48 protein-coding genes, 2 tRNA genes, 1 other RNA gene and 1 CRISPR repeat array (1 of these 52 only partly in view) are annotated in these 57,142 nt (G+C 57.8%); of the genes, 31 read left to right on the plus strand and 20 right to left on the minus strand.

Annotation, left to right across the window (positions count from 1 at the left end; genetic code table 11):
* Positions 1-391: 391 nt before the first annotated feature.
* The 5 genes from HMPREF1257_RS01180 to HMPREF1257_RS01200 form a co-directional block, all read right to left on the minus strand.
* Positions 392-1,528, minus strand: a complete 1,137-nt coding sequence (locus HMPREF1257_RS01180; protein WP_232208500.1) for a Wadjet anti-phage system protein JetD domain-containing protein — start codon at positions 1,526-1,528, stop codon at positions 392-394.
* Complete coding sequence (locus HMPREF1257_RS01185) at positions 1,521-4,892, minus strand: ATP-binding protein (RefSeq protein WP_023023289.1); 3,372 nt, start codon at positions 4,890-4,892, stop codon at positions 1,521-1,523. Before HMPREF1257_RS01185 ends, HMPREF1257_RS01180 begins: the two co-directional genes overlap by 8 nt.
* Positions 4,885-5,535: a DUF4194 domain-containing protein gene (locus HMPREF1257_RS01190; RefSeq protein WP_023023287.1), complete on the minus strand. Its 651-nt coding sequence runs from the start codon at positions 5,533-5,535 to the stop codon at positions 4,885-4,887. The genes HMPREF1257_RS01185 and HMPREF1257_RS01190 overlap by 8 nt, the downstream gene beginning before the upstream one ends.
* Positions 5,535-7,004 (minus strand): DUF3375 domain-containing protein, encoded by a 1,470-nt coding sequence (locus tag HMPREF1257_RS01195; RefSeq protein WP_034659078.1) that lies wholly within the window; start codon positions 7,002-7,004, stop codon positions 5,535-5,537. Before HMPREF1257_RS01195 ends, HMPREF1257_RS01190 begins: the two co-directional genes overlap by 1 nt.
* 126 nt (positions 7,005-7,130) lie before the next feature.
* A complete protein-coding gene (locus HMPREF1257_RS01200; RefSeq protein ID WP_023023282.1) occupies positions 7,131-7,550 on the minus strand; it encodes an organic hydroperoxide resistance protein in 420 nt (139 codons plus the stop codon).
* Positions 7,551-8,092: 542 nt separating this feature from the next.
* Here HMPREF1257_RS01200 and HMPREF1257_RS01205 point away from each other — a divergent pair.
* The 9 genes from HMPREF1257_RS01205 to HMPREF1257_RS01240 all read left to right on the plus strand — a co-directional run bounded on the left by HMPREF1257_RS01205 (position 8,093) and on the right by HMPREF1257_RS01240 (position 19,203).
* On the plus strand, positions 8,093-10,873 hold the full coding sequence (locus HMPREF1257_RS01205; protein ID WP_023023280.1) for a CRISPR-associated helicase/endonuclease Cas3: 2,781 nt from the start codon (positions 8,093-8,095) through the stop codon (positions 10,871-10,873).
* Positions 10,874-10,972: 99 nt separating this feature from the next.
* The gene (gene casA / locus HMPREF1257_RS01210; protein WP_023023278.1) at positions 10,973-12,718 is read left to right on the plus strand and encodes a type I-E CRISPR-associated protein Cse1/CasA; all 1,746 of its coding nucleotides are present in this window, start codon (positions 10,973-10,975) and stop codon (positions 12,716-12,718) included.
* Positions 12,711-13,382 (plus strand): type I-E CRISPR-associated protein Cse2/CasB, encoded by a 672-nt coding sequence (casB, locus tag HMPREF1257_RS01215; RefSeq protein ID WP_023023276.1) that lies wholly within the window; start codon positions 12,711-12,713, stop codon positions 13,380-13,382. The genes casA and casB overlap by 8 nt, the downstream gene beginning before the upstream one ends.
* A gap of 35 nt (positions 13,383-13,417) precedes the next feature.
* Positions 13,418-14,560: a type I-E CRISPR-associated protein Cas7/Cse4/CasC gene (cas7e, locus tag HMPREF1257_RS01220; protein WP_023023273.1), complete on the plus strand. Its 1,143-nt coding sequence runs from the start codon at positions 13,418-13,420 to the stop codon at positions 14,558-14,560.
* Positions 14,561-14,573: 13 nt separating this feature from the next.
* Positions 14,574-15,290: a type I-E CRISPR-associated protein Cas5/CasD gene (cas5e, locus tag HMPREF1257_RS01225; RefSeq protein ID WP_034659080.1), complete on the plus strand. Its 717-nt coding sequence runs from the start codon at positions 14,574-14,576 to the stop codon at positions 15,288-15,290.
* Positions 15,287-15,985: a type I-E CRISPR-associated protein Cas6/Cse3/CasE gene (cas6e, locus tag HMPREF1257_RS01230; RefSeq protein WP_023023271.1), complete on the plus strand. Its 699-nt coding sequence runs from the start codon at positions 15,287-15,289 to the stop codon at positions 15,983-15,985. The genes cas5e and cas6e overlap by 4 nt, the downstream gene beginning before the upstream one ends.
* Positions 15,985-16,923 carry a type I-E CRISPR-associated endonuclease Cas1e gene (cas1e, locus tag HMPREF1257_RS01235; RefSeq protein WP_023023269.1) on the plus strand — a complete coding sequence of 313 codons (939 nt, stop codon included), beginning with the start codon at positions 15,985-15,987 and terminating at the stop codon, positions 16,921-16,923. Before cas6e ends, cas1e begins: the two co-directional genes overlap by 1 nt.
* Entirely contained in the window at positions 16,920-17,276 is a 357-nt protein-coding gene (cas2e, locus tag HMPREF1257_RS11750; RefSeq protein WP_084529565.1) for a type I-E CRISPR-associated endoribonuclease Cas2e, read from the plus strand. Before cas1e ends, cas2e begins: the two co-directional genes overlap by 4 nt.
* Positions 17,277-17,365: 89 nt before the next feature.
* Positions 17,366-18,857: direct repeats of the CRISPR family, unit length 28 nt; unit sequence GTGCTCCCCGCGTGAGCGGGGATGAGCC.
* A gap of 272 nt (positions 18,858-19,129) precedes the next feature.
* Positions 19,130-19,203 (plus strand) — tRNA-Ile (locus HMPREF1257_RS01240).
* A 42-nt stretch (positions 19,204-19,245) separates the two neighbouring features.
* On the opposite strand, the gene HMPREF1257_RS01245 is transcribed toward HMPREF1257_RS01240, so the two are convergent.
* Entirely contained in the window at positions 19,246-19,806 is a 561-nt protein-coding gene (locus HMPREF1257_RS01245; RefSeq protein WP_023023242.1) for a hypothetical protein, read from the minus strand.
* A 110-nt stretch (positions 19,807-19,916) separates the two neighbouring features.
* Between HMPREF1257_RS01245 and HMPREF1257_RS01250 the strand changes: the two genes are divergently transcribed.
* Positions 19,917-20,969 carry a trimeric intracellular cation channel family protein gene (locus HMPREF1257_RS01250; protein ID WP_034659083.1) on the plus strand — a complete coding sequence of 351 codons (1,053 nt, stop codon included), beginning with the start codon at positions 19,917-19,919 and terminating at the stop codon, positions 20,967-20,969.
* Positions 20,970-21,076: 107 nt separating this feature from the next.
* On the plus strand, positions 21,077-22,675 hold the full coding sequence (locus tag HMPREF1257_RS01255) for a mechanosensitive ion channel family protein (protein ID WP_023023238.1): 1,599 nt from the start codon (positions 21,077-21,079) through the stop codon (positions 22,673-22,675).
* A 3-nt stretch (positions 22,676-22,678) separates the two neighbouring features.
* Here HMPREF1257_RS01255 and HMPREF1257_RS01260 read toward each other — a convergent pair whose 3' ends face one another.
* Complete coding sequence (locus tag HMPREF1257_RS01260; RefSeq protein ID WP_051138364.1) at positions 22,679-23,266, minus strand: hypothetical protein; 588 nt, start codon at positions 23,264-23,266, stop codon at positions 22,679-22,681.
* 155 nt (positions 23,267-23,421) lie between these two features.
* Between HMPREF1257_RS01260 and HMPREF1257_RS01265 the strand changes: the two genes are divergently transcribed.
* On the plus strand, positions 23,422-24,510 hold the full coding sequence (locus tag HMPREF1257_RS01265; RefSeq protein WP_023023234.1) for an alkene reductase: 1,089 nt from the start codon (positions 23,422-23,424) through the stop codon (positions 24,508-24,510).
* Between the two features lie 125 nt (positions 24,511-24,635).
* Here HMPREF1257_RS01265 and HMPREF1257_RS01270 read toward each other — a convergent pair whose 3' ends face one another.
* Positions 24,636-26,336 carry an alkaline phosphatase gene (locus HMPREF1257_RS01270; protein WP_232208502.1) on the minus strand — a complete coding sequence of 567 codons (1,701 nt, stop codon included), beginning with the start codon at positions 26,334-26,336 and terminating at the stop codon, positions 24,636-24,638.
* Positions 26,337-26,481: 145 nt separating this feature from the next.
* On the opposite strand from HMPREF1257_RS01270, the gene HMPREF1257_RS01275 reads away from it, so the two are divergent.
* Both HMPREF1257_RS01275 and HMPREF1257_RS01280 read left to right on the plus strand, forming a co-directional pair.
* A complete protein-coding gene (locus HMPREF1257_RS01275) occupies positions 26,482-27,276 on the plus strand; it encodes a serine hydrolase (RefSeq protein WP_023023230.1) in 795 nt (264 codons plus the stop codon).
* Positions 27,277-28,109: 833 nt separating this feature from the next.
* The gene (locus HMPREF1257_RS01280) at positions 28,110-28,526 is read left to right on the plus strand and encodes a hypothetical protein (RefSeq protein WP_023023225.1); all 417 of its coding nucleotides are present in this window, start codon (positions 28,110-28,112) and stop codon (positions 28,524-28,526) included.
* Positions 28,527-28,603: 77 nt separating this feature from the next.
* On the opposite strand, the gene HMPREF1257_RS01285 is transcribed toward HMPREF1257_RS01280, so the two are convergent.
* The 3 genes from HMPREF1257_RS01285 to aceE form a co-directional block, all read right to left on the minus strand.
* Positions 28,604-29,392: an HAD-IIA family hydrolase gene (locus HMPREF1257_RS01285; RefSeq protein WP_023023223.1), complete on the minus strand. Its 789-nt coding sequence runs from the start codon at positions 29,390-29,392 to the stop codon at positions 28,604-28,606.
* A complete protein-coding gene (locus tag HMPREF1257_RS01290; protein ID WP_023023221.1) occupies positions 29,389-29,688 on the minus strand; it encodes an acyl carrier protein in 300 nt (99 codons plus the stop codon). The genes HMPREF1257_RS01285 and HMPREF1257_RS01290 overlap by 4 nt, the downstream gene beginning before the upstream one ends.
* Positions 29,689-29,849: 161 nt before the next feature.
* Positions 29,850-32,594, minus strand: coding sequence for a pyruvate dehydrogenase (acetyl-transferring), homodimeric type (gene aceE / locus HMPREF1257_RS01295; RefSeq protein WP_023023219.1), 2,745 nt, complete (start codon positions 32,592-32,594; stop codon positions 29,850-29,852).
* Between the two features lie 358 nt (positions 32,595-32,952).
* Between aceE and HMPREF1257_RS01300 the strand changes: the two genes are divergently transcribed.
* Both HMPREF1257_RS01300 and HMPREF1257_RS01305 read left to right on the plus strand, forming a co-directional pair.
* Complete coding sequence (locus HMPREF1257_RS01300; RefSeq protein WP_023023218.1) at positions 32,953-33,351, plus strand: DUF3052 domain-containing protein; 399 nt, start codon at positions 32,953-32,955, stop codon at positions 33,349-33,351.
* 67 nt (positions 33,352-33,418) lie between these two features.
* Positions 33,419-33,494: transfer RNA gene (locus tag HMPREF1257_RS01305), tRNA-Val, on the plus strand.
* 145 nt (positions 33,495-33,639) lie between these two features.
* Here the strand turns inward: HMPREF1257_RS01305 and HMPREF1257_RS01310 are convergent.
* Positions 33,640-34,236, minus strand: a complete 597-nt coding sequence (locus HMPREF1257_RS01310; protein WP_023023216.1) for a TetR/AcrR family transcriptional regulator — start codon at positions 34,234-34,236, stop codon at positions 33,640-33,642.
* A 77-nt stretch (positions 34,237-34,313) separates the two neighbouring features.
* Between HMPREF1257_RS01310 and HMPREF1257_RS01315 the strand changes: the two genes are divergently transcribed.
* Entirely contained in the window at positions 34,314-35,297 is a 984-nt protein-coding gene (locus HMPREF1257_RS01315) for a hypothetical protein (protein WP_023023214.1), read from the plus strand.
* 5 nt (positions 35,298-35,302) lie between these two features.
* Here HMPREF1257_RS01315 and HMPREF1257_RS01320 read toward each other — a convergent pair whose 3' ends face one another.
* Entirely contained in the window at positions 35,303-36,244 is a 942-nt protein-coding gene (locus HMPREF1257_RS01320; RefSeq protein ID WP_023023212.1) for an SURF1 family protein, read from the minus strand.
* Positions 36,245-36,254: 10 nt separating this feature from the next.
* Positions 36,255-36,746, minus strand: coding sequence for a low molecular weight protein-tyrosine-phosphatase (locus HMPREF1257_RS01325; RefSeq protein ID WP_023023210.1), 492 nt, complete (start codon positions 36,744-36,746; stop codon positions 36,255-36,257).
* A 93-nt stretch (positions 36,747-36,839) separates the two neighbouring features.
* Between HMPREF1257_RS01325 and HMPREF1257_RS01330 the strand changes: the two genes are divergently transcribed.
* The 4 genes from HMPREF1257_RS01330 (at position 36,840) to rnpB (ending at position 40,343) form a co-directional block, all read left to right on the plus strand.
* A complete protein-coding gene (locus tag HMPREF1257_RS01330; RefSeq protein WP_023023208.1) occupies positions 36,840-37,982 on the plus strand; it encodes a Nif3-like dinuclear metal center hexameric protein in 1,143 nt (380 codons plus the stop codon).
* Positions 37,983-38,702 (plus strand): zinc ribbon domain-containing protein, encoded by a 720-nt coding sequence (locus HMPREF1257_RS01335; protein ID WP_023023207.1) that lies wholly within the window; start codon positions 37,983-37,985, stop codon positions 38,700-38,702.
* Complete coding sequence (locus HMPREF1257_RS01340) at positions 38,699-39,874, plus strand: bifunctional RNase H/acid phosphatase (protein WP_023023205.1); 1,176 nt, start codon at positions 38,699-38,701, stop codon at positions 39,872-39,874. Before HMPREF1257_RS01335 ends, HMPREF1257_RS01340 begins: the two co-directional genes overlap by 4 nt.
* 15 nt (positions 39,875-39,889) lie before the next feature.
* An RNA gene (gene rnpB, locus HMPREF1257_RS11605) (RNase P RNA component class A) lies at positions 39,890-40,343 on the plus strand.
* A gap of 3 nt (positions 40,344-40,346) precedes the next feature.
* Here the strand turns inward: rnpB and HMPREF1257_RS01345 are convergent.
* Positions 40,347-41,621, minus strand: coding sequence for a galactokinase family protein (locus tag HMPREF1257_RS01345; protein ID WP_023023204.1), 1,275 nt, complete (start codon positions 41,619-41,621; stop codon positions 40,347-40,349).
* 252 nt (positions 41,622-41,873) lie between these two features.
* On the opposite strand from HMPREF1257_RS01345, the gene HMPREF1257_RS01350 reads away from it, so the two are divergent.
* On the plus strand, positions 41,874-42,068 hold the full coding sequence (locus tag HMPREF1257_RS01350) for a hypothetical protein (protein ID WP_023023202.1): 195 nt from the start codon (positions 41,874-41,876) through the stop codon (positions 42,066-42,068).
* A 70-nt stretch (positions 42,069-42,138) separates the two neighbouring features.
* Here HMPREF1257_RS01350 and HMPREF1257_RS01355 read toward each other — a convergent pair whose 3' ends face one another.
* Entirely contained in the window at positions 42,139-43,896 is a 1,758-nt protein-coding gene (locus tag HMPREF1257_RS01355; protein ID WP_023023200.1) for a CYTH and CHAD domain-containing protein, read from the minus strand.
* 174 nt (positions 43,897-44,070) lie between these two features.
* Positions 44,071-45,111: a DUF2786 domain-containing protein gene (locus HMPREF1257_RS01360; RefSeq protein WP_023023198.1), complete on the minus strand. Its 1,041-nt coding sequence runs from the start codon at positions 45,109-45,111 to the stop codon at positions 44,071-44,073.
* Between the two features lie 195 nt (positions 45,112-45,306).
* On the opposite strand from HMPREF1257_RS01360, the gene HMPREF1257_RS01365 reads away from it, so the two are divergent.
* The 5 genes from HMPREF1257_RS01365 to HMPREF1257_RS01385 all read left to right on the plus strand — a co-directional run bounded on the left by HMPREF1257_RS01365 (position 45,307) and on the right by HMPREF1257_RS01385 (position 51,831).
* Entirely contained in the window at positions 45,307-46,644 is a 1,338-nt protein-coding gene (locus HMPREF1257_RS01365; RefSeq protein WP_023023196.1) for a glutamine synthetase family protein, read from the plus strand.
* Positions 46,645-46,651: 7 nt separating this feature from the next.
* A complete protein-coding gene (locus HMPREF1257_RS01370; protein ID WP_023023194.1) occupies positions 46,652-49,711 on the plus strand; it encodes a bifunctional [glutamine synthetase] adenylyltransferase/[glutamine synthetase]-adenylyl-L-tyrosine phosphorylase in 3,060 nt (1,019 codons plus the stop codon).
* Between the two features lie 97 nt (positions 49,712-49,808).
* Positions 49,809-50,180 (plus strand): hypothetical protein, encoded by a 372-nt coding sequence (locus tag HMPREF1257_RS01375; RefSeq protein WP_023023192.1) that lies wholly within the window; start codon positions 49,809-49,811, stop codon positions 50,178-50,180.
* Positions 50,173-50,640: a hypothetical protein gene (locus tag HMPREF1257_RS01380; protein WP_034659092.1), complete on the plus strand. Its 468-nt coding sequence runs from the start codon at positions 50,173-50,175 to the stop codon at positions 50,638-50,640. The genes HMPREF1257_RS01375 and HMPREF1257_RS01380 overlap by 8 nt, the downstream gene beginning before the upstream one ends.
* A gap of 405 nt (positions 50,641-51,045) precedes the next feature.
* Positions 51,046-51,831 carry an AAA family ATPase gene (locus HMPREF1257_RS01385; RefSeq protein ID WP_023023183.1) on the plus strand — a complete coding sequence of 262 codons (786 nt, stop codon included), beginning with the start codon at positions 51,046-51,048 and terminating at the stop codon, positions 51,829-51,831.
* On the opposite strand, the gene HMPREF1257_RS01390 is transcribed toward HMPREF1257_RS01385, so the two are convergent.
* Positions 51,828-53,135, minus strand: a complete 1,308-nt coding sequence (locus tag HMPREF1257_RS01390) for an MFS transporter (RefSeq protein ID WP_034659094.1) — start codon at positions 53,133-53,135, stop codon at positions 51,828-51,830. The genes HMPREF1257_RS01385 and HMPREF1257_RS01390 overlap by 4 nt on opposite strands.
* A gap of 38 nt (positions 53,136-53,173) precedes the next feature.
* Here HMPREF1257_RS01390 and thrC point away from each other — a divergent pair, with 38 nt between their 5' ends.
* The 4 genes from thrC to HMPREF1257_RS01405 are packed head-to-tail and all read left to right on the plus strand — an operon-like array spanning position 53,174 to position 56,163.
* Positions 53,174-54,616, plus strand: coding sequence for a threonine synthase (gene thrC / locus HMPREF1257_RS01395; RefSeq protein ID WP_023023179.1), 1,443 nt, complete (start codon positions 53,174-53,176; stop codon positions 54,614-54,616).
* Between the two features lie 7 nt (positions 54,617-54,623).
* Positions 54,624-54,770: a hypothetical protein gene (locus HMPREF1257_RS12345; RefSeq protein ID WP_023023177.1), complete on the plus strand. Its 147-nt coding sequence runs from the start codon at positions 54,624-54,626 to the stop codon at positions 54,768-54,770.
* A gap of 28 nt (positions 54,771-54,798) precedes the next feature.
* On the plus strand, positions 54,799-55,587 hold the full coding sequence (locus HMPREF1257_RS01400; protein WP_084529566.1) for a trypsin: 789 nt from the start codon (positions 54,799-54,801) through the stop codon (positions 55,585-55,587).
* A gap of 30 nt (positions 55,588-55,617) precedes the next feature.
* Complete coding sequence (locus HMPREF1257_RS01405) at positions 55,618-56,163, plus strand: NUDIX domain-containing protein (protein ID WP_023023172.1); 546 nt, start codon at positions 55,618-55,620, stop codon at positions 56,161-56,163.
* Here HMPREF1257_RS01405 and HMPREF1257_RS01410 read toward each other — a convergent pair.
* Positions 56,160-56,534 (minus strand): hypothetical protein, encoded by a 375-nt coding sequence (locus tag HMPREF1257_RS01410; RefSeq protein WP_023023170.1) that lies wholly within the window; start codon positions 56,532-56,534, stop codon positions 56,160-56,162. The two genes, HMPREF1257_RS01405 and HMPREF1257_RS01410, sit on opposite strands and share 4 nt — an antisense overlap.
* A gap of 30 nt (positions 56,535-56,564) precedes the next feature.
* Positions 56,565-57,142, minus strand: the 3' portion of a protein-coding gene (locus tag HMPREF1257_RS01415; RefSeq protein ID WP_023023168.1) for a hypothetical protein. Its footprint extends 367 nt past the window's final position; the window shows 578 of its 945 coding nt (coding positions 368-945); its start codon lies off the right edge, out of view — the gene reads right to left on this strand; its stop codon occupies positions 56,565-56,567.

Below are 57,142 nucleotides of genomic sequence, written 5' to 3' on the forward strand. Positions count from 1 at the left end.
GACGTGCCTAGGTCATCAATCAGTTTCGCGATGTCAGGGTTAGCAAGCAGCTTCTTTTCAATCGCATCAATCTTGGCCTTATCAGCTTAGATCTCGTCGTGCCACACTAGTCATTCTGGTCCATCTCCTCATGCAGGCTGGGAACCTACACACAAACCATCAGACACTCTCATGCATTAGGCAACAGCCCTGGAATCTGGTAGTACGTGTTGGCCAGTGCCGTCGGTGTTAGAACTTAACCTAAAATTTTGACTAGAACGAATGCACCGCCGCAGCATCGAGGGCATACCGGTACACCGTAATGATTGGGAAAAGTCAAGTCTCATCTACCTCACCGGTTAAGAGATGGTGGGTCGATCGCATATGGAAATCGCGAAAATAGGCTGCACTACTAAACCTTATGACCTCCGAATATAGATTGAATCTCGTCATCGGCATGCGCGAACGGAATCCGTTCCTGTTCGATGCGTAGCTTGCCTTCGGTGAAAAGGTGGCGATAGGCGCGCTGCTCTTCGGTGGTGAGGTGGCTAAGTGCTGCGGAGCCGTCGCCGGGATCGGGGACCGCGAGGTGGCGGAACGCGGTGACGGTGGCGGTATCCATGAGCAGGGACTCCGTGTGGGGAAAGTGGGCGCGCACGCCGTTGAGGATGCTGAAGCCGGCGGCGTCAAGGTCGCCCCAGTAGGTGATTTCGGCATCGTGGAGCCAGGCAAGGGCGTGAAGTTGGCGGGCGGCATGGCCGGCGCCGAGGATGGCGATGGTGGGTGGGGCGGCATCGGAAAGCAGGGGCAGGGCTAGGAAGGTCTGCTTGTTTTCTACGATGAGAACGCGCGGGGGAGCGGCGGGAAAGAGCTGTGCAGCCTGGGAAAGGGGAACCTCGATATCGGACAGCGCTGGGGCGTGGTTGAGGTAGCGCAGGCGCAGGCGGGCATCGGTGCGGCGCAGCCCCAAATCCGTGATGCCAAAGGGCGAAAGCAGGGCGAGCAGCAGGCGGCGGTGGGTGCCTATCCATTTGCCGTCTACTCCTTCAACTGGGACGGCGCGCTCCCACTCGCCGGAGTCCGGGTGGGCGCGCAGCCAAGTCAAGCATGGTGTCAAGCAGCGCAGATCGTATGCGTTTAGCTCCTTCCACTGGGCATAGGTGCGGTACACGGCGTCGGCGAATGCAGGGGAGTCGGGGAAGATCGCGGCGATGTCGTGTGCGCGCTGTTGCGCACGGGAGTATTCGGCGCTGAGGCCCGCGGCCGCGGCGATACGGGGCGCACCGGTAAGGACCGCGCGGGTGGGAACGGAATTGGTGCCTAGGCCCGTGCGGGACCAATTGCGCGGTTCGTAGTGGATCTCTTCTTGGTGCGGCCAGCGCTGCCAGACGCGGATGAACTCCTGGGTGGCGGGGACATCGCGCGCGGCGTTGGCGGCCGTTGGCGGGTGCAGCGGCCAATCGATACTCAGCGAATCGGGAGTCGACAAAGCCTTCGCAAAGTGGTTGCGCAGGTATTTTGCCGCATGGGTGTGCAGGTCATTAGGCATCCGCATCGGTGGACTCCGGGGATTCCTGGGAGTAGGAGGTGGCATCGATAAGCGAATAGCCCGTACGCGCCTGCGGGCGGCCTTGGATAATGGGCTCGTCGTAATTGACCACGATGGTGCCATCCACGTACGGCGATAGCGTCTGAATGAGTTTGAATGGCGTTGCCAAAATCATGTGGAAGCCAAAGGACGCAAACACGGACATGGCGGTGCGCGTAAAGGCCGGGTCGGCGCGGTCGAAGGCCTCATCCAAAATGATGGAACCGTAGGTAGGAACGTCCTGATCCGGCTCCGCCAGGCGGAAGCGCAGCGCCGCAGCCAAGCAGAAGAACACCAGCTTTTGGGCCTGGCCGCCGGAAAGAGAGGCGGAATCCTGATACGTATTGGCGGTCGTGCCATCGGGATAGCACTCGCGGCCGATGAAGCTGACATGCTTTCGAGTATCGAGAACTAAGTTGCGCCACCGAATATCCTCCGTCTCAGACGAGCCCAAGCGGCTGAGAATCTTATCCAGGGCGTGGTAGCGCGCTACCGCAGCTTCAGGCTCATCGGCACTAATTTCCGCCAGGCTATGGGACGTCGCGGCATCGAGATCGCGCTGGAAGTCCTGCACCACCTGGCCGCGGGCATCCTTCACATCGATCCGCAGTGTGCGATCGCCATTGAAGGGCGTGCGCTCCAGAGACTTATTAATAAACTCCATGCGCTGTTCGATATCGCTACGGGCATGGCGAAGTGAGGAGGCAAGGTGCGATAGGTTTTGCACCGTCGTGCCATTGAGCAGCTCCAAGAACTTCGCGCGAAAATCCGCCAGGCGGTCCGCGCGCAGGAATTTAAGCTTTTCCATACCCTCGCCGGCGAAGCTGGCCTGCGGCTCCAAATCCGCCGCTTCCGCCGGCCACTGCGATAGGTATTTGTGGAGGACGGAGACAATCTTGGTATTCGTCTCCTCGATGCGGCGCGCGGCCGTACGCGCGGTTTCTTGCAGGTTAGCCTGCACCTCATCGCGCCGGGCATCGATGTCATCGATGGTGAGTTTTCTTCTGCCCTTGTGCAGGGCTTCTTCGACCGCCTTGGCGATGCCCTGATCCTCCACCCTGGGCACCGTGCCGATGCTCTGTCGCCGCTGGGTGGAGCGGTTTAGCTCGCCCTCCACGTTGCCGAGGTGTTTTTGGGTTTGATTGAGCTGAGTGCGGGCAGCGGTGAGCTTTTCTTTTGCCTGCTCGTGCGCCGTGGCTAGGGCCTGCGCCTCTGGGGAGGAAGCCAAAGAATCATACTGTTCTTGCAAATCGCGCTTTCGCGCCTCAGCAGAAGCGGTATCAATATCCTGGAACTTAGTCTCCAGTACCCGCTGCGCTTTATCGCGCTGTGTGCGCAAGATATCCATCTTCCGGTTGAGCTCATGGACCTGTTTGGCCATGGCGCGAGCAGTGGCCTTCGCTTCCTCCAATTGGGCACGCAGGAGCTCAATTTTGGCGGTATTGGTAGAACCTACTCGGTACCACCGCGTGCCATTAAAGCGCGTGCGATCATCCTTGATAAAGCGCGTCGAGCCATCCTTATCCTTGGGCCGGCTTTCCAAGCCATCGCGCGTGACGGCCGGGGTCTTGGTTACCTGTTCGAGCGCCGCCACCGAGTTGACGCATTCGTAGTTAAAGCGGCTCGAAATATGGTGGCGCACCCACTGCGCCATGGGGTGATCTTGAAACTCCAATTTGTGGATGAGCTGTTGCGGGCTGCGCGCGGGCGCAGGCGCCGGTGCAAACTCCGGGATAGTGCGGTACTCGAGCCGGGTACCCACATTGCGAGAATTGACCCACTGGTTAATGGCTTCCCGCGCGGTTTCCGGAACGAGCAGGGTGGCGGCGAATCCGTGCAGCAATTTTTGGATCACCGGTTCCCACTCCGCCTGCTGCGGGGCAATATCCAGTAGCTCGCCAGCGAAGGGAAGCTCCGATTCGGCATAGCCAGTATCCCGCGCGAGTTGGGTGCGTAGCTCTACGAGGGCCTTATCGATATTGGTGCGCCGCGAGCTAAATGAGTGCAGCTCACTTTCTAAGGACGCGGATGCTGTCGCTGCATCGCGGGCGGCCACGCCGGCTTCTTGCTGCTGCTCAGTAAGCTGGGCCGAGTCAGCCTCGAAGTCCGCGATGCGCAGGTGGGCATTTGCCTGCAGCTCGGCGAAGCCGTGCGGGTTGAGCTCAAAGTGGTCGGTCCACTGGTCGGCGGCAGCGGCAAGGTGGTGAAACTCCTTGGAGCGGTGCTCAATTTCCTTCTCCGCGGTTTCAATTTTGGCTTCTAGGGCGGCCAGCTCGCCGGCACTGAGTTGGGAGACGGCTACGGCGGCGCGGCGCTCGGCATCGTCAAGGTGCGTGACCTCCGCTTCGAGCGCCTCGGCCGCAGAGTGTGCCTCTGCTTGCTGGGCGGTCAGCGCGCGGATGCGATAATCCAGTTCTTCTGCCACCAAGCGGGCGCGCACCGCCGGCAGCGCCTCATTCATCGCCTCGGCCTTGTGCTTATCCGCCTCCGCGGTGGTGCGCTGGGAGTGCAATTGGGGGAGGGGAGCCAGCGTCTCAATCTGGGCCTTGACGTCCTCTACCCGCAGGTATGCCTGGCGCAGATCTTCAAATTGCTCCACCGACTCCTCCGCCCGCTCAAAAGTAGACGGCGCATCCAGCATATAGTCCCGGAAGAGCTGGTCCAGGCTGGATAGAGATTTGGCAGACTGCGTGCGGTGCAGCAGGACCTGCCCCTGCTCGCTCTTGATGCCCAGGCGTTTGCGGAAGCGATCCGCAAACGTGGTGTACGTCGGCGTAAATGACGCACCAGGCCCCTTGTACATGGCCTTAATCTTGCGGGTATCCAGGCCTCGGGTGAGTAGGGGGCTGAGCTTATCGATGTCCTCATCTCCCTGCACCACCCCATAGAGCCTTTTAATCTGGCTCACCGAATTTTCACCGCCGTTGAGGCGGAAGATGGCGATGAGGGTGTGCTGCGTGCCAGCCCCATTATCGTAGGTCAACGCCACCACCGAGTTTGTTGCACCCTCACGCAAATACTCCGGGGCAATTTCGCCCGTGTGCGCATTTTCTTGCTGCCGCCACGCCCCGCGAATATAGGAAACGAGGGTGCGCCCATTATGGCGCCCGAGGTCCTGCTGCGATGCCGCGTTGAACTTGAGGTCCTTCTGCGGCACCAATACCGCCGACATCGCATCAAGCAGCGTGGACTTACCCGAACCGGATCCGCCGGTGATGAGGAAGCCCTTGCGGGCTACCGGAATGGAAAAGTAGCCGTGAAAAGTACCCCAGTTAATAAGCTGGATACGGCTAATGCGGAATTGGCCTGGATACAGGTTAGTCATCGGAAGCATCCTCTTGGTCGCCCTCGGCTTCTGCGAGGCGGGCGTATTCGTCCCGGATGGCGGTGACCGTGGCGGCATCGAAAAGCTGGCGCAAGACGGGCGATACCTCGTAACGCCCTTCCGTCTCGGTGACGCTCAGCAGCGAATATTCATTGCGGATGCGTTTAATCGCCGCATTGAAGCGGTTATTAAACCCAGCCTCATCGCGGTTATCAACCGCGCGGACGTATCCAATGCCCTCCCGGAGATCTTCTACATCCACAATCACGCGTTCACCGGGCAGCGCCAAACCAAGTTCCTGGCGCAGGTTCAGCAGGATGGCGGTATCGATGTGCTTGAGCTTATCCGTGCGCAGCACCTGCGGAATGGGCAGCGTTTCCTCTTCTACCATCCGGGTAAAGGCAAACCCTTCTCCTTCATCGACCACCAGCTCGAGGAATACCTCATGCAGGCGGGCGCGCAGGTTGTCTTCGTCCGAGATGATGGCGGACCATAAGACAGGTTCCTTGTGCGCACGCACCAGCGGGCCTTTCAAAAGCTGCACCAAGGCGCGGCGCGAATTATAGGTTAGCGATCCTTTATCGTTTTCCCACAGCGGGGGCTCATGCGCGGAATCGACGCGGTGGTTATCAGTAGCGGTCACTACAACTCCTCAACGGTGGTGCTATCGAAATACATAGTAGGGATATACGCCGCGCGAATGGTCCCATCTTCTTCGGTCCAAGTGACCTTTTCATGGGCGTCATGCAAAGCCGGTAGCGGGTGCTGGTCCGCAATGTGTACCAAACCCACGACGCTGGCCAGGCCCTGTGTGGGCGGGTACGCCTGTAATACCTGGCCAATCGTGCATGGACCCGCCTTGCCGACGGCCCCGCGAATCGCCGCATGCAGTTCCTCAAAGTCAATCTCTGACTCGCGCACTAACTCATACAACGCCTTCGCATTCTCTTGGCCTGGCTGGAAGGCCTCCGGTGCTTCCTCCACGACCTCGCGTCCCGGGTTGGCTAGTTGGATGCGCGAGACTGAATGAATGGACATGCCGATGCGCTGCAGGGGCGTTTCCATGCGGTGAAAGGCTTTCAGCTCCGATCCTTGCGCTGCATCAATGGCCATGCCCCGTGCCTCGCGCAGTAGCTCAATCATGCGGCGGTCTTCGGCAAATTGTTCTGAAGAGACATAGTTGCGCAAGCTGCGCGCCAGGCCAGTCATCGTTTGATTGACTTCGAAGCTCGTTTCTTCCATATCGCGGAAGAGGTTCCGCAGCTGCCGCCGGTTTTCTGGCGCTAGCTCTTGGCCAACGTCGCTTTCTAGAACCTGCTTAATCCACTGGTCCAGCCACGCGCTGCGTTCTCTATCCATGAGGTAGGAATAGAATCCGCGAAAGCTACGCCCCGCGTCCGATTCTGCGATGTGGTCTACACCGCTGAAGATTTCCTCGAGCACCTCGCCGCGGTAGCCTTCTGGATCCAACAGCTGCCGACGTAGCCTGTGATTGAGGGCTTCGAGTTCATGGCGCACCCTGGCGAAATCACTTGGTACCGCCATGGCCATGTTCAGCACGTCTTGGACGCGCTCCTGCGTCTCTGCCGCAGTCAGCCTTTCAAACTGCCCCAAATGAGCTTTTTCAATTTCGCGGTCAATGCGGTCTCGCTCCGCCTCTAAGCTGGCGACGCGGCTCGAAATATCCTCATTCGTATCCCGAGCCAAGCGCTGCAGAGCCGAGCCGATAGATTCCACACGCGATGCCGTGACCGTAGTAACCGGAGTTTCCCAACGCTCAACGGCCTCGAGCGCGGACAGCGCTTCCTCGCTTGGCTCCAAGGTTTCCCCGCGCGAGCTCCTGCCAGATTTGCGGACTAGCCAACCAGCTTTTACCCAATCATTGCAATAGCTTTGCGGTGTGCGCGGCATCGGGAACTCACTGGCAAGCACCTCGAAGTCGGTGACCATGAGCTCATATATCTCCGCCGCCGGCCGCGCTCGAGTACCGCGGGGGAAATACTCAGAAATCAGCGCCAAAATCACCGGAGCGTTTTCGGCTGCCAGTAACCGCACGGCAGCGGAATCCTTTAATAACCGCCGCAGTGAAAGGGCGCGAGCTTCAACAGACATGATTCGATTTTGTCAGCTACGCCGGACACTTGCAGCGGAGTTTGATTCACTAATTCGAATCATAGGGTTGGCCCGCGCACGGTGGCGCTGCGCAGGCCAAGAACTGAGAGTCCGTGCTAGTCCTGATTAGTCCTGTGCGACGGTGACGTTGACGTCGATATTGCCGCGGGTGGCGTTGGAGTAGGGGCAGACCTGGTGGGCGGCATCGGCAAGCTCTTGTGCCTTGTCGTGGTCCTGTGCGGGGATGATGACCTCGAGCTCAACGGCGAGCTTGAAGCCTTCGCCTTCCTTGCCAATGGACACGCGGGCGCCCACGGAGGAATCGCCCAACTCAGCCTTCTCGCTGCGGGCTACTGCCTGCAGGGCGGAGTGGAAGCAAGCGGCATAACCAGCAGCGAAGAGCTGCTCCGGGTTGGCTCCATTGCCATCGCCACCCATTTCCTTCGGGGTGGCCATATTGAAATCAAGGTCAGAATTTTGCACTACGGCGCGGCCATCGCGGCCTGCTCCAGTAGCGAGTGCTTCAGTGGTGTAAAGGGCGTCCATGATTACTCCTTTTCTAAAGTCATTTTCGTACTAGTAGTGAGTACAGACGCCGATTGTACTCAGAATTTTTATCCGTGTTTTTCGAGGTCAGCGAAGGAAGCGGCTTTGGGAAGGGTGAGAAAAGGCAATATGCCTAAGCATGCGCCGAAGACCTACTCAACCCGCGCCGGGGGAGTGGGCGCCCCTTCCGGTGGAAGGACCTTGGGGTAGTGCTTTGATTGGCTTGCAAACTTAACCCACCGAAAAGACGGTGAAGACAAAGGGAGCCTTAAATTATGGAGATAGAAAATAATCCCCGCTGACGCGGGGAACTAGTCAATTGACTATTCAAGTGAGCACTGACATGGGCTCATCCCAGCGTTAGCTGGGAGTTTGGCATTGGGCCTTCTGCTATCTTACCGCACAAATTAATGCAGATTTTACACCCATCCTTAAAAATGCAACATGTCAGTGCTAAGCAGGGTATAGTCTTAAATCATTAGTTGATAACTCCAGTTCACCATAAAAAGTGGACTTGGTGAGCCTGTAGCGGAGATAGAACCATGAAATTGCCAGCGAAGACAGTGGATTTTTGTACTCGTGCAGATGGTTGGGCTGGTCAACGCAGCCAGCAGGCGCGGAGCTTGTGGGCGAAATCGGGCGACGGTGTAGACCATCTCAACCTGCCGCAACATATGGTTGATTCCGCATGTGCTGCATCCTTGGTGTACAACTCTTGGCTTTCTCGTTCAGTAAAGGAGTTCCTGAAAGCCGAGTTACGTGTCTCAGAGACGGATATAGAAGTTCTCTACGTCTTTCTTGCTGGGTCCCATGATGTTGGAAAAGGTGTTAAGACTTTCCAGCGGCTTCTTCTTGACCGCAGTGACGTTGCGCATTTGGTCCACGCCGTTAGCGACGCGGGATTGGATATCGAATTGAGCGCCTCAGAGGCGAATATGTCCAAGCTTCCGCATGGTATTGCCTCTGGTGAAATTTTAGCAATCTGGCTTGTAGAACAGGGACTTACTCTGCCAAAAGCTAACTCATTGGCTGCGGTTGTCAATGCACATCATGGTGCCGCAAGCGGGCCGAATAAAGCGGTCCGAGAATTGATTCAAGATTACCCTTCGGCGTGGCGAATTGTTCATGGTGAACTTCTTGATGCCATGGCGCAACTCTGCGGGGGAAATGAGCTTGCGCAGGTGCTTGCCAAGCTGCCGAAAGTCTCACCCGCCGCTGCGCAACTGCTTACCGGTTTAGTGGTTATGGCGGACTGGATTGCTTCCAATGAAAAGGCATTCAGTTTACGCGTGGAGGGAACTCAACTAGACAGAGTGGCACGGGCTGCAGAACTTATTGACCTGACCTCACCCTGGGAACCGGAAACTCGATTGCATCAAGACATCGACGAGCAATTCCGGCAATCGTTTGGGTGGCCGGCCGAGTTTAAGGCGCGACAAGTACAGCAGGAAATGGTGAAGGCTGCCAAAGAGACCGATGAGCCAGTGCTCATAGTCCTAGAGGCTGAAACAGGCGTAGGAAAAACCGAAGCCGCCTTAGCAGCAGCGGAAGTGCTCGCGGCGCGGAGTGGAGCACAAGGAATCTACTTTGCCGCTCCGACCATGGCTACGGCGAATGGCCTACTGCAAAGGACCATCGAATGGAGCCGAAACGTAACGACGGGTTCGGTTCGATCGATGTACCTTGCACATTCCAAAAATGCATTGGCTAAGCCTTATACGGATTTAAAATTTACGGGAATCAACCGTTACGAAGAAGAAGGCGGCAACGTTGTTGCATCGCAGTGGATGTCGGGACGGCGGCTCGGCATTCTTTCCAATTTCGTGGTGGGTACCGTTGACCAAGTGCTCATGATGGCGCTACAGCAGCGGTTTTCCATGCTGAGGCACGTCGGCCTGGCAGGCAAAGTAGTAATTTTTGATGAGGTTCATTCCTTTGATGTGTATTCCTCCGATTACCTCCGCAGTGCCATCGAATGGTTGGGATTTTATGGTGCCAGCATCATCGTCATGTCCGCCACGTTGCCGGCGGACAAGCGACGCGCATTGGTCAGCGCGTACTCCGACGGTCAATGGCCAGAGGAAGAGCCGACTGGCTACCCACTGATCACAGTGGCGACAGAAGACGAAATTCGTTCTCTAGAGGTTCCAGCGTCTCCAACAGATCTTGAAGCCACAATTAGTTTCCTTGCGGAAGGCGAAGATTCACTGCACGAACTTCTCGGGGAATGGCTCGTGGATGGCGGGTGTGTTCTTATTATCTGCAATACTATCGCACGAGCTCAGGCGGCGTATTCGGAACTCGCCGAAAGCTATGGTGATTGCGTGGAGCTTCATCATGCGGGTTTTGTGGCTTGGGAACGCGTAGAAAAAGAAGATTCATTACGGCGACAACTTGGCCCGGATGCCCACAGGGGAGCAGGTCGGCCGAAGCAAAAAATTGTGGTGGCTACTCAGGTGGCGGAACAGAGCTTGGATATTGATGCCGATGCCCTGATTACTGATATCGCACCTATGGATCTGCTCATTCAGCGCATCGGGAGGCTGCACCGCCACGCGCGTCCTTTCAGCGATCGACCCGAAAACCTGCGCGAACCACAGGTTGTTATTCGCGGGCTAGAAACTTCCTCACCAGTCCCGGAATTTGAATCAGGTGCCGAGGCTATTTACGGCCGTGCGATATTGCTATCAACCTATGCAGTCTTGCCAAATAAGATTCGCCGTCCAGATGACATCGCTCCGCTTGTAGCAGCTGCATATGATCGCAACTTTAAGCCGCCAGAGGCGTGGAACGAATCGTGGGAAGAGGCCATTGCGACGCGTGATTTTGAGGAATCGACAGCGCATTCAGCGTCCTCAACGTTCCGATTGCCAGATCCATGGAGTACCAACGGCCTGGACGCTCTATTTGCACGGCTGCAGGATGATTCCGCAGACGATGCCGAGATCAAAGGCGCGGCCCAAGTTCGTGACGCAGAGCCCAGCGTTGAGGTGATCCCCATCATCGAGACTGATTATGGCTATCGCCCGTGGGGCTGGGATGAAGAAGTCATCGAGGCTGCCGATATTCCGTATAAGCTGGCCTTTCATCTTGCGTCTAGTACAGTACGACTGCCTGTGCGAATGACCCGTTATGACTCGGACTTTGATGCAGTGGTCAATGACCTCGAAGGGGCAACCCCGGCCGAGTGGGGTTCACATTATTTACTGCGGGGACAACTGGCTCTGCCGTTAGATGAAGGGGAAGAGACGCAGGTAGGACGCTTTGTTCTGCGGTATACGAGCCAGCTGGGAATCGAAATTATGAGTGATGGGCGTGAGTGATATGTCCGAGGCACTAGTTAGGCTGAGAGCACCTCCTTTTACTAGGGGCAGCCACATCATCCACCAAATCACTTTTTAAAAGAAAGGAGGCGAAAGATAATGACTGATACAGAAACCTTTAACCTGCTCGATGAGCCATGGATTTTGTGCATGGACAGTGCGGATAATCGCAAGGCGTTGAGCATCCGGGACATATTTTCTGGACAGGGCGATGCCCATAAGATTGTGGGCGATTCACCGACCCAGGATTATGTGGTCATAAGGCTGTTATTGGCTATATTTTGGCGTGCTCATGCGCAAGAATTAGCGGAAGCAGCAGGCGGAAGGCGGAAACGCGCCAGCTTTGATTGGGGCGAATGGTTCGCGGAAATGCGTGAAGAATTATGCGAGACGAAGCGGGACCAAGTTGTTTTAGATTATCTTGATGCCTTTAGAGACCGATTCGACTTACTCTCTGACACTGTTCCCTTCATGCAGGTGGCGGATCTTCACTCGCAGAAAAATGAGACTCGACCGATTTCCTATATAGTTCCAGAAGCCGCTGATGATCATTTCACGATGCGTACGGCTGAGGGGCGGCGGGCAATTCCTCTAGATGAGGCCGCCCGTTGGTTGCTTCACCTGCAAGCTTATGATTATTCCGGTATTAAAACCGGCGCAGTAGGAGACCCTCGCGTAAAGGGTGGTAGAGGTTACCCCATCGGCACAGGTTGGACTGGTCGAACGGGCGGAACTTTGGTGCTTGGAACTGAAGGTCTCCTAGAAACACTTTTGCTGAATACTCCTATGGCAGCTGTTATGACGGAGCAGGGAACTAACCCAATTGAGCTGGATGAACCGGTATGGGAAAGAGAACCTGATACCGCTGCGCAGCGCCGTGGATCGGATGACAAGCTTGGTGCTGTGCCCCAAGGAGCGGCTGATTTGGCAACTTGGCAGGCACGACGAGTGCGCCTAGTAGCTGAAGAAGGCCAGATTACTCGCGTCCTCGTATCGAATGGTGATCGCATTCCGGATGCGGGAAAGAATGTCATGGGTGATCCCATGACGCCGTATCGGTATAGCCCTAACCAGTCGAAGGCCGGCCAAGATGCTTACTACGCGCGTCCCTACAATTCCACCCAGACCATGTGGCGCGCACTTGATGCTTTGGTTGCCGTCGAAGACGACCCAGGTTTCGACCAGAAAAAGGCAAAAGCTCACAAGCGACCAGCCAATCTCAGCAATCTCGCTGCGCTTGACGTTGATGGATATCTAAACCAAGGCGCCTTTGATATTGCCTTGGTTTCGATGGAATACGGACCGCAGGAATCTTCAGTAGCCACCACTTTCAGCACCACGATCGGGCTTCCCCTAGTGGTATTGCGCGAAGATGATCTTGGCAGGCAAGCGCGTAACGCTGTCCGCACTGCCGCACAAAAGACCTATGAAACAGCTGTGAGCTTGGGCTGGTTTGAAGGTCAACTGCGGGTAGCCGCGGGCGATGATTATGAATTCGGCGTTAAGTCTAAGGACAGGTTTTACGCCCAGTTAGAGCCGGAGTTTATTGCGTGGATGCAGACCATTTCTGCTGAAAATGCAGACAGCGCTCAAATCAACTGGCAGGAACGAGTTCGAACAGTAGCCGTCTCCCACGCATTGGAACTGCTGCGCGGCGCCGGGATGAAGGCAATTATCGGCAGGGAAGTAGACGCAGGAGAAGACGGAAGGGGCCGAATCGTCTCAGCTGGATCCCTTTTTCAGCAGCTACAGCGGCGTTTTGATAAGAACCTGCCGTTAACAGGCAAGTCCACACGAAATCAGAATCCTAGCTCACCTATGAAGGAAGGTGTTGCTCATGCATGACACCAGTCATCCGCAGGCAGAAACTGCTGCGGAGTACACAGGCCCGCGTTTGCGAACCTCCGTGGCGCGTACCGCAGAGGCGCTGCAGAATGATTATTTGCATTCGCCACAACACAATAAACAAGCGCGAGCACGTGCAGTCCTAGCCCAATTGCGCAAGTATTCTGCGGTACGTCTTGAACAACATCCCGTGGCACTTGAAGAGGTCCTCCTTTTATTGGAGCCCGCATTGAGTGAACAAGAGATGGGAAAGGGCGCCGCACCATCCGCATCAGAGCTCGCGGCCTTTCAAGCCATGACGATGCTAGGTATCCATCTACAAAGCGCTAGCACTGAAGCACATATTAAAGGCCAAAGCTTCGCACGGGCCTGCGGTCGTTTCTATGCGCACAGTCAGTCACAATCCACGAAACCGCGGTTTGATGCGATGCTCGTATCTCCCGATGAGGCTTCCCGCCTCATACATATTCGTTCCTTGGTAACGCTATTGCGCGGGGAAAATTTGGGGTTTGACTACGGTGCATTTGCACAGGACCTGCGGGTTCTAGGCAGCAAAAACGCTACTCAAAAAGCTCATACACAGCGACAAGGCGTGCTATTGAAATGGGCACGTGACTTCGCACTCGGTTCTTATGCGTCTTCCCAGACCGAACCGACTTCTTAAAATCAATTTTCACATTCTAGAAAGGAATTTTCGCAATGACTTTGACCATCGATATCCACGCTCTGCAGACTCTTCCGCCTTCTCTGATCAATCGTGACGACACCGGGGCGCCCAAGTCTGCCGTTTACGGCGGCGTGCCACGTCAGCGAGTCTCTTCGCAGGCATGGAAGCGTGCAATCCGCAAGTACTTTGAATCTGAAATCGATGCTGAATCTGTGGGGGATCGCTCGAAGCGGCTTCCAGAGAAGATCGCACGAAAGGTTCAAGAACACGAAGGCTGGGATGCGGAGCGAGCTCAAAAGGAAGTTGCTGAGCTTTTCAAAGCTGCTGGAATTAAGACGGAAGTGGACGCGAAGCGTATCAAGGCGCTGAAAGATTCCGAGGAAACCACCGAAGAAGAACTAGTAGCAGCGCAGTATCCGCAGACCAAATACTTGTTGTTCTTGAGCCCACACCAGATTGAACGTGCCGCGGAGGCGATTATTGCGGCCGACGGTGAAAAGATTAAGAAGAAGGATGCGCTGGAGATCCTTGATACCCAGCACTCGGTAGATATGGCGTTGTTTGGGCGCATGGTTGCCGATGATGCTGCGTATAACGTCGATGCCGCCGTACAGGTTGCGCATGCACTGGGAATCCATGCCAGCGCTCCTGAATTCGACTATTTCACCGCGGTCGATGACTTGGCCGAGGAAGGCGAAGAAACTGGTGCAGGCATGATTGGCACCGTACAAATGATGTCTTCTACCTTGTACCGCTATGCCACGGTGAATCTAGATGGACTGACGCGAAATCTCGACTCGGCAGAAAACGCAAAGCAAGCCGCAGTGAACTTCGTTGATGCATTCATCAAGTCCATGCCCACGGGCAAAATCAATACCTTTGCCAATCAAACAATGCCTGAGCTCATCTATATTGCGGTTCGCGATACCCGCCCGGTTAGCCTGGTTACTGCCTTCGAAGAACCAGTAGAGCCAACCACCGGGCAGAGCTTGCGCGTCGCCGGTGCCGAAGCATTGGCGAAAGAAGAAGCAGAGTTTGAAGAAAACTATGGGCTGCAGCCTAAGGCAGCCTTTGTGGTTGGGTTGAGCGAGGCCCGTCAGGCTTTCGCACACATCGCTGACGAAGTGACGCTGCCAGAGCTTTCGCAGCGTTTGTCTTCCGCGCTTTCGGAGTAGGAGGCTTAAAACGATGACAGCATCATTGTTGTTGCTGCTTAAAGGGCCGATGCAGTCTTGGGGAACGGAATCTCGCTACGCTACCCGTGCAACTTCGTCCTTGCCCTCAAAGTCAGGAGTTCTTGGCATGCTAGCTGCAGCTGAAGGACGCAGGCGTGATGAAGATATGGCCGATTTGGCGGGCCTCAAGTTCGCGGTGCGTGTTGACCAATCCGGTAGCCTTTTGCGCGATTATCAGACCGCGCAAAACTGGCAAAAGGATCCACAGGCATCCGCAAAGCTCATCACTCGCTATTTCCTATCAGATGCCGCATTCGTTGCGGCAATTGAAAGTGAGGATCGCGAGCAACTCGAGAATTTTGCGGAGAACCTAAACCGACCAGTATTTCCGCTCTATTTGGGCCGACGTTCGTGCCCGGCTCCGCCCAATGTGGTGCTTGGTGTGGTTGAAAAGCCTGCGGTTACGGCATTACAAGAGCACGGCACGTGGCACGCCACCAAGGAGTATATGAAATCAAGTGGTGGGGAAGTATCGCTGCCGATTTACCGGGACTCCCTCCCAGGAGAATCCGGCGTGGCTTGCCAGGATGTACCGAACTCTTTTGATCCGCAGCACCGCAAGTATTCATGGCGCACCGTGGTGCAAAAGGAGTTTGCGAATGTGGACAACCCCTTAGATAGCGCCGAGCGGCGCCCGGATCCCTTTTTGGAGGCGGTGATGAATGTATGAGTACGTTAACCAAAATTCTTATCAATCCTCAGCGGCGTCAAGGGCGAAAGTTGCTTGCTAATCCACAAGCAATGCACGCTGCAGTTGCCGCGTCATTTCCACCAGACATGGATCAAGAATCCGGGCGTATTTTATGGCGCCTTGATGAAGGTGCGCATCACCATTCCCTCTACGTGGTGGGGCCAGAAAAACCGACTGACCATGTGATTGTGGAACAAGCAGGGTGGGATACAAGGCCGGGACAATCGGTTGAGTATGACCGGCTGCTTAATTCACTGACTAAGGGGCAAAGATGGATCTTTGAGCTAGTAGCCAACCCAACGTATTCGCAGGCTAATGAAGGCAAGCGAGGCAAAGTGAAGGCCCATGTGTCCGTGGAACACCAGTTGGAGTGGCTATATCGGCGAGCAGAAAATGCCGGATTCGAACTAGCCCCCCGGGAAAGTGATGACGTCAGCGATGATGAGCGTCCTCGGTGGTCCGCGGAAGAAGAAACCGCGATTATTGAGCGAAAAACGTTGGATTTCCGGAAAGGAAATGGCAACAGGCGTGTGCGTATCGCCACAGCCCGATACCGCGGAACCTTAGAAGTCAAAGACCCTGAGGCTTTTCGGCACACCCTTACTCATGGGATAGGAAGAGCTCGTGGTTATGGTTGCGGCCTGATGACCCTAGCCCGACCGATGGGGTCTTGATGTCCAATCCGAGCGAAGTCCCTGTCACCCGCCAAGCATTGTCCCGGATGGGAGACCGAATCAGTTTCCTGTACGCCGAGCGCTGCGTGATCAATAGGGATGGTAATTCTCTAACGATCACGGACCAGCGCGGCGTCGCACATGTGCCAGCCACACAGCTGGCGGCACTGTTGCTTGGTCCAGGGACGAGGATTACTTACGCGGGCATGGCTTTGCTTGGCGATGCCGGGGTTACCACCCTTTGGGTAGGGGAGCGCGGCGTTCGGTACTATGCGCACGGTCGGCCACCAGCGAAATCGTCCCGTATGGCTGAAATTCATGCGCAGGTAGTTTCTCACCAGCGGAAGCGTTTGGACGTGGCTCGCAGAATGTATGCCATGCGTTTCCCAGGAGAAGACGTTTCTCAGCTGACGATGTCCCAGCTGCGTGGCCGCGAAGGTGCACGCATGAAGCGGATTTATGCTGCTGAAGCCGAGCGTACTGGAGTCTATTGGAATCGAAGGTCTTACGATCCCAATGATTTCGATTCTTCTGACCCAATTAACCAGGCCCTGACTGCAGGCAGCGCCGCGCTATATGGAGTCGCTCACGCTGTCGTTGCAGCGCTTGGCTTCATCCCTGCCTTGGGGATAGTACATACAGGCACCGATAGGTCATTCGTCTACGACATTGCTGACCTCTATAAAGCAGAGATTTCTATCCCAGCGGCATTTGATGCTGTCGCAGCACAACAGGGTAATCCTTCCGTGGAAGTGCGTCGTTTCGTGCGGGATCAAGTTGTCTCACGCCGCCTCATGCCGAGGATGGTTCAAGACCTTAAAGCACTTTTTGATGTACCAGATGACGAGCTTGTCAGTGATGCCGAGTTAATGCTGTGGAGTGAACTTGAAGTCATTGCTTCGGGTCTTAACTGGGCAGAAGAGGAAACGCTGTCATGATGGTGCTGGTTATTACTGCTTGTCCCGCTGGACTACGCGGCGATCTGTCTAAGTGGCTCATCGAGCTGACTCCCGGTGTGTTCGTCGGACGTCCCTCTGCTCGTATACGAGATTTGCTCTGGGATCGTACAACCGAGCTTTGCAAAGATGGCCGCGCACTTTTGGTGTATTCAGCCGCGAATGAGCAGGGAATGGAGTTCAAGACTCACAGACATCATTGGGAACCTACGGATTTCGACGGGATTACCTTGATGACGCGACCGACTAAGTCTAAGCAACCACAGCGAAGGACTGGATGGTCTCAAGCCCGACGCAACCGTATTTCTTATAAGAAACAGAAGGGAGGATATTAGGCCGCGTGGAGCTTCGAGAGTAGCTTTCCCCAAAATACAAGTCGTATGTAAAATACGGTTAAGGCTCGAATTTCTGCTGTTCAGCAAGTGTGCTCCCCGCGTGAGCGGGGATGAGCCTAGACGCTGCGATATGGAAGAAATTATGACGTAGTGCTCCCCGCGTGAGCGGGGATGAGCCCGCCCGCCACCTCATCGAAAACAAGTACTTCACGTGCTCCCCGCGTGAGCGGGGATGAGCCCATTCTTCCCCTCCTCCGTGGTGTACGGGTTCAGTGCTCCCCGCGTGAGCGGGGATGAGCCCGGGTTCGGCCCAGCCCAATCGTCCACATCGTCGTGCTCCCCGCGTGAGCGGGGATGAGCCTTGTCAACATGTTTAGATTTATTTTGATAATTCGTGCTCCCCGCGTGAGCGGGGATGAGCCCTCGTCCAAATTCTGGGGGGCCGATGGGGCGGTGTGCTCCCCGCGTGAGCGGGGATGAGCCGAAGGCGGAGACAAACGAATCTGCTGGTATCCGGTGCTCCCCGCGTGAGCGGGGATGAGCCACCGGCGTGTAGCCGTATCCGAATACAGCGGCGGTGCTCCCCGCGTGAGCGGGGATGAGCCCAGGAATATTACAAGGAAGTGATTACAACCATGGTGCTCCCCGCGTGAGCGGGGATGAGCCCCGCGAGCAGGCAATGTTCGCCATGACCTTATTGTGCTCCCCGCGTGAGCGGGGATGAGCCCTGGGGTTCGGGTTGCCGTTTCCGTCGTGGCCGGTGCTCCCCGCGTGAGCGGGGATGAGCCTATTACCGTCCTGATGCAGGGTTAGCAACTTTGGTGCTCCCCGCGTGAGCGGGGATGAGCCCTATGCGCATCGGTGGCAGATATCGAGGCCCCCGTGCTCCTCGCGTGAGCGGGGATGAGCCGGAATACAAACTCATATCTGCCGTCGTGTATGAGTGCTCCCCGCGTGAGCGGGGATGAGCCGGCAGCAGGGCAGAATTATCTGCCTTATTCACAGTGCTCCCCGCGTGAGCGGGGATGAGCCCCCCAACTGGCGGTTTAGCTCAATATTCTCACTGTGCTCCCCGCGTGAGCGGGGATGAGCCCTACATGGCTCACGAAATCACCCTGCCCGAAGCGTGCTCCCCGCGTGAGCGGGGATGAGCCCACCATAAATGTGGGGGATCCGCACCAGTCAGAGTGCTCCCCGTGTGAGCGGGGATGAGCCCAAACCACCCCAAGAGTTGGGATTCTCTGGTTCGTGCTCCCCGCGTGAGCGGGGATGAGCCCTAATGCGTGAATTTAAGACCCGTAAGCCCTCCGTGCTTCCCGCGTGAGCGGGGATGAGCCGATGCGTGAGGTTCGCTTCCCACGGCCCATACAGTGCTCCCCGCGTGAGCGGGGATGAGCCGAGAGCAACACCAGAAAAGGAAACAACAATGACGTGCTCCCCGCGTGAGCGGGGATGAGCCGTAGCCAGCATGTTGGTTAAGCCACTACAGGCAGTGCTCCCCGCGTGAGCGGGGATGAGCCCGGGCTAGGAATCTCGCTTTTTCTCAATAACACGTGCTCCTCGCGTGAGCGGGGATAAATTTTTTTGATTTAATGCCTAAAATTTCCTGCTAACCCAATAATCAACAAATCGAAAGGAGATCTAGCAACGACGATCAGCACTTCGGTTATGAGGGCAGAATTCAACTTCACTGAGGCTCTAACGTGGGATCCAGTCGCAGCACGGACATCCACGGTTGGGCGTCGCGCACTCAACTGGGGTTATTTTATGAGGGGCCGTGAATTGGTCTTTCGTGAGCTATTGACTAATCTTTTGGGAGCGGAGTGTCGTATTTTGCGACATGACTTCCGTGTGGGGCTATAGCTCAGTCGGTTAGAGCTCCGGACTCATAATCCGTCGGTCCCGGGTTCGAGCCCCGGTGGCCCCACGGTAGAAGGAGGCGTCGGCAAGCAATGCTGGCGCCTCCTTTTTAGTATTCGGTGTGCACGCGCTCGGAGAAAATCGGCCTGGCGGTCAGCTCGATGCGGGTGCCGATATTTGCGTCGTCTGGGTTTCTGCAGTGGACGGATTTTTGATTCGTGGCCATGATGCAGTGGAGATCGTAGCTGTCACCAGAGTTTGGGTTCTTTACAGTAATATCGCTCTGCCAGGCTTCAGTAACCGTCGGATGAGGGGTTTCGAGCCTGTATGTGGCATCCATCGCGTGCTTATAAATGTCCAGGGCAAAGGCGCAGTCGGTGGCGTCGTCGGCGATGATTTGTGCGTAATCGCGGATGCCGCAAATGCCGCCTACCTGCGCAGCGAGCGCGGAATCATCGTCTTTCTCCGCTTTCTGCAGCTTGAAAGGTGCGGCAGGCGCGGAAGAAGCGGAAGCCGTGGAATCAGTATTGGCGTCGGCATCGGCAAGCGTAGTGCTGTCTGAATTGGTGCTGTGCGGGGTGGTATCGGTGAAATTGGGCTCATCGTCTGCGGGGGAGGACGAGCAACCAACCAGCAGGAGCGCCGGCAAGAGCGGGAGAATCTTTTTCATGCGGAATATAGGGAGAGGTAGAAGGGGCATGGGAACAGGAAAGTGCAGCACCGCAGTGCGTGTGGGTAGGCGAATTGCGCGCGGGTAAGCAGTGCAGTCTAATAAACGACATGACAGAAGTAGATCCGCTCATTGAGTCCCTCTATCGCTGGTCCGATGTCAGCGGTGTATTGCTGATGGGAATTATCGGTGGCACCATTGCGCGCAAACGCGGATACGACATCATCGGGTTTTTCTTTATTGCGATGTTTTCTTCCCTGGGCGGGGGAATGGTGCGCGATGTGCTTATCAATCGCGGCACCGTGGCGGCGATGAGCGAGCCGGAGTACCTGTATCTGGCGTTCACGGGTGCGTTGATTGCGCGCTTTGTCTACTTCAAGGGCAAGACCTGGGATTATATCCAGGCGCATGGTGATGCCGTCGTTTCTGGCCTGTGGGCCGGCACCGGCGCTGTGAAGGCCATTACCTATGGGCTGCCGCCGATTCCGTGCATCATGATGGGCGTGTTTACCGCTACCGGCGGTTCCATGATTCGCGATATCGCTATGGGGCGCGAGCCCGCCGTCTTTGGCGATAACCAGCCGACGGTGATTCCGGCCATCGCCTGTGCGGTGATCGTGCTGGTGGGAAACCACTTCGATATGTTGGCCGTCGGCATGATCGTGGGGCCATTGGTTTCCATTTTCTTGGCGCTGCTGGGCATTTGGGCCGGTTGGCGCGTGCCCGCGAACCAGGAGTGGGCGCCGATTAATGATACGGCTGCGCAGGTTAAGGCGCTGGCGAAGAAGGCCGAGAACAAGAGCCGCGCGGTCGGGCGCAAGCTTGAGCCGCACCGCGTGCGCTCTTGGCGCCACCGGCAGATGGAAGAGGCGTTGCAGCGGCGCATCGAAAAGCAAGTGCGCTCCGGCAAGCGCCGCCAGGATGCGGCGGAGGAGGCCAGCGAGTTTTTGCAGTCCTTCGAATCAGATGTCGATCAGTTGAGTAGCGTCTCAGCTGAGTCTGAGGACATGGACTTTGGAGTGGACTTTACCGGCGATTCCTATGAGGAGGAGCAGACCTCCAGCGAGGAATCCCAGCGGCTGCTCGATACGATTCTGGAAGATGACAAGCTTACTGATGAATTGATTGACCGCCTGATGGACCGCTACCAATCGCGCGACTAGGCCCCTAGGCCTCTGCTTGCCGATGCCCCCTAAATTAAGCACCTGAGTCCGGATTCCTGGTAGAAAACTGGCATCAATTTTTCAGCTAGGTGCCATATCCTTGAACCATGAATTTGAGGTATTACTTTTTTGAGCTGTGGGGCCTCATTGTTGACCATGGCTTGCCGCTCATCGCATTTGTGATAATCGGCATTCTTCTGCCCCGCATGGGCCGCCTAGCCATCCGGATCATTGAACATAATTTGGATGAGCAAGAAGAGTCCACGAAGGCACGGCTGGCGCTGACCGGAGCATTGGTCTACATCGTCCAGGCGGTTGCGTACTTCCTATTGGTCGCCGCCGCGCTGACTAACCTCGGCGTTCCGGCGCTGGGTGCTGCGGTGCCTGCGACGATAGTTTCCGCGGCGGTTGGTTTCGGTGCCCAGTCCGTGATTTCGGATTTCCTCTCCGGATTTTTCATCCTCACGGAAAAGCAATTCGGCGTGGGTGACTACGTCTCCTTTGCTGGCATTCCTGGGGTGGAAGGCGATGTGGTGACGCTGACCCTGCGCACCACGAAGGTGCGCACCCCAACTGGTGAGCTGGTGACTATCCCCAATAGTTCTGCCGGTGTGGTGACCAACTATTCCAAGGAATGGTCCCGTGCGGTGGTTAATATCAACGTCCCCGTGCACGAGGGCGAATCCTTGCCGGAGATTACGAGCCGCGTCAAAGAGATTTCGGAGCACGCTATTGAAGCCCCAGATATCTCTGTCGATGTCGCCGGCGAGCTCACGGTTCTTCCCGCTACGCAATTGGTCAGCCCGCAGGTTGCCGGTCAGCCGTGGCAGGTGGGCTACCGCATCATGGTGACTGTGAATCCCGCCCGCCAGTGGTCCGTGGAGCGCGCTATCCGCTCGGCGTTGCTTTCGGAATTCTGGGACCACTACGGTTCCGCCATCGACTTTGATGAGCTGCAGGAACAGAAAAAGAAGCATTCGGCAGAACCAAAGCATGCCGCGGCGCAATCGGCCAAGGACGCCTTGGATGCCGGGGAAGGATCCCGCCCCAATACGCCAGTGGATGACCCCACGGTGGAAGAGGAACTGGCCCCAGAGGAAGTTGAGCTTGCTGAGACCAAGCTCGATGAGCAGGCAGTCACGGATGAAGCGGGCGAAGATGCCGCAGAAGACGAGGCGACATCGCGCCGGAAGATCTGGCGCTCGATTCAGACAAATACGCGATTCCAGAAGATCGCCACCATCGGCGGGCGCGTGCGCGCCTCCACCACAGGCCTTGTGGCGGCCCTTCTCGTCGTTGGGCTGCTCATCCTCGCGGCAAGCAACCCAGAGGACGCGGATGCAGGTTGGCTATCGCCAGAGTATTGGAAGGAAAGGGATACGCAATCTTCTTCCGAGGCGCCGACGGAATCTGAAGAGAATGTGCCCTCGGAAGACCCTCTTACTACCGGCACCCCAACCGAGCCGACGGATGCTGAGTCAACACCGACGACCACCAATACGCCGACCGTTCCTAGTTACCCCAGCCAGGACCCCAATTCCACTCCGAATTCCGGCGACGGGCACGGCAGCAATCAAGACGGGCCCGCTGACTCGAACGGCGATTCTGGCGATGGCCAAGGGAATGGAGATGGAGACTCGGGAGCAGACGGAAATAGCGGGGCGGCAAATAGCCAACAGACCGCGATTCCTTCAGAACCCCACTAGACGCTAGTGCAAACCGCCGTATACCTCGAGGCGGTCGGGCCAACGGCGATCGTTCTTCTCGTCTTGGTAGGTGACTCTTAAGCTATTGTCTCCGTCTTTTCCGCATATGAGTGCGCGACCATCTGATCCAATAAAACAGTGAAGATCATAGGTCTTACCGGTGGTGGGGCTGGCGACGGAAATCTCGGTGCTATACGCGCCGTTGGCCTTCGGATCGGACTGCCGGAATGGATAGGAGTGCTTGATCGCTTCATCGAAAATAGCACCGGTAAATTCGCAGGATGTATGCTCGCCGGCTTCGATGGTGTCTCCCTGGTCGGTATATCCGCAGTCGCCGCCAATTTTCCCAGCGTAAATCGTGTGATTTCCAGCTGGGGGAGCGTCATCATTGGAGGCGGCATCGCCATGCTCGGCGCCTTCTTTATCGCCTTTTTCCTCGGTGGAGTCTTGAGAATTCTCCATGGTTTCCGTCACGGTCGTAGGAGCCGTGGAAGCCTCGCTGGGAACAAAAGCGGGTTCGGGATCGGCAGAATCGGAATCATTGGAGGTACCGCAGGCGCTCAGCACGGTAAGGGACAAGGCGGCAAGCATTAAGGAAGAGTGGCGTTTCATCATCATAAAAACTGGTAGGAATCGACGGTGTGAACGGTGAAAACTTTAGCATTCAAACCAGCATCTAGCTGCGGACTTATAGGAAATGCGGCAAAAGGTGGAACAAATTTAAACCACGGGCTGTTTCAGTAGACATGACATCATTATTTACACCTTTGGAACTTGGCCGTTATACGTTGAACAACCGCGTGACCATGGCGCCGCTGACGCGTCAGCGTGCAGGTCACAGCGGTGTACCCAGCGAGCTACACAAAAAGTATTATTCCCAGCGCGCTAGCGCCGGTCTCGTCGTGACGGAGGGAACCTTCCCCGCATGGACCAACCGCGCGTTCCCTGGTCAGGCGGGCATCGTCGATGACGAGCAAGCCGCTGGTTGGCGCGAGGTAGCTGACGAAGTACATGACAAGGGCGGCGTGCTGTTCATGCAGATCATGCACGGCGGCCGCACCAGCCACCCGGATCTCATTGATGGCGCCCAAGCAGAAGCCCCCAGCGCCTTGGATTGGGACGGCCAGGTTCGAGGCTTCGCCGGCAAGATGGATGCACCGGTGCCGCGCGCACTAGAGGTTGATGAGCTTCCGCGCATCGTTGAGGAATTCCGCGCTGCCGCACGCCGGGCCGTCGACGCGGGCGTTGATGGTGTAGAGATTCACAATGCGAATGGCTACCTGCTGCACGAATTCATGGCTCCGTCTGCCAACCAGCGCGACGATGAATTTGGTGGCAGCCCAGAAAACCGGTGGCGCCTGCCTGAGATGGTCATTCGTGCTGTCGTAGATGAAATTGGTGCTGACCGCGTGGGCGTGCGCTTCTCCCCAGCCCACGTTGTACAAGGCATTGTTGAAGATGACGAGGCGGATATGCTGGCCACCTACGGCGGCCTTTTGGACGCCATTGCCCCGCTGAACCTGGCTTATGTCTCGTTCCTGCACGCCGAGCCTGAAGGCGAGCTCATCACGGCCTTGGCAAAGAAGGCTCGTGCCAATGGCGAAACCAAGGTCTTGATGAATGATGGTTTCGGCACTGTCACCACTAAGGAAGATGCCGAGCGCGAGCTGGATTTGGACCACGTGGATGCCGTTGTCGTGGGTCGTCAGCTCATCGCTAACCCGGATTTGGTACGCCGGTGGGAAGAAGGTCTGGCTCTTAATGAGCCAGATCAGGCTACGTTCTACGTCGGCGGCGAGCGCGGCTACATTGATTATGAAACTGCCGCGGACTAACGCGTAGTCCGCGGCAGGTAGGGGGTGAGAGCGCGAGTGATAGAGAGTGAAATATCCCAGAGAGGATCTTTCACTCTCTATATCGAACGTGCACCCAGCGAGCGTTAACAACTGCCCGCTAAATATTATGAACTAAAGCCCTCATCCGGGCGCCATGTCAGCGTGACGGCTTCGTTTACTGCTGCGGCGGGATTGAGGAGATCCTCAACGCGCAGCCAGTGCATTTCCGCAGAATCAGGGCGGATGGTGACGTAGCTATATCCGTGGTGATCGAGGTTTACGTGGCGTGTATGGGGGTTTGCCTCCAAAAGGAAGCGCTCTGCCAGCTTGGAAAGCTCGTTGTCCTCGGGAAGGTGAAGCTGTTCGTTGACATTGGGCGCGGAGACAGATGAGCACACCAATTCGGCCCCGAAGATGTGCCCGTCCTTGCTGATATTATGCGCCCATTCGGAGTGGATATCGCCGGTAACAAAGAGGGCGTGAGAGTCGTGCTTCGCAAGGGCATCGATAAGCATCCGGCGTTCTGCCGAGTATCCATCCCATTGGTCGCCATTGACAGGAATGCCGGTGATATTGGACGACAGCGAGGACGATACGGGTGCCAGCTTGTCGTCGCGCTGCAGGGTAGCCAGGTTCATGGGGGAGAACATGACGGAGTTGCCCAGCATATTCCACGCGGCGGCGGAGGTATCGATCTTGTTCACCAGCCAGTCGTACTGCTCCGAACCGAGCATGCTTCGCCCCTCTGCGGACATCCTGGCGGGTCCAAAGAGCACCTGTTTATCGCGGTACGTGCGCAGATCCATCATGGTCAGTTCCACGAGATCGCCAAAGGTCAAGCATCGGTAGAGATGTCCATCATTGGAAGGGTTGCTTGCCCGTACCGGCATCCATTCAAAGTAGGCCTGCATCGCGGCGTTGCGACGATCGAGCCAAGCGCCTTCCTTTCCCTCCGTGTGGTTTTTGGCGCCGTCCCTCCAAGAATTATCTGCGGTTTCGTGGTCATCCCAGACCGCGATCCACGGCAGAGCAGCATGTGCCGCTTGGAGATTTTCATCGGTGCGGTAGCGGCCAAGGCGCGTGCGATAATCTTCCAGCGTCGTAATCTCGTGCGCGGGGTGGTGCAGACGCACTGGACCAAAACCGGCGTACTCGCGCTGTGGGTATTCGTAAATATAGTCTCCCAGAAAGACCATATAATCTAGTTGCCCGGCTCGTCCGCGCTGTGCGATATCGCCATAGGCTTGAAAGAAACCGGACTCCCAGTTGGCACAGCTGGCTACACCGAAGGTTAGCTCCCCTGGGGATGCCGTTACCGCCGGCGCGGTTTTGGTGCGACCCACTGGGGAGAACTTATCTTGGGCATGAAAGCGGAAGTAATACACGCTGTCTGGTTCGAGGCCGTGAGGATCCACGTGGACGGTGTGGTCTTGAGCGGGATCGGTGGTGACCTCGCCGCGCTTGACGATGTCCCTAAACTCCTCATCCCGCGCGATCTCCCATTCCACGGTGGTAGGCGCGCCCGCACCGGAGCCAGGCATCGCATCCGCATCTGGTGTCACGCGTGTCCACAAAACAACGGAATCAGGAATGGGATCCCCCGAGGCTACCCCGTGCAGGAAGGGGCGTTCACCGAGCGTGGGCTCTACCATGTGTGGTTCTGGGCGCGAGGAGAGGCTGCTTTGTGCATGAGCAGTGCTGGCGTTGGCCGTGCTGGCAGTAGTGGTCAGCGCGAGGGCGGCGCCGACTGTGCCGCTGGTTTGGAGGAATTTGCGGCGGTTGACATGTGACATCTCTGTTTGCGGGCTGTGGTTTCTGCTAGTCATACTCATAAGTTTTCTTAGATAGAAAGGGCCTGCAACCGCTCAGACCGCATTACACCAGAAATTCCTCTATCAGTAACCACGGGTTTACCTCCGCACCGATCGGCACGCCTTATTCAGAGGTCTAGAGCACAGTAGGCTGGAAGACATGAGCGAGTTGCAGCAGATAAATCAATGGCCCGTAGATACCGTGGCCGGAGCATTGATCCACAGCGGTGAGATGATAGACACGGTAGGAGATACATCGCGCCAATTTCCGGTTGCCTCAGTTACCAAGCTGGTGTCGGCGTACGCGGTGATGATGGCAGTGGAAGAAGGTGCGGTGGATTTGAAGCAGCCCGCCGGTCCGGAAGGTTCTACCCTCGAGCATTTGCTCGCACACGCCTCGGGCGTGAAGTTCGATTCGCGTGAACAACAAAAACCAGTGGGAGAGCGGCGCATCTATTCCTCTGCCGGTTATGAATGGGCCGCAGAGATCGTTGAAGAAGCCACTGGCATCGAGTTTGCGGAGTACCTGCGCGAAGGCGTGTGCGAGCCGCTTGGAATGTCCTCCACCCGCTTGGAGGGCTCGGCTGGACACGGCTTGGTGTCTACTGTGGAGGATCTCGCTGCATTTGCTGCCGAGGTCCAGGACTCGCAGCTCTTGCACCCCAGCACCGTGGCCGATATGCGCCGCGTTCACTTTGCTGGTTTGCGCGGCATCGTGCCCGGTTACGGGAGCTTTAAGGATTGCACCTGGGGGCTTGGATTTGAGATCCGCGGTGAGAAAGACCACTGGATGGGAGCCCTGCCTGCCGATGCCACCGGGCACTTCGGCATGTCCGGAACCTACCTCTGGCTGGCCGACGACTACGCCATGGTGGCATTAACGGACCGAGATTTTGGCGATTGGGCAAAGCCGCTGTGGAATGAAACCAATACGAAGATCTGGCAGGCACTGTAGGAGGCTACTTCGCAGATTTCCCTTAATGGGAAAACGGGAAAAGCTCCCCATTCCAGTGGAGTGGGGGCTTAGGAGTGGGGGGCTTAGGAGTGGGGGGCTTAATGCTGCTCTGTTTAGAACACCTGCAGACCAAGGCCTTCGAGGAACATGGCGAACTGGGTGAAGATGCCGTCAACGAGGGAGAGAATCTGGAATCCGAGAGCAGAAGAAAGATCAAACATAGGGGGTTCCTTTTGGTAGGGAGAATTCAAACCGGATTGTTTGAATTTATCTCAGTATAAGCAGGGTGCGAGTACCGTGTCAAACTGTTTCTTAGCCCAAAATAAAGTTATATCGACCTTCCGCCCGCGGGTCGTCCGTTTATTTCTATAAAGCGGGGTGTGGGAACGGGGTGCGGGGGCTGGCTACCCCCGCTGCGGTTTTACCGCGCGGGACTTTTGGAGAGTTTTGCCCCTAGGGGGATTGGGGTAGTTTCCGGCCGAGGTTTTAGGGGATGAGTGCTAATAGGCGAGTGTTTCTGCTGGTATCTGCCTTGTAGGCGGCTCCTGTCGGAAACCCGCTTCAGACAATCAGTTAAAGGGGGCAAACCTCACAAATTTCACTGTTGTAAATTTAATTTCTTTAGTCACTTTAATCACAGTCTGGACTTTGGGTTGAGGTTTAGAAGTTGGGGGTTGAAGTGAAAGTTGAGGGTTGTAGAGGGCAGTGTGGCGCAGGAAAATTGGGTGCAGACGCAAAAGACAGTTCGTTGGGGAAGACGAAGCTCGTCTTTCACTGCGCCGCACGCCACGCGTGTGGATCGCAGTGGTGATTTGTCGAGGGAGATATCGGCTATGAATATTTGCGTCAATACAGTGCCGGTTGATCAACCGGCCTCTAACTACACGTGGCCCAGCCGCAATGGTGCGGCCGTCGTGGTTACTGGTGTGCTGAAAATTTCTGGGATGCCGCGTGCGCTGCGCCCGGAGGTAGAGCGCGCCATGGATCGGTGCATTCGCACTGAATCGGAGTTCATCGTCCCAGGCGATGACCCGCTGACCGCCCAGTGGTGCACTCGGTGGTATCGCGATGAGATCTTTATGGAGGCACTCGTGCGTGGTGAAGCCACGGGGCCGGGGATTGATTCCGGCATCGGTATTGGCTGCCACCAGGTGCTTACCGGAACCGAGGCGGAGCTTGCCGCGCTCGAGAGCGCGGTGTGCTACCTTGCGCAGCGCTATGGCTTTAGCGCCACCGTGCGTTTTAGCTAAGACGCTCGAGCGACTCGGCTCGAGCGCGGCCAAAATGAGCTAAGCCGCACGAGCTAGGTCGTGCGGCGGGGTGCCGTTTAGGATTCGTCGTCGGCGAAAGGATCCATGATCTTTTCGGGAATCTCCGCAACCGACTTAAACACGGCGGTCGGGCGATACGGGTAGCGGGAGATCTCGCGGTCATCGGAAATGCCGGAGCGTACCAAAATGGAGCGCATACCAGCCTCTAGGCCCGCCTTGACATCGGTATCCATGCGGTCACCAATCATGATGGTGTTTTCAGAGTGCGCGCCGATGTGATTGAGGGCCGAGCGCATCATGACAGGGTTGGGCTTTCCCACGTAATAGGGCTCGCGGTGGGTAGCGGCGGTGATCAATGCTGCTACCGCGCCGGTTGCTGGGAGCACGCCTTCGGGAGCAGGCCCCGTAACGTCCGGGTTGGTGGCAATGAAGCGGGCGCCATTGCGGATGAGGTTGATAGCGGTGGTAATCGCCTCAAAGGAGTAGGTGCGGGTTTCACCAAGGACCACGAAGTCGGCGTCATCGTTGGTAAGAATCCAACCGGCCTCGTGCAGCGCGGTGGTCAGGCCGGACTCTCCCACGACGTAGGCCTTGCTGGAGCTGGCCTGGGTGGCCAAGAAATTTGCCGTCGCCGTGGCGGAGGTCCAGATGCGCTCGGCCGGAATATCCAGTCCGGTATTGCGCAGCCGCGCCGCCAAGTCACGTGGGGTGGACATGGAGTTATTGGTCAGCACCATGTACTCAATATCGTTATCTTTCAGCGTCTGAATGAATTTGTCGGCGCCGGGGATCATTTCCCCTTCCCTGATGAGCACGCCGTCCATATCGGATAGGTAAGAAATCATTGGTGGTCCTCCAAATAGTCAGCGATATCGCCGATGGTCTCGCAGTTAAGCATTGTTTCCTCAGTAAGTCGCACCTTAAAGAGCTCTTCTGCACGCACGGTGAGCTCTATAAGCTCTAGGGATTCAACGCCGACATCGGAAAGCGCGGTGTCTTTGCCAAGTTCAGCCTCGGTACCGGTGACTTTGATGATGAGGGCGATGAGCTCGCCCAGCGTATCCCGATCTGGGTCTTGGTCCTTATCCGGGTCAGAACCCTGAAACTTTGCCTGCAATTGGGCACTGAGGTCATTTGCCATAGTGACTAGTGTAGTAGCGATTGGTGCGTGGCATAGGAGAAATAAGGACAAGCGGAACTGCTAACAACGTAATGGGGGGAATTGGGCAAAATATTCAGGCGCTCCCAGCATTAAGCCGGAAGCGCCTGAGTTACATCTCCATTGCGGAGGGGAGGGCGATATTACTCGCCGCTATTAGGTGCAGTTGGGTCATCCAACCTCAGCTCGGAGGCCGCCTTTTCTACGACGGAACGCTCAATCTTGCCTTCGCGGGCAAGACCATCGAGCACGGCGACGACGATGGATTCCGCATCGTTGTTGAAGAAGCGGCGGGCACCCTCGCGCGTATCGGAGAAGCCGAAGCCGTCTGCGCCCAAGGTGATGTAGGTACCTGGGACGTAGGGGCGAATCTGCTCCTGCAACTCGGTGGTGAAATCCGAGACACCAACAAATGGGCCCTCGAAGTCCTTGAGCTGGGAGGTAGCAAATGCCTCGGTGGGCTCTTCGCCTTTGCGCAGCGCTTCCTTATTGCGGCGGGCACCGTCACGGGCCAGCTCGTTCCAAGAGGTCACGGAGAACAGCGAAGCCTTGACATCGTAATCCTCAGCCAGCATCTTCTGTGCGCGAAGAGCTTCGTGCACGCCAACCCCCGATGCCAGGATATTGGCCGGGGTGGAGCCATTCTCGGCGGTATTGAAGTGGTAGATACCCTTGTGCAGGCCTTCCACGTCCAAGTTCTCCGGCTCGGCCGGCTGGTGGACCGGCTCGTTGTACACGGTGAGGTAGTACATGACCGGCTCGTTGTCCTCGCCGTACATGCGCTCGATACCGCGCGCTACCAGGTGTGCGACCTCGAAGCCGAAGGCTGGGTCATAAGAAATGACCGCTGGGTTGGTGGCTGCCAGGACAGGGGAGTGGCCGTCCATGTGCTGCAGTCCCTCACCGGTCAGGGTGGTGCGGCCGGCGGTAGCACCGATGATAAAACCGCGGCCCATTTGGTCGCCGGCGGCCCAGAAGGCATCGCCAGTGCGCTGGAAGCCGAACATCGAGTAGAAGATGTACAGCGGGATCATGGCCTCACCCTGGGTGGCATAGGAGGTAGCTGCGGCGGTAAAGGATGCCGCAGCACCGGCCTCAGAAATGCCCTCGTGCAGGATCTGGCCATCGGTGGCCTCGCGGTAGGACAACATCAGATCGTGGTCCACCGGCACATAGTTCTGGCCGCGGGGGTTCCAGATCTTCATGGTGGGGAACCAGGAGTCCATACCGAAGGTGCGGGCCTCATCCGGGATGATGGGGACGACGCGCTTGCCCAGTTCCTTATTGCGCATGACTTCCTTGAAGGTGCGCACCAAGGCCATGGTGGTAGCGACTTCCTGCTTTCCGGAGCCCTTGCGTACGGAGCGCAGCTTGTCCAAGGCAGGTGCTTCCAGCGGGGTGAAGTCCGTGCGGCGCTCTGGCAGGAAGCCGCCAAGCTCTTTACGGCGCTCCAACATGTACTTGATCTCCGGGGAATCCTTACCCGGGTGGTAGTACGGCGGCAGGTAAGGATCCTTTTCCAGCTCTTCATCAGTGAAGGGGATCTCTTGCTTATCGCGGAAGTTCTTGAGATCCTCCAGCGTCAGCTTCTTCATCTGGTGGGTAGCATTGCGGCCCTCGAAGTTGTGGCCCAAGCCGTAGCCCTTAATGGTGTGGGCCAAGATGACGGTCGGCTTGCCGGAGCCCTTGTTCTCCAAGGCGCGGGCATACGCTGCGTAGACCTTTCGGTAGTCGTGGCCGCCGCGGCGCAGTGCCCAAATTTCGTCATCGGAGACGTCTTCTACCAGCTTTGCGGTGCGCTCATCGCGGCCGAAGAAGTGCTCGCGCACATAAGCGCCGTCATTGGCCTTGAAGGTCTGGTAGTCACCATCAGAGGTGGTGTTCATGACGTTGACGAGGGCACCTTCGGTGTCCTTTTCCAGCAGCTTGTCCCAGCCGCGGCCCCAAATGACCTTGATGACATCCCAGCCGGCGCCACGGAAGAAGGACTCCAGCTCCTGGATGATCTGGGTATTACCACGTACGGGGCCGTCGAGGCGCTGCAGGTTGCAGTTAACCACGAAGGTGAGGTTATCCAGCTCGTACAGAGCAGCGGTTTGCAGCAGGCCGCGGGATTCTGGCTCGTCCATTTCGCCATCGCCCAAGAAGGCCCAAACGTGCTGCTTGGAGGTGTCCTTGATGCCGCGGGTTTCCAAGTACTTATTAAAGCGTGCCTGGTAAATGGCGTTAATTGGACCAAGACCCATGGACACGGTGGGAAACTCCCAGAACCATGGCATCAGGCGCGGGTGCGGATAGGAGGGCAGACCCTTGCCTTCGCCAAGGGAGACTTCCTGGCGGAAGCCATCGAGGTCTTCCTCAGAGAGGCGGCCTTCCATGTAGGCGCGGGCGTACATGCCCGGGGAGGCGTGGCCTTGGAAGAAGACCTGGTCGCCGCCTGAAGGATCGTCCTTACCCTTGAAGAAGTGGTTGAGGCCGACTTCGTACAGCGGGGCCGCACCCGCATAGGTGGAGATGTGGCCACCAACGCCGATGCCGGGGCGCTGCGCACGGTGCACCATGATGGCAGCGTTCCAGCGGATCCAACGGCGGTAGCGCTTTTCTAGTTCTTCATCGCCAGGAAATTCCGGCTCCATGTTGGTGGGGATGGTGTTGACGAAGTCCGTCGACGTCAACGAGGGGAGCTCCACGCGCTTGGCGGTGGCGCGCTCTAGAAGGCGCAGCATCAGGTAACGTGCGCGTTCTTGGTCAGAATGGTCCAGCAGACCATCGAGGGAATCCATCCACTCGCGAGTTTCTTCTGGGTCGCTGTCGTGAAGGTACGATGCAACACCATCGCGGATAAGCGGGAAGTTGGAATCGCCCTTGGCAGGGTCCTTCTCGGCCATGTAAACCTCCTAATTAAGGGTCTGCAGAGTTTATCTCCTACGATACGCGTTCCCAGATCGCGAGTGGGAGTCTAGGCCGTCTAAAACGCGGCGCTTTCCGATGCACCCCCTACCACCTGCGGTTTGCTGCCCCAACCCCGCGTGCAAACGTGGGTAGTAGGCCCCTAAACGGCGCTAGTTGTCCCACAAAACAGACGCCGGTGTGAGCAGAAAAGGGCCTGCAAATTGGGGGAAAGGGGTGCTATAGCAAGTAAAAGACGCCCTGGGACGTTAAACTACATGTAATAACACACGTCCTCCCTGCCAAGCACGGGCTGGGCGTGAGCAAGAATTCACCGAATGAGGAAGGAAATGCATAGTGGCTGACGCTGCAGTCAAGCTCGGAATCAAGGAAGGGCAAATCGCTCTAGAGCTTGGTTGGGACGAGGATTGTGACACCACAATCTCTGAATCTATCGAAGCCGTACTCGGTGAGGATTTCCTCGAAGAGGAAAATGATGAGCTGTGCGATGTAGTCCTTCTTTGGTGGCGCGAGGAAGACGGTGACCTCGTGGACGGCCTGGTGGATGCCAGCCGTCCCCTCGCGGATAACGGATCCGTGTGGTTGCTGACCCCAGGCGCTGGCAAGCCCGGCACCGTGGAGCCTGGTCTCATTTCTGAATCCGCACAGCTGGCCGGCTTGGTGCAGACCAAAGCTGAGCGATTTGGCGAGTGGCAGGGTTCCTGCCTGGTACCGCGCGGATACACCAAAAAATAGCCCTCACCAGCTGATTTGTGTAGCTTCACAATCCTGCGCTACTGTACATAACAGCGCAAGGGCGCATGCGGCTTTAGCTCAGCTGGAAGAGCAATTGGTTTACACCCAATAGGTCGGGGGTTCGATCCCCTCAGGCCGCACCATTTTTCAAGTCTCGAGACATCGTTCCTAGAACGGTGGCTCGAGACTTTTTCGTTGTGTGGGGATTCATGGATGGGGGAAGGCTGCAGCCTAAACGGCAAAATGTGTTGTTTCCGGTGTGCAGCCTCGATGAATGGGCTTTCAGGGTCAAATGTCGGCCTCGGCTTGTGCCTCCAGCCCATCAAGCATGAGGTCTATGAGCCGTGGAGTAAGTGCGTCAGGGGCGAGTGAGGGCTTGGGCTCTATCGGGATGGGGCGGGTGATTATCCCAAGGCCCATGTGAAAATCCAGCGCATTGAGGCTTTCCGGGCATAGGTGTGCCTTTTTAGCGGGGATTAGCAGTTTGTCGTAAATGCCGGTTAATTCCTGGGCGCGCTTATCAATGATCCGGTCCTTTTGTTTCCGGGTTTCCGGATCGCGCATGGCATCTTCATATATTGCTTGGGCAAGGGTTGCTAGCTGCAAAGTTCCTATGGAATGGACGGTGGTGCGCCACGCGGTACGTGCATCGCTAGCAAATTCCCCACTGTGGGCTTCGATGATTGCGGCGATATCGGCCGATGCTTGCGCGCTTACTGCATCGAGGAGTTCGATGCGCTCGGGGAAGTGCCGGGTGGCCGTGGCCACACCCACTGAAGCGGCTTTCGCAATGGTCCGCATGGAAATACCAGGCCCCTCAGTGGTGAGTAGTTGCCTGGTGGCGGTGACTATCGCCGCACGATTATTGGCTGCATCTTGTCTCATGGTTGACATCTTAACAAATGGAACACTATGTTTTATTTAAGTAACTGAAATACACTGTTCCAGATAAGGGGATTGTCATGAGTTCTACTGCGACTCGCAGGCGGCAAAACACGACCGTAAAAATCGTTGCCGCCGTGATTGGGGTACCAGTCATTATCGGGCTAATGCTATTTGCGTTCCTTGCTCCCAACTTTTCTTCCGGACCGCAAGGCGTGCCCATTGCTGTGGCCGGGCCCGAGCAGATGGTTAAGCACATGACCGATAAAGCAGGCGAGGGCGGACCCGATTTAAGGGTTTATGAATCCGATGCCGATGTGCGCGATGCGATTGAAAACCGAGACGTCGTAGGCGGTCTGGTTATCACCCCATCGGGAGCACAAACCTATACCGCTTCTGGCAACGGTGCTGCCTACACAGAGATGGTGAACCAATTGGGTAAGTCATTCGAGGCGCAAGGCATGGAGGTTGCTACCGAAGACCTTGCACCGACATCGGAAGAAGACCCGCAAGCTAATGGCATTGGGCTGCTAGGGCTGCCTTTGGCCTTTGGCGGCATCGTTTCCGCAGTCATCGCCACCTTTGTTTTCCGCCGCCGAAAGTGGGTCAAGTTTGTAGTACTCGTTGGCATAGCAGCAGGGGGATCGCTCGTTGCGACGTGGATGCTGCACACCGTGTACGGCACGTTAATTGGCAAATTCGGTATGGAATGGTTGGCCATCGCCCTGGGTATTCTTTCCACCTCATTGCTCACGGCAGGCCTAGCTGCGGTGATCGGTACTGCAGGTGTAGGAATTGGTGCGGTGCTCACCATTTTCCTAGGTAATCCACTTTCGGGCTTGGCCACCGGACCTTGGTTGCTTCCTGATGGCTGGGCTACCTTGGGGCAGTGGATGCCCATTGGTGCAACGGGGTACCTTGTTCGTTCTTTGTCCTATTTTGATGGCCAGGGCGTGGGACACGCGTGGTGGGTATTCGCGCTCTGGATCGCAGTAGGTTTCGCATTACTCATGTGGGACCGGTCTGCCAGCACTACAGAATCGAAAGCAGGTCAGGCGGGCTAGGAAAGTTAGTAGCGCTCGCGGCGGCGCTTTTTCAGCTTGGCATAGTGATCCGGCTTGGAATCGCCGTAGCGGGAGCGGTTGCGCAGCGCGGCGGCGTGAGGTGCAGCATCCGTAGCGGTGTCGGTGCCAGGTTCGTCGTTGACGGAGGAGCTGGACGTGGGGGCATCGGCAAGCGATTCCGCATCCGCGTCGAGGGTCTGCATGGCGGCTTCTTCTTCGCGCAGGCGGCGGCGCTCGCGGATTTCGGACCAGATAAAATAGCCCAACCCCAGCGGGGCCATGATACCAAAGGCGATCCACTGGTAGCCGTAGGAAAGGTGGTTGCCGCGGTCGAGCTGCGGAATGGGCATTGCGTTGAGCACGCCCGGCTGGTCCTCGGAGAGCTGGATGTAGTCTTGGCCTAAGTCGGCACCGATAAGCGAGCCCACTTGCTCGGTGTGGATGGAGTAGACCTGCTGGTAGCCCTCCTGCGTGATGGGGGCGGTCTGGTGCTCGGCCTCATTCGAGCGCACCATGCCGGTAATGGTTATCTCTCCGGAAGGGGCGGGCGGAATATCCGGCACCGCATTGCCCTCCTCGGCGCTGACCCAACCGCGGTTAATCAGCATGGTCAAACCCGCATCGGTGCGGAAAGGCACCAAGGACTGATAGGACGGGCCGGAACCTGCGGGGCGCAGGCGGAGCAGCACCTCATCCTCGGGCAGGTAGTGCCCCTTGAGCGTGGTGCGGGACCATTCATCACCGGAAATGGCGCCGTCAGCGTCCACGACCTGGTCAATCGGCTGCGGATCGGCCTCATAGGCGTGGGTGATGTTTTCATTGCGCTCCACAATGTCATCGTCCTTTCCCAATTGCCATGGGGCAAGGACACTAAAGGCCAAGTAAGAAAATGCCACCACGAAAAGCAGCATGAGCACCCAGCCAGGCTTGAGGAACGTCTTTAGCATGCCCCCAAGTCTAGTCGCGGTTCTCGCGAATCCAATCCAGCAGGCCGGGGACCGCGGCTTCGATATTCTTGCGCGCGGTTTCGAAGTCTTCTTCGGTGCCGTAGTAGGGGTCGGCGACCTCTGCGCCTTCCGGGGAATTGGGATCGAAGCTGCGCATCAGACGGACCTTGGCAGGATCGATACCTAGATCGATGAGCGAATCATAGTGTCCGGAATCCATCGCGATGAATAGGTCAGCGTCCATGTGTTCCTCGCCCAATTTGGATGCGCGGTGGGATGCCCCATCGTGTCCGGCGCGGCGCAGCTCCGCCACGGCCCGCTCATCGGCGCCTTGCCCCACGTGCCAACCACCGAGCCCGCAGGAATCCACCGTGGCTAGGAGATCGAGCATGTCATCTTCCATTTCATCGCGCACGATGATTTCAGCCATGGGCGACCGGCAAATATTGCCGGTGCACACAAAGACGAGGTAGAGACCCGAGTGAGAAGAAGATTCAGTCATGCGAAAACCCTTTGCGCAGATAGTACTGTAGTGCGGGAGACAGGATATAGCACTAGCGTAATTTACAAGAATCGAGCATAAAGGAGTATCGCCATGTCTGCTGTGCGAGTGGGCGATGTGCGCCGCGTTTTGGACAAGGCTTACCCGCCCCATTTGGCCGAAAAGTGGGATGCCGTAGGCCTTATTTGCGGCGACCCCGCAGACGAGGTGCGTACCGTCGCCTTTGCTTTAGATTGCACCCAAGAGGTAGCGGACCGCGCGGTTGAGCTCGGCGCGGATATGTTGGTAGTCCACCACCCGCTGCTACTGCGCGGCGTGGAATCCGTGGCGGCCGATACCCCTAAGGGCAAGGTTGTTCATACCTTGATTAAAAATGGGGTGGCGCTTTTTGCCGCCCACACCAACGCAGATAAGGCTCGCCCCGGGGTTAACGATAAGTTGGCGGAACTCGTTGGCATTACCCCAGGTCGGCCCATCGTGCCGGAGGCTCCAGACGCCATTGATAAGTGGGGGGTGCATATCCCTACCGGCAGCGTGGAGCAGGTAAAGCAGGCGCTTTTCGATGCCGGCGCGGGCCACATCGGCGCCTACTCCCACTGCTCATTCGATATCGCGGGCGCAGGCCAATTCCAGCCGGAGGAGGGCGCGGATCCGGTTGAAGGGAGCATCGGCAAGCTGCACCGCGGCGACGAGGTACGGGTGGAATTCGTGGCTCCCGCCTCGTTGCGGTCCACGTTGATTGCGGCGCTGCACGCGGCGCACCCGTATGAGGTGCCCGCCTATGACATCGTGGAAACGGCCGGAAGCGGCGATCTTGATACCGCACTGGGGCTCGGGCGCGTGGGCGAGCTGCCCCGCGAGATGACCCTGCGGGAGTTTACGCAACAGGTGGCCAACGCCCTGCCCGAAACCGCGTGGGGCATCCGAGCCGCGGGTGACCCAGAGCAAAAGGTGCGCACAGTGGCGGTATCGTCCGGCGCTGGGGATTCCTTCCTGGGGGCTGCGGCGAAGCTGGGCGTCGATGTGTACGTCACCTCCGATTTGCGCCACCACCCGGTGGACGAGCATCTGCGCGCCGGGGGACCAGCCGTCATCGATACGGCCCACTGGGCCAGCGAGTTTCCTTGGACGGCGCAAGCAAGCGATATCGTAGAAGCAGCATTAGAACTAGATACGGAAATTATTAGCCTGCGAACTGATCCGTGGACTATCTCCGCGCACCCAAAGGAGTCATAAGTGAAACTATCGCAAGAACTACAACCGGTACTGCTGGAATTGGCCAACCTGGAACGCTCGCAAGGCATTGGCGGGGATAAAGAGCTGCCAGAAAAGGTCGAGTATGACAAGGCACAGCAGGAACACAAGCGCTTGCTCGATGCCTCCGGTTCCGCACAAATGGCAGTCGATGACATGGAAAATGAAATCCTGCGCATCCAGGCCGATGAGCGTAAGCTGCGCAGGCGCGAACGCGATGACAAGGGCCAGCTTGGCGCCGAGTTGGATACCGAAAAGCGCAAGGACATCGAGCACGATCTCTACGCCACGAAGTCCCGCATCGCCGATCTGATGAGTGAGCTGCAAGAAGCTCACAACGAAATTCACGCGCTGCGCTCCAACCTGGACGTGCACGGTGCGCGCGTCTCAGATTCTGAACGCAAGCTAGAAATGCTGCGCCGCGCCGCAGACGCCGCGCAAGAGGCTGCGGATAACCAGCCCGATCCCGCCGTGCGCATCGCGGATTTGCGCGAACAGCTGCCTTCCGATGTTTTGGAGGAATACGACGCGCAGCGGCAAGAAAACGGTGTTGGCGCCGCGCAGTTTAAGGCCAACCGGGCCTGCGGCGGCTGTTTCATCGTCTTGCCGCCCGCCGATAAGAACGCCGTGCGCAATGCGCCTGCCGATGAGCTTCCGCAATGCACCGACTGCGGTTCCTACCTGGTGCGCCTGGCATCATGAAGGTCATTATCTACGCCGATGGTGGCTCGCGCGGCAATCCCGGAGTAGCCGGTTCAGGCACTGTGGTTTATGCCGCGGATGGCACGACCACCCTGCGCGAAATCGTCTATGTGGTTGGCACTGAGGCCACCAATAATGTGGCCGAATACCACGGCTTATTGCGCGGGCTCGAGGCCGCCTCCGAGCTAGGTGCCAGCGAGGTGGAGTTCTATATGGACTCCAAGCTCGTCGTGGAACAGATCAATGGACGCTGGAAAATCAAGCACCCGGATATGCAAAAGCTGGCCCTTGAGGCCCGCACGCATATCGACGGGTTTTCTTCCTTCAGCCTGGAGTGGGTTCCGCGCGCAAAAAATAAGGTGGCGGATGCGCTATCCAATGACGCGATGGACGCGGCTGCGGCGGGGCATAAGGTGGGCATCGTCAAGAGCGAAACCGATGCGCCTGCCGCCGAGCCTTCGTCCGATGCCGCGCCGGGTGAGCCTACGCCTGCCGAGGACAACCAGGAGTGGGATACCTCCGCGCCGCACCCTTCTGACTGGCTGGGCGAGCGCGGCGATAAGACCCGCTTTATCCTGCTGCGTCATGGCCAAACCGAAATGTCTGCCAACAAGCAATACTCAGGGCGCGCCAATCCGGAGCTTACTGAACTGGGCAAAAAGCAGGCGCTCGCCGCCGCGCAAGCCCTTGCCGGTACCACCATCGACGCCATCGTGTCCTCGCCGCTGAAGCGCTGTCAGGAAACAGCGGCCGCCGTCGCGCATGGCCGCGATATCGACGTGGTGACCGAAGACGGCCTGATCGAGGTGGACTTTGGCGAGTGGGAAGGAAAGACCGCGGCCGAAGCGCACCAGCGCGACCCAGAGATACACGAGCAATGGCTGCACGATGCCGCTACACCGTGCCCCGGCGGGGAATCGCTGCAGGCCGTCAACCGTCGCGTGCGTGCTGCCCGCAAGGAATTGCAGCGGCGCTATAGCGGCAAGACGGTGCTGATTGTCAGCCACGTCAACCCCATCAAATCCTTCCTCTGCCAGGCCCTGAACGCGGGCCCGGCCACCTTCCAACACCTGTTTTTGGATCTGGCGGCGCTATCAGATGTCGAGTTCTGGGACGGCGGCTCTATGGTGCATGGATTCAACGATGTGGGACACCTAGAGGGGCTGCGCTAGACTAAGTAGCGCGAATGAGCCGGCCGGGCGATCGCGTCGCCGCAAACGGGCAGCGTTGATGCTGCAACGTGGGCGCCGAGGAAAGTCCGGACTCCACAGAGCACGGTGGTTGCTAACGGCAACCCGGGGTGACCCGCGGGCAAGTGCAACAGAAAGTAGACCGCCTTGTGCCTTCACTTGCGTTTCGACCCAAGTAGGGGCCACAAGGTAAGGGTGAAACGGTGCGTTAAGAGCGCACCAGCACCGTCAGCGATGGCGGTGGCTGGGTAAACCCCACCGGGAGCAAGGCATCACGGCCCTGCCACGTTGCAGGGCCCGATCAGGCGTTTTAAGGCTGCTCGCTCGAGCCTGAAGGTAGCTGCTGGAACTAACTGGCAACGGTTGGTCTAGATGGATGTTCGCCGCGCGGTGCCCCACTTGCTGGGGCAACGCGGTTAGACAGAATCCGGCTTATAGGCCGGCTCATTCGCGCTTAATCTTCTACCTTGGCTGGCTCGCCAGCGGCCAGTTTCACAAGCAGAAAACCATCCTCTGCCAAGTCCGCCGCGAAGTTTTCCGCGCGGTTGCTGGGGACATAAGCAATAACGGCGCTAGAAAGTCCCGCGTGCGCCGAGCGCGCGGCCACCCCGCCGCGGACCGTGACCAGCTCCGCCAGCTTTTCTGCGGAATCGAAGCCATAAATATTGGTCAGCGAGGCCTGCGATTGCAACACAATGGGGAAGAGCTCATTGCGGCGGTGCGAGCGTAGGTAGCGCACAAAGTGCTCCACACGGGTGGTCTCTTCCTCATAAAATGCCATCCACTCGGTGGCCGCATTGATGCTGGGCCGGCCCTCTTCGCCGTAGACCTTGTGTACCGCCTTGAGCCACTCCACTACGCGCTGCTGCGCATCGGGCAATAAGCGCAGCGACTCCGTGCCGAAGGAATGGCAGGCATCATCAATAAACTGCTGGCGCTGGCGGATGTCACTAATTGCCTGCGCTTGCTCTTGCGAATTGTCCTCGGGCACCGCCACGGCAAAGGCCACCACATCCTGGCCCACCACATGGGGCGCGTGGGTGACCGAGCCATCGGCATAGTCGATGATGCACACGCCGTCACCACTGCTGCGCAGCGCGGCCGTGTGGCGCGCGCGAAGGGCGGGCTTATGAGCAAAGGTGGTCACCGCTTGGGTGCAGACATCCGCAACGCGCACGCGCAAAGGTGCGTCGAGGTTTTCGGCTGGACCCATTAAGGCAAGCGCAACGGCAACATCCGCCGCCGATGCAGCGCCTAAGCCGATATCGGCAGGGATATCGCTCACAATAGTGATATCCGCCCCAGCCGTTTCCCGGGAGAGCAACTGGCGGTTCACCATGGTGTGCACGATGCCGCCGATGCGCGCAGCCAGCCCACCCTCTGGTGCGGGAGGAATGACCGGTTGGCCTTCTGAGTCCGTCGTGGGTTGTTGCGCCGCGGCGAGCACAGCCACCTCCTGGAGGCCAATAGAATCGTGCGCAGGCTCCCCACAAGCCGGCACGTAGTGGACGGAAACGATGCCATCCGTGCGCGAACTGACGGCCGCTGCTGCGCGGAGATCCGACAAGCTTGCGGCGACGATGCCTCCGTAATGATCGATATGCTCACCAATAAGTGGCCAGGTCGCGGGCGCGCTGGCGACATGGGTGGGCTCCGTTCCCACGATAGTGGCGTGTCGTTGTGCAACGCGCTCAGTAATAGGGGACTTAGGCGTCGACCACAGTGGCATGAAGGCACAAGCTCCTTTTCCAATTCGGCGGATAAAAATCACGTGGCTACGTGGCGCGGGCTAGCGCCATGGACAAAGTAGCCGATAAAGCGGCTCCCTTGCTCTGCTTAAGAGAGCAGGGAGAGGCATCAAAAGAAATACTGCCCTCATATTCTAGCGGGCACGTGTTTTCGTGCATGGGTAGTGTGGGCACCAACCACAAACAGGCGGCGCACACGTGCTGCCCAGAGTATATAGACGAAAGGGACTACCGTGGCGACTACAGCAGATGAGAAATGGTATTACGACCCCTCCACCAAGGAAGTCAGCAAGGGCAAAGTATCCGGCTGGGAAAACCGCATGGGCCCCTATGACACCCGCGAAGAGGCCGAGCACGCCATAGAAATCGCGCGCGCCCGCACCAAGGCAGCCGATGCCGCAGATAAAGAAGATGATGGCTGGGACTAGTTAATTTCCCAACCATCACCTGACAGTGACTAAAGCGGCCTAACGCGGCACATCTGGTGCCGCTGCAGCACTACTTCTTCAGCTTCTTGCGCAGCGGCTTAAACGCGGCCTTGATGTCCTTGAAAGATTCGTTGTAATCATCCAAGGCGGCGAGGCCGATGGAGCGTTCGCGCTGGTATAGCAGGCCGTAACCGAAGGTATCTTCTCCGCGGCGGTGCGCATTGTGGGCCAGTTCTAGCAATTTATCCCGCGAGGTGACCGAGTCTTGGAAATCCCCCAAGACCGATTGCATCTTTTTGCAGGCCTTGTACAGGCGCTTGGTCTTTAGCTTCGTTGCTGAACCGGCCGCCTCTGCTGCGTAACGCAGTTTCTTGGCAGCCTTGCGCATATCGTGGAAATAATCCTCGCGCTCGTGCAGCGAAAGCTCCGCGTTATCCCAGTTCTCCACGGCCTTCTTATGCCGCTTGACCAGCTTCTTATAGGCCTTTTCTAGATGGCGTGCCATTACGGCATCGACGTCCTCGGCCTCCGCTTCGCCAGCGCTAGACGGTTCTTCCGTCTTCTTTTCAGCGGCCGATTCTTCCTCTGCGGTATGCGCTTCCGCAGATTCTTCGGCTGAATTATCGGTTGCATCCTCGGACGCTTGCGCAGTCGCGTCCACGGCAGTGGAAACGTCATCACCGTCGGCATCTTCTGCGGATTGAGAGCCGGCCGTAGGGGGATCCGCCAAAAGGCGGTCGAGGGACTCGAGCAATTCGAGGTATTCCTCAGAATTTAGCGCGGCGATAACCCTGCGGTGCGCCCGCCGGTAGGCGGTACCCATATCGCGGGAGATGTGTTCGCGGGTGGCGGCATCCAAGGTATCGGAATCCTCGGACTCCAGGAGCTCTTGCCAGCGCTCTTCTACGACCTCTGCATCGCGGGCTACGCCCAAAATACCGGCCAGCTCTTTGAGGTCGGCTTCGATTTTTTCAATCTGCGGGCCGACGACGATGCCATGAAAAGTTTGTAGGTGGCTGCGCAGCTCGCGGGTAGCCACGCGCATTTGGTGCACCGAGTCCCACTCATCGCGGCGAACGCGCGGATCGTAATCAATCAGTTTGTCGCGGTTGGCCTGCAGCGCTGTAATCACTGCTGCTGCCGGGGAATCCTCATCAACATCCGGGGTTACGAGCGCGGGCGGCAGGGGAGCATTGTTGTAGGAATCTCCCAAGGCCGACTTCAACTTAGACGGGGACGAAGAAACGCGAGCCCCAGCGCCGATGAGAAGTGAAGTAGCGCGGCGGATGAACTGGCTTCCTTCTTCGGTGCCTGGAAGATCACCGGCAAGCTCCACTTCCCATTCGCGCCAAGATTGCTGCTGCCCGCCGGGCAGGAAAGAAAAGGCGGTAACGTGGTCATCGCAGAATTCCGCGACCGGATTATTGTGCTCGTCAGCCAGCAGCATCTCGGTGCGGTTATTATCCACCTGCGCAATGGGGTTTAATTCATTGTGGCGAATGATGGAGCGCACCTGCTGTACCAGCTCTTGGGGGACCTCGTATTTGCCGTCTACCGGTTCTCCCAGTTCGGTATGAATCTCGGTCCGTCCGCCCTCGCTGGGGATCTTGATGTGCCAGCCATCGTCATTGCCGCCGGTGCGGCGGCGCAAGGTGATTTTGGCGTGCGTTAGGCGCAAATCTTCCGTGTCGTAATAAATAGCAGATAGAGCGTGGTGGCGCGTTTCTGCAATATGGTCAACTGATTTGAGTCGAGTGAGTTCAGGCAGCTGAGTCGATTCTGCTACGGCGAATTTCGCTTCTACTTCCAGAAAAGTCTGTGTTGACATTCACATACCCTTAAGCTTTTACAACAATTAATTTCACCTGAGATCCTACCCGTGACGCGCAGCAGGCGCCTGAAAAATTTCGCAGCGTTTGCTGTGCGCACAGGTAGAAATGTACCGCTGACACCATGGGGCTAAAAGCAGACAGAGGAGGCCACGGAGCAAGGGCCGCCGGTATTAAGAATCGATGCCAGTAGCGGGTCTGCCTAAGTGAGACCTATCCGCGGCCGTGATGCCGTCAGTGATGCCATGCAAGCTGTTCATGGATAGCGAGGATGTAGTTAGGTTGGGAAATAAGCGGTTTCGGGTTTCCTCGGCATGATCGGTGCGCGCTTGGAGCGCAGGCAGTGTCTGAGTGGCGATGAGCTCTGCGTGGTGGCTGCAATAGGGAGACTCATCGAGTTTTTCTTCGATGCCGTCTTCATTGGCTAGCTGCAGCAGTTCCCCAATTCGGGCGGCATAGGAAAGCCGGAAGCTACGACGATAGGCTGCGGTGGTCTGCGTTGCCCGCGCAAACTCGGCACCCTCACTGTTGCGCATATACCAATCGCATTGGCGGTTCAGGGAGGAGAAAAGATCGGCGCAGTGGGCGGTATCTTCGGGCGCGCCAATGATGCAGGCAAGGCCCTTTTCGTGGATGAGGAGAGTGGTGCAGCCATTGGCACTGGCGATAGTGCCTAACAAGGTGACCTGGTGCTTGATATATGGTGGGTGAACATGCACGCGGTGGGAAATGAGGCGGGGCTGGTCACCGGTTAGGAGGTCTTCGATGCGGTATTTTTGCTGCAGCGACTGCGCCTTGGAAATGAGTATCTCTGCCTCTTCTGCAAAAGAGGTGGATTCTGCCTTCCGCAATAGTCCCAAGACCTTGTGGCGTATTTTATCCTGCTTGTCGCTAGGGCCGTCGGTCTGGCTCAGCTCGCCGCCTGCTAGAAGTTCGGTATCGCGCAAACGCGGAAGATGCACCAGTTCTTTCATGATGGCGCGCATTTTATCGCGGGGAATGAAATTTTCTTGTGGGGCTTCTAATTGCAACCACGCTTTGCGCAGCGCGGGTGAGGTGATGCGGGCAGGTACGTGCGGGCTAGCGCGGTAGATGAGGGGATAGGAATAAGAGCCTAGGACGTGGCGTAAATCGTCCGGGGACCACCCGTATTGGGCGGCGGTCACTACGGCATCGATAACGCTGGCAGAAAGTTCATCAACGTGGGAGGTCATTGTAATTTCTTCCTTTAGATAGCTTGTACAGGTGTTCGCTTGCCCCACTAGCAAAGCACGTGCGCGCAGCCGTACCTGCTCCTATAGCCCCCGCTAGCTACCCCCTGAATACTCTGGCGACCTGCGAATCTGACCATGTGGAAATTGACTAATGAACTGCACACTGCTTAGCGGTGAGCCGGTAAGGTTTAGGGCATGAATAGCCAACACGAATTCGTCTTACGCACCGTTGAGGAACGCGATATCCGCTTTATCCGCTTGTGGTTTACGGATATCATGGGCGCCCTCAAATCCGTAGTGATGAGCCCCTCCGAACTCGAATCCGCCTTTGAGGAGGGGATTGGCTTTGATGGCTCGTCGGTAGAGGGATTTTCCCGCATCTCTGAATCGGACACCATTGCGCTGCCGGATCCCTCCACCTTTCAAATCCTGCCGTTTGATGACAATGAGCCGGACCTGCAAACGGCGCGCATGTTCTGCGATATTGCGCAGCCGGATGGCCAGCCTTCCGTGGTGGATCCGCGCCATATCCTGCGCCGCCAGGTCACCGAGGCGGCTAATGATGGATTTACCTGCATGGTCTCGCCGGAAATTGAGTTCTACCTGCTGGAACACAGCCGGGAGCTAACAGATCTTGTCCCCACCGATAATGGCGGGTATTTCGATCAAGCGACTCACGATACTGCGCCGCTCTTTCGCCGCCGCGCCATGTTGGCGTTGGAATCGCTCGGCATCGCCACCGAATTTAGCCACCACGAAACCGCGCCGGGCCAGCAGGAAATCGATCTCCGCCATGCCGATGTGTTGACCATGGCGGATAATATTATGACCTTCCGGCGGGTTATTAAGCAGGTAGCCACGGATTCAAATGTGCGTGCTACGTTTATGCCCAAGCCCTTTGAGGATCTCCCGGGCTCCGGAATGCACACACACTTTAGCCTTTTTGAAGGCCAGTCCAATGCCTTCCACGATCCGGACGATGAATTTTCGCTCTCACACACCGCCAAGCAGTTCATCGCCGGAATTTTGGAGCACTCTACGGAGATGAGCCCCATTATCAACCAGTGGCCCAACTCCTATAAGAGGCTGATGTTTGGCAATGAGGCGCCGGGTTCGGCCACGTGGGGAGTGCAGAACCGTTCCGCCCTAGTGCGCGTGCCGACGTACCGCTTGACCAAGGAGGAATCGCGCCGGGTGGAAATCCGTTCCATCGATGCTTCCATGAACCCATACTTGGGCTATGCGGTCATCCTCGCAGCCGGGCTGCGCGGCATCCGAGAAGGCTACGAATTAGACGATCCCGCGGAAGACGATGTCCACCAGCTCACCCACCGGGAACGCCGCGCCATGGGGTATAAGGATCTTCCCTCCAGCATGGACCAGGCACTGCGCGAGTTCGAAAAGTCCGAATTTATGGCGGAGGTCTTGGGCGAGCACGTCTTCGAGTTCTTCTTGCGCGCCAAGTGGGAAGAATGGCGCGATTACCAGCGCCAAATTACTACAGTCGAGCTGCGCAACAACCTGAATTTCTAGGAGAATAATGCGTCCTGCCACGGTGCCTTCGCCGGCGTCGCTGGGCCTTAGCCGGTCCCATGCCGCACAAGACTTAGAACAACTGGGATGGAATAACCCGGAGTCCGTTGACCTTCTATGGACGCTGGCTGCGGTCGGTGATCCAGATTTGGCGCTTAATAACCTCGTGCGCATTTACGAGCAAGCCCCGGAGCTCGATGCGGAAATCCGCAGCAATGAGCAAGTGCGGGTGCGCCTTCTCGCGCTCTTGGGTGCGTCGACGGCGTTTGGGGATCACCTCGCTGCCCACCCAGAGTTGTGGGAAGAGCTGAAAAAGCCCCTGCCGGAGCCAGAGGAGATGCTCACCAGCCTGCTTGAAACGGTGGGGGCGCAGCCGGCAACGTTTGCCGCAGAGCTCGATGCTCCTGATCCAGCGAGGGAGGATCTCAGCGCACCGGGCACGTACCGCGCGAGCGAAGGTGAGCACAAAAAGGAGATGCGTACCCAGTACCGCACGCTGATGATGCGGCTTGCCGCGCACGATGTGGCGGGTACCTTCCACTCCCGCAAGGGGCAATCCCGCCCGCAGCCGGCGGTAAGCTTTCGGCAGGTCACCACGCTGACGACTGCGCTTGCCGATGCCGCCCTTACCGCATCCCTTGCCGTTGCGGTGCGCAAGATTTACGGCGATGATCCGCTCGATGCGCAGCTTGCCGTCATGGCGATGGGCAAGTGCGGTGCCGGCGAGCTCAATTACATTTCCGATGTGGACGTTATCTTCGTCGGCAGCGAGGCAACGCCCAAGGCCACCCGGCTCGCCGCGGAGTTTAACCGGATTGGGTCGACGACATTTTTTGATGTCGATGCGAACCTGCGGCCGGAGGGTAAGTCTGGGGCGCTGGTGCGCACGCTGGATTCGCACGTGACCTACTACCGCCGGTGGGCAGAGACCTGGGAATTCCAGGCGCTGCTCAAGGCGCGGGCGATGACCGGCTACCTGCCGTTGGGGCAGGATTACCTGGAACAAATCCGGCCGATGGTCTGGACGGCTTCGCAGCGCGATTCCTTCGTGGAAGACGTCCAAGCCATGCGCCGGCGCGTATTGGATAATGTGCCGGATGAGCTCAAACACCGAGAGCTCAAGCTGGGCGTCGGCGGGCTGCGCGATATCGAATTTGCGGTGCAATTGCTGCAATTGGTGCACGGGCGCTCCGATGAATCTCTGCGCGCGCTTTCGACAGTGGATGCCCTCGACGCGCTTATCTCCGCAGGCTACGTGGGCCGCGAAGATGGCACGCAGCTCATTGAGGCTTATGAATTTTTGCGCCTTTTAGAACACCGCCTGCAATTGGAGCGCTTCCGCCGCACACACACGCTGCCGGCAAATGATGATGAAGCGGGCATGAACTGGCTCGCGGTGATTTCGGGATTCTCGCCGCAGGGCACAAAGTCTGCGGTGCAGGGCATGTTAGCGCATTTGCGGCGCATTAGGATGCGCATTTCTGAGTTGCACTCGCGCCTGTTTTATCGCCCGTTGCTCAATTCCGTGGTGACCATGTCCGCCGATGAGCTAAAGCTTTCGCCGGAGGCGGCAAAGCTGCAGCTTGCGGCATTGGGGTATAGCTCGCCGGTGCGCGCCTTTGAGCACCTGACCTCGCTAGCCTCCGGTACGTCCCGCAAGGCACGCATTCAAGCCATCTTGCTGCCCACCTTGATGGAATGGCTGGCAGACACCGCGGATCCGGATATGGGGTTGCTCAATTACCGCAAGCTATCAGAGGCGGCCCGCGATAAGTCATGGTTCCTGCGGATTTTGCGGGATGAGGGGATCGTCGGCCAGCGCCTGATGCATATCCTAGGGACCTCGCCATTTACCGCGGACCTTATTATCAGCGCCCCGGATTCGGTAAAGCAGCTTTCCGATGGCGCGACCGGCCCCAAGTTGCTCGAAACCAAGCCTGAGCAGGTGTCCAAGGCTCTGGTTAATTCCAGCAAGCGCCATGCGCACCCGGATAAGGCGGTGGCGGTCGCGCGCTCGCTACGCAGGGTGGAGCTGGCGCGCATCGCCAGCGGTGATCTTCTAGGGATAATCCCCGTTGAGCAGGTGTGCCAAGAACTGTCGACCATCTGGAACGCAGTCTTGGAAGCCGCCCTGCGCGCTGAGGTGCGGGCCTGGCGGATGGACCACGAGGATGCGGAACCGCCGGCGCGCATTGCAGTTATTGGCATGGGCCGGCTCGGTGGCCGTGAGCTTGGGTTCGGCTCCGATGCAGATGTCCTTTTTGTGGCAGAGCCTGAAGCTGCAGACGATGAAGGCGAGGCTATGCGGTGGGCTATCGGGATCGTCGATAAGCTGCGCCGTCGCCTTGCCAAGCCTTCTGGGGATCCTCCCTTGGACGTTGACTTGGGCTTGCGCCCAGAGGGACGATCTGGCGCGGTGGTGCGCAGCATTGCCTCCTACAAGCGCTATTACCGCGAGTGGGGCGAGGCTTGGGAAATGCAGGCGCTGCTGCGTGCGGCCTTCATCGCCGGGGACGAGGAAGTGGGCCAGCGCTTTATGGAGATGATCGATGAATACCGCTACCCGGATAGCGGCGCGAGCCAGTCCACCATTCGCGCCATCCGGCGCATGAAGGCTCGGGTGGATAATGAGCGCCTGCCGCGTGGGGCCGACCGCACCACCCACACGAAGCTGGGGCGCGGGGCGCTGACCGATATTGAATGGACGGTGCAGCTGCTTATTATGATGCACGGGCATGAGCATCCCGAGCTGCGGCAACCAGGGACCTTGCCGGTGCTGGAGGCGCTGGAACAAAGCGGCATCTTAAGCGCCGATCAAACCAGTGACCTGCGAGATGCGTGGTTGATGGCAACGGACGCCCGCAACGCGTTGGTGCTGGTGCGCGGCAAGCGCGTGGACCAATTGCCTGGGCCTGGCCCACAATTGGCCCAGGTAGCCGGCGCGGCCGGCTGGACGCCGGAGAATAACCAGGATTTCCTGGATACGTACCTGAAATTGACCCGGCACGCGCGCAAGGTGGTCGATGAAGTCTTTTGGGGAGAGGAGGAATCCTTCGAGCATTCTTAAAGTTGCCGCATAACTTGGTCTATGCAGCGCTAATTCCCTTAACTTTTAAAGTATCGGACTCTAAAGTAGGAACAAGTTAGAGAAAGGATCTTTGGTTATGTCATTTCAGCTGCAGCTCGATGTGGACTCCGCTACGGTTGGAGAATTGGCCGCGTTGCTTTCTGCCGCTCGCGCGGCTGGGGTCCGTGATGATGACGTCCTAGAATTAGATGGCACCACCTTGACCATCGCGGTCTCGGCCCCGCAGACGGGCGCGTCCCGCGCCGGGCAGAACGTCGGTGCGCCGCAGCGCGCAGACGACTTCGAACGCGAGGGCAGTGCGGACTCCCGCTCCCGCGGGCGCGGCGACCGCATTGGGGAGGCCACGATCCGCTCGCTTATCGATATCTTGAATGAACGCGGCACTGGCAATTCCTCGCGCGGTAATGGATACGGATTCTTCGGGGGAAGTTCGGATTACCATGGCTAAATCACCGGGGGCCCACCGCAGAAAGCTTATCTACCTCTGGGGCTGTATCGCCGTGGCGGCCATAATCGCCGTCGTCGTTGGCACGTGGGCAACCAACCGCCATCACCCGCCTAAAGGGACGATGACCGTGGGCGATGCCGTAGCCGGGGGCGTGGTGCAGGAAGAAGCGCCCGCCCAGGTTAATGGTGCAGTGGGAGGCGATGCGTCTTCAGAGGCCAATCGCGTGATGTCGCTGGCGAAGGCGTTGGGTATTCCGTTGGAATCGGTGCCGCGCGATATTACCCAGAATAAATCCGGAAAGTCTGATGTCCGGCAGTATCTAGAGCGCGAGTTAAAGAGCGCCGTGGCCTCTGGTGAGCTGGATGAAGACGATGAAAAGGCCATCATCGGTGCCTTTGAAAAGGGGATTGTCATCCCAGCCAGCGATGGCATCGTGGCTGAAAGCGCCCCGGCGAATTAGACCAGTGCCGTGGCCCCGGATTGCCTGCGAATGGTCCCCGCGAAGTTTCAGGAAACCGGCAGACTGACGGCATGGCTTTAACAGCTCGTCTCCCTAGAGTTATCCCATAACGAAACGGTAACGAAGCAAGCTGAGCGTTACCGAGGGACTGGAGGAGACGATGACAATCAAGAATAAGTTATCCACAACCGCGGCGGTGGCCGCAGCCATAGTCTTTCCTATTAGCGGGGGATTAGGTATTGCCTTTGCGGTAAACGCGGTTCCAGCAGAGACCATAGCCCAAGCAGCAACCGGGGACCCATTACTCCTGCACCTCAAGTCCGCATTCGATCTAGCAACTGCAATAGCGCGGCGATGACGTGAATACCCCATCCGCGCACCGCCGCAGCTGCTAAAGTGCCAGGCATGTTGGTTGATGCCGTTCGCCTGAAATCCATGCCGCGGGATTATCGCCGTAGCCTGCCTGTCTTTGATTACCTGGCAGATTTAAGGCGCTTTTCCTTTACCCGCCCGGTGACGATTTTCGTCGGTGATAACGGCATAGGAAAATCCAGCCTGCTGGCCGCCATGGCAACGGATCTTGGGTGTTCTCCCAAGGGCGGCCGGATGGGGGATCCGGAAGCAATCTTGCCGTTAAGCCCGGTGGTCTGCGAGGGCACGGGACTCATTCAGCGGGCCTATTTTTTGCGCGCGGAAACCCATGAATACCTCCTTTCGCGCGAGCAATCCCCCGAGGAATCCGGCGGGCGTTCCATCCTGCCCTCCCAGGTGGACGTGCAGGCCCGCTCGCACGGCGAGTCCGTTTTCGATGTGCTCTATGAGCGCGTCGATGGCGCGGGGGTATATATCTTTGACGAACCAGAATCGGGCTTATCCGTTGTCCGGCAACTGGCGCTGATCGCTGAAATCGCCCAAGCCGTTGACCGCGGTGCACAGTTATTTATCGCCACGCATTCACCGATCCTGCTGGGCTGCCCCAATGCCGATATCGTGGAATTAAATGACACCGGCTTCCAGCGCATTTCCTTTGATGAGGCCGAAGCCGTGGCAGCGACCAAGGAGTTCCTCGCGGATCCAGAGGGAACCATCAACTTTATCTTGGACCCAAAGGCAGAAGAAGCGGAAGAAGAGACGGAAGCCACGGAGATAGCGGCTGTCGATGAGGCCGAAGGACCGAATAAGCAGCGTTAGGTTACCTCCACGATCCTCACTGATGGACCCGCGTAGCCGCCGCGTCGGCGCAGGATGTGGGTGATGACGACACCAGCCATGCCGCACAGCCATACGGCTAGGACGGCAAGTGAAGCGGAGGTGAAATCGGGCATGGAGTAATTGGGGGCATCGGCAGAGTGGTCCAAGACCATGCCAAATAACTGCGCGCCCAACATGCCGGAGGTAAACCCGCCCATATTGCCCAGGCCGGTAGCGGTAGCGACGACAGAGCGGTCCATGTTCTCGCGGATGATGTCGAAGCCATAATTCGACGTCGGCGTGCACAGCGCGAGGATAAAGGAGACCGCGGTGATCGCCGCCAGACCCCCGCCGGTGCCGAAGGCGAAGAATAGTACCCAGGTCAGTACGTGCAGGCTTACGAACCCGAGCGCGACCCAGGGGCGGATATTCTGCGCGCGGGAGGAAATCCGGCCGTGCAAGGGTCCGACCAGAACCAAAAACACGGCCAAGAGGGTCAGTACGAGGCTGGCCTTGCCCTTGGACAACTCCATGCCTTGGGTCATCATGGGCATGCCCCACAGCATGACAAAGACAATCAGCGGCAACATGCCGCTGTAGTGGATAAAGTATGCCTGCCAGGCAATAGGCGAGGTAAAGACCGCCTTCAAGCGCGCACCGATGCTGCTGCCCTGGGAGTTTGGTGGTTCCTTCTCCAGCGGAATAACCCCGAGCTTTTCTGGGGAGTCAGCGACCGCGACTGCGGCGGCAATGGCGACGAGGATGCCCACTGCACCCAAGGTCACGAATGCCGCGGTCCATCCGGCTGTTCCTAGTAACCAGAGGAACGGGACGGCGGAAATGAATTGACCCATCTGGCCAATGGAGGAGGTCACCTGGGTAAACATTGGCGTGCGATGCAGCGGGAACCAGTAGGGCAGAATGCGCATCACCGACAGGAAGCCTGTGGCATCACCGGCGCCGATGAGCACGCGCGCGATGATGGCTACCCCGTAATTGCTGGTAAAACCGAGCATGACCTGGCCGACGCCCATAATGACCGCACCTACCACGAGTAGGATGCGGGGGCCAAATTTATCGATGAGCATGCCGGTTGGGATCTGCGCGATGGCATAAACACCCAATTGCACGGAGGTAAATACCGCGATGCGCCCGGCATCGACGTCAAAGCGCTCGATGGCATCGAGGCCGGCAACGCCGAAGGAAGACCGCCCGGTAATGGCTACAAGGTAGACCGCCATGGCCGCCACCCAAATCATTAACGCCTGGGTTGTGATAACTTCTCTCGGATTTGGCTGCGACATGGCTGATACCTTACGCGTTAACTACTAGGATTCATCTTGTGAAGTATATTTCGACCCGTGATACCACCGGCCAGCCCGCATCCTTTACGGATATCCTCTTAGGAGGGCTCGCGCCCGATGGTGGCCTATACCTGCCTGAAACCTACCCGCAACTGGATTCCGCCACGTTGGATGCGTGGCGCGATGTGGTGAAAACCGACGGCTATGCCGCCCTTGCGGCCGAGGTCCTCAAGCTGTTCATCGATGATATTCCAGAAGAAGATCTGGATAAAATCGCCGCCCGGGCATATACCAGCCCGAAGTTTGCCTCCCCAGAGATCGCCCCGGTCACGGAGCTTGGTGATGACCTCTTTATCGGCCACCTATCCGAGGGGCCCACCGCTGCATTTAAAGATATGGCCATGCAGCTTTTGGGCGAGCTTTTTGAATATGAGCTTGCCCGCCGCGGGGAGACGCTGAACATTTTGGGCGCTACCTCTGGCGATACTGGCTCTTCTGCCGAATACGCCATGCGCGGTCGCGACGGCATCCGCGTTTTTATGCTGACCCCGGCCGGGCGCATGACCGCCTTCCAGCAGGCGCAAATGTTCGGCTTGGATGATCCGAATATTTTCAATATCGCCCTCGATGGTGTCTTTGATGATTGCCAGGACGTGGTAAAGGCCGTCTCCAGCGATGCAGAGTTTAAGGCCAACTACCGCATCGGTGCGGTCAACTCCATTAACTGGGCTCGACTGTTGGCCCAGGTGGTTTACTATATTTGCTGCTGGATCAAGGTCACCGATAGTAACGAGCAAAAGGTATCCTTTAGCGTTCCAACCGGTAACTTCGGCGATATTTGCGCCGGGCATATCGCGCGCAGCATGGGCCTTCCCATCGATCGCCTCATTGTGGCGACGAATGAGAATGATGTATTGGATGAGTTCTTCCGCACCGGCAACTACCGCCCGCGCCCAGCTGCGGAAACCATGGCCACCTCATCGCCGTCAATGGATATTTCCCGCGCCTCCAACTTCGAGCGCTTCGCCTTCGATCTTCTAGGGCGCGATGCCGCCCGCGTCGCGGATCTCTTTGGCATCAAGGTCAAAGAAGGCGGGTTCAACCTTGAAGAAGACCTTATTACGGCCGCGCGCGAGGATTACGGTTTCTTGTCCGGATCCTCCACCCACGATGACCGCCTAGCCACCATCAAGGACGTGCACGAGCGCTATGGCTACCTAGCGGATCCACACACGGCCGACGGCATCAAGGTGGCGCGTGCGGCCCAAAAAGAGGGCGTGACGACTCCCATCGTCTGCTTAGAGACCGCACTGCCGGTAAAATTCAGCGAAACCATCACCGAGGCCATCGGGAGCGCACCGCAGCCACCGGAGCGTTTTGCTGACATCCTGAACGCGGAGCGCCACGTGGCGGATCTGCCCAACGATGCCGCAGCGGTGAAGGACTTTATTACCTCAAGCATCAAGAACACGGAGGTGTAGCTACCACATGGCATTAGAAAACTTCGCCGGACCGGAGCACTATACCGAGTTCGATCTGGAAAAATTTATCCGCGACTTAAAAGCACAAGCAGAGGCGGATAAGGAAGAACAAGACAAGGACTCTGCAGGTGACGCGGGTACGGATAGCCAGTAGTCTGCTGGCAGCAGCAGGGCTCTTTACGGTGGCATCGTGTAGCACCGATGCCCCCCAGCAGCAGGATGGGGTGGTTGCGCAATCCACCGACACGCCACCGCCAGCACCGAATGAATTTTATGAGCCCGCGGTGGTGCCGGTGCCCCCAGGTGCCGCGCTGAATTTAACCACGAGCGACCCGCAGCCGGGCGAGTACTTTAACTTCCAGTCCTGCACCGCGGCGTGGTCTTTCGCGCTTGCCGATGGCCGCACCATCGCCGTGACAGTCTCCCATTGCGGCAAACCTGGCGATAAGGTCTGGGCCGGAACCCAAGAGGGCGACTTCGCCTACCCAGCAGATCCAGTAGGCGAGGTGATCTATTCGGACTTCTTTGCAGAGGAGACCAATCATTTAGACGTTGCCTTCATCGAGCTTTACCGCGATGCGCAGTACTTCACCCCAGAAGAGGTGGCCACCACCGTGGCCACGCAGCTGGACAAGCTGCCGGATGCGGTGTGCAAGCTAGGCAGTTCCACCATTGTGACCTGTGGGAACGTGAAAAACGCGGTGGATTCCACGCAGCTCAACTACCAGGGCCTAGAACACGATTCCAACGCCGCCTTGGCAGAGATGTGCAGCGCCGTCGGGGATTCCGGCGGGCCCGTCTATGGCGATGTGGATGGACGGCAGACTATCGTCGGCTTGGTTTCTGGAATCACCGAGCCCCTGGACGAAGGACATAGCTGCGAAGACACGGAACAAAACATTGACGTGGCCTTTACCACCGCGCCGGATATCCAAGAACTGGCGCTGAAGGTCCTCGGCCCCGTGGCGTAGGGTCAGGCAAGATTGGCTACGCTAGGTGGTATGCCAACGCCTGATTATATTGTGAAGCTGCGCGAATCCATCGGCCACGATCAGATCTTCGTCCCCGCGTGCAGCGCCATCATTCTCCGCGATGTACCTACCGGTGCTGCCTTGTGGGAGGTGCCATCCGTGCTTCTGGTCAAGCGCGCCGATAACGCGGTGTGGACCCCGGTGGAAGGCATCTGTGAGCCGGGTGAGGAGATTACGATCACCGCCTTGCGCGAGGTCAAAGAAGAAGTAGGCCTCGATGCCAAGGTGGAAGCGCTCCTGGGCGTTGGCCAGTCGGGCCCGGTAACCTATCCCAATGGCGATGAATGCATGTTCATGGGCACCGCGCTGCGCCTGTCTGTCGCCGACGACGCCGAGCCCGTCATCAGCGATGAAGAAAATACCGAAGCACAGTGGTTTTCGGTGGCCCACCTTCCAGATAGCTTGTCGCGCCGCCATCGCCTGATGATCGCGGATGCCGTGGCGCATCTTAAGCACCCGCAAGGCTTTTCTCCCCGCATGGGTTGGATGAAGCGCAGCGAGCAGCCCGGGCTCTAGCGCGTCTCCTGCGTGCCGATGAGCAGAAGTTGTAGCTCCTCCGCGCTATTCGCCACGACCAACTCTTGGGCGATACACTCCCGAGCCTCCGCCACGTCTTCATCGGACCCGCAGCATATGACCGTGGCATCGATAGTCAGCAGCAGCTTGCCGCGTCGCGCCAGCTCAAAAAATAACTCGCTATCTTCTGGTCCCCATTCCCAGGCGGTGCCGTAGAAATCCCGGGCGCCATCGCCAAGCCAAGAAGTTTCAAGCGTTAGGCCTGCTCGGCATAAGTAGACTCCGTCGCGACGCAAGCCGGCGAGCACCTCCCGCACTCCAGCGAGGTGCGCAGCATCCCAGGCGATGAAGGTAATAGGAGAAGAGCTCATGGCCCGATGATAGATGAGGGAAGACATCTCCTAGTGAATCAATTCTTTGCGCGTGCGGCCTTCCCAGAGCCAGCCTAAGAACCGCGCCGAACACAGGCACCAGTGCGCAACAAGGAGCAAGGGAATGCTCAGCGCGATAACGTCAAGCCATTGCGATCCATTGACCAATGCCGTTTGATGCCCGCCCATGCTCACGGTGCCAGGCGGGAAGGTGCACGCCCACCACGCGGGAGAGTAGGGGACCCAGCGGGCAGCTCGCGGATAAAAAGTCACCATTGCATAAAGCGATAGCGGGATGGCAATAGCTAGGGCTATAAGCCCGTAGTACACGGAGATACTGCCTGGGTAGAGGACCTGCATTGCGGTAGTAGATTGCCCTACCACGCCTAATGGCACCCACGCGGTGGCGGATTTTCCACCACTAAAATCCACTTTGCCGTGCCAGGCTGCCCAGTAGACGTAGACAAATACCGGGACTGCCGTCAGCAAGGACATAGCGAAGAGCACGGTGCCCATGATGTGGTAGATCTGCCCGTAATCGAGGGCAAGCCATCCAGCCACCGATGCCGAAATCATCGGCCCCACCAAAGGAAGACCCCAGGTAAAGC

This window comes from Corynebacterium sp. KPL1814, assembly GCF_000478175.1.
Classification (GTDB): domain Bacteria; phylum Actinomycetota; class Actinomycetes; order Mycobacteriales; family Mycobacteriaceae; genus Corynebacterium.

Excerpts from the sequence above, each read along its gene's own strand:
- HMPREF1257_RS01180 (WP_232208500.1), bottom strand. The coding sequence starts at position 1,528 with ATGCCTAATGACCTGCACACCCATGCGGCAAAATACCTGCGCAACCAC.
- HMPREF1257_RS01185 (WP_023023289.1), bottom strand. The coding sequence starts at position 4,892 with ATGACTAACCTGTATCCAGGCCAATTCCGCATTAGCCGTATCCAGCTT.
- HMPREF1257_RS01195 (WP_034659078.1), bottom strand. The coding sequence starts at position 7,004 with ATGTCTGTTGAAGCTCGCGCCCTTTCACTGCGGCGGTTATTAAAGGAT.
- HMPREF1257_RS01200 (WP_023023282.1), bottom strand. The coding sequence starts at position 7,550 with ATGGACGCCCTTTACACCACTGAAGCACTCGCTACTGGAGCAGGCCGC.
- HMPREF1257_RS01205 (WP_023023280.1), top strand. The coding sequence starts at position 8,093 with ATGAAATTGCCAGCGAAGACAGTGGATTTTTGTACTCGTGCAGATGGT.
- casA (WP_023023278.1), top strand. The coding sequence starts at position 10,973 with ATGACTGATACAGAAACCTTTAACCTGCTCGATGAGCCATGGATTTTG.
- casB (WP_023023276.1), top strand. The coding sequence starts at position 12,711 with ATGCATGACACCAGTCATCCGCAGGCAGAAACTGCTGCGGAGTACACA.
- cas7e (WP_023023273.1), top strand. The coding sequence starts at position 13,418 with ATGACTTTGACCATCGATATCCACGCTCTGCAGACTCTTCCGCCTTCT.
- cas5e (WP_034659080.1), top strand. The coding sequence starts at position 14,574 with ATGACAGCATCATTGTTGTTGCTGCTTAAAGGGCCGATGCAGTCTTGG.
- cas6e (WP_023023271.1), top strand. The coding sequence starts at position 15,287 with ATGAGTACGTTAACCAAAATTCTTATCAATCCTCAGCGGCGTCAAGGG.
- cas1e (WP_023023269.1), top strand. The coding sequence starts at position 15,985 with ATGTCCAATCCGAGCGAAGTCCCTGTCACCCGCCAAGCATTGTCCCGG.
- cas2e (WP_084529565.1), top strand. The coding sequence starts at position 16,920 with ATGATGGTGCTGGTTATTACTGCTTGTCCCGCTGGACTACGCGGCGAT.
- HMPREF1257_RS01245 (WP_023023242.1), bottom strand. The coding sequence starts at position 19,806 with ATGAAAAAGATTCTCCCGCTCTTGCCGGCGCTCCTGCTGGTTGGTTGC.
- HMPREF1257_RS01250 (WP_034659083.1), top strand. The coding sequence starts at position 19,917 with ATGACAGAAGTAGATCCGCTCATTGAGTCCCTCTATCGCTGGTCCGAT.
- HMPREF1257_RS01255 (WP_023023238.1), top strand. The coding sequence starts at position 21,077 with ATGAATTTGAGGTATTACTTTTTTGAGCTGTGGGGCCTCATTGTTGAC.
- HMPREF1257_RS01260 (WP_051138364.1), bottom strand. The coding sequence starts at position 23,266 with ATGCTTGCCGCCTTGTCCCTTACCGTGCTGAGCGCCTGCGGTACCTCC.
- HMPREF1257_RS01265 (WP_023023234.1), top strand. The coding sequence starts at position 23,422 with ATGACATCATTATTTACACCTTTGGAACTTGGCCGTTATACGTTGAAC.
- HMPREF1257_RS01270 (WP_232208502.1), bottom strand. The coding sequence starts at position 26,336 with ATGACTAGCAGAAACCACAGCCCGCAAACAGAGATGTCACATGTCAAC.
- HMPREF1257_RS01275 (WP_023023230.1), top strand. The coding sequence starts at position 26,482 with ATGAGCGAGTTGCAGCAGATAAATCAATGGCCCGTAGATACCGTGGCC.
- HMPREF1257_RS01280 (WP_023023225.1), top strand. The coding sequence starts at position 28,110 with ATGAATATTTGCGTCAATACAGTGCCGGTTGATCAACCGGCCTCTAAC.
- HMPREF1257_RS01285 (WP_023023223.1), bottom strand. The coding sequence starts at position 29,392 with ATGATTTCTTACCTATCCGATATGGACGGCGTGCTCATCAGGGAAGGG.
- HMPREF1257_RS01290 (WP_023023221.1), bottom strand. The coding sequence starts at position 29,688 with ATGGCAAATGACCTCAGTGCCCAATTGCAGGCAAAGTTTCAGGGTTCT.
- aceE (WP_023023219.1), bottom strand. The coding sequence starts at position 32,594 with ATGGCCGAGAAGGACCCTGCCAAGGGCGATTCCAACTTCCCGCTTATC.
- HMPREF1257_RS01310 (WP_023023216.1), bottom strand. The coding sequence starts at position 34,236 with ATGAGACAAGATGCAGCCAATAATCGTGCGGCGATAGTCACCGCCACC.
- HMPREF1257_RS01315 (WP_023023214.1), top strand. The coding sequence starts at position 34,314 with ATGAGTTCTACTGCGACTCGCAGGCGGCAAAACACGACCGTAAAAATC.
- HMPREF1257_RS01320 (WP_023023212.1), bottom strand. The coding sequence starts at position 36,244 with ATGCTAAAGACGTTCCTCAAGCCTGGCTGGGTGCTCATGCTGCTTTTC.
- HMPREF1257_RS01325 (WP_023023210.1), bottom strand. The coding sequence starts at position 36,746 with ATGACTGAATCTTCTTCTCACTCGGGTCTCTACCTCGTCTTTGTGTGC.
- HMPREF1257_RS01330 (WP_023023208.1), top strand. The coding sequence starts at position 36,840 with ATGTCTGCTGTGCGAGTGGGCGATGTGCGCCGCGTTTTGGACAAGGCT.
- HMPREF1257_RS01340 (WP_023023205.1), top strand. The coding sequence starts at position 38,699 with ATGAAGGTCATTATCTACGCCGATGGTGGCTCGCGCGGCAATCCCGGA.
- HMPREF1257_RS01345 (WP_023023204.1), bottom strand. The coding sequence starts at position 41,621 with ATGCCACTGTGGTCGACGCCTAAGTCCCCTATTACTGAGCGCGTTGCA.
- HMPREF1257_RS01355 (WP_023023200.1), bottom strand. The coding sequence starts at position 43,896 with ATGTCAACACAGACTTTTCTGGAAGTAGAAGCGAAATTCGCCGTAGCA.
- HMPREF1257_RS01360 (WP_023023198.1), bottom strand. The coding sequence starts at position 45,111 with ATGACCTCCCACGTTGATGAACTTTCTGCCAGCGTTATCGATGCCGTA.
- HMPREF1257_RS01365 (WP_023023196.1), top strand. The coding sequence starts at position 45,307 with ATGAATAGCCAACACGAATTCGTCTTACGCACCGTTGAGGAACGCGAT.
- HMPREF1257_RS01370 (WP_023023194.1), top strand. The coding sequence starts at position 46,652 with ATGCGTCCTGCCACGGTGCCTTCGCCGGCGTCGCTGGGCCTTAGCCGG.
- HMPREF1257_RS01375 (WP_023023192.1), top strand. The coding sequence starts at position 49,809 with ATGTCATTTCAGCTGCAGCTCGATGTGGACTCCGCTACGGTTGGAGAA.
- HMPREF1257_RS01380 (WP_034659092.1), top strand. The coding sequence starts at position 50,173 with ATGGCTAAATCACCGGGGGCCCACCGCAGAAAGCTTATCTACCTCTGG.
- HMPREF1257_RS01385 (WP_023023183.1), top strand. The coding sequence starts at position 51,046 with ATGTTGGTTGATGCCGTTCGCCTGAAATCCATGCCGCGGGATTATCGC.
- HMPREF1257_RS01390 (WP_034659094.1), bottom strand. The coding sequence starts at position 53,135 with ATGTCGCAGCCAAATCCGAGAGAAGTTATCACAACCCAGGCGTTAATG.
- HMPREF1257_RS12345 (WP_023023177.1), top strand. The coding sequence starts at position 54,624 with ATGGCATTAGAAAACTTCGCCGGACCGGAGCACTATACCGAGTTCGAT.
- HMPREF1257_RS01405 (WP_023023172.1), top strand. The coding sequence starts at position 55,618 with ATGCCAACGCCTGATTATATTGTGAAGCTGCGCGAATCCATCGGCCAC.
- HMPREF1257_RS01410 (WP_023023170.1), bottom strand. The coding sequence starts at position 56,534 with ATGAGCTCTTCTCCTATTACCTTCATCGCCTGGGATGCTGCGCACCTC.